This window comes from Methanolobus vulcani (assembly GCF_900100715.1).
GTDB lineage: Archaea > Halobacteriota > Methanosarcinia > Methanosarcinales > Methanosarcinaceae > Methanolobus > Methanolobus vulcani.
Genome location: NZ_FNCA01000002.1, coordinates 398,286 through 448,982 on the forward strand (window position 1 = coordinate 398,286; position 50,697 = coordinate 448,982).

Annotated in this window: 46 protein-coding genes and 1 pseudogene (1 of these 47 cut by a window edge); 41 read left to right on the forward strand and 6 right to left on the reverse strand. The window is 35.9% G+C overall.

What is annotated here, in order from left to right; all coding sequences use genetic code 11:
* From BLP52_RS04585 to BLP52_RS04600, 4 genes and pseudogenes are all read left to right on the forward strand, one after another.
* On the forward strand, window positions 1–796 hold the 3' portion of the coding sequence (locus BLP52_RS04585; protein ID WP_091709067.1) for an oligosaccharide flippase family protein. It extends 653 nt beyond the left edge of the window; the window shows 796 of its 1,449 coding nt (coding positions 654–1,449); its start codon lies beyond the left edge, outside the window; its stop codon occupies window positions 794–796.
* A 162-nt stretch (window positions 797–958) separates the two neighbouring features.
* A pseudogene (locus BLP52_RS04590) lies at window positions 959–2,213 on the forward strand (ISL3 family transposase).
* Window positions 2,214–2,433: 220 nt separating this feature from the next.
* Window positions 2,434–2,895: a hypothetical protein gene (locus BLP52_RS04595; protein WP_091709069.1), complete on the forward strand. Its 462-nt coding sequence runs from the start codon at window positions 2,434–2,436 to the stop codon at window positions 2,893–2,895.
* 15 nt (window positions 2,896–2,910) lie between these two features.
* Window positions 2,911–3,399: a glycosyltransferase family 4 protein gene (locus BLP52_RS04600; protein WP_091709071.1), complete on the forward strand. Its 489-nt coding sequence runs from the start codon at window positions 2,911–2,913 to the stop codon at window positions 3,397–3,399.
* A gap of 13 nt (window positions 3,400–3,412) precedes the next feature.
* On the opposite strand, the gene BLP52_RS04605 is transcribed toward BLP52_RS04600, so the two are convergent.
* A complete protein-coding gene (locus BLP52_RS04605; protein WP_091709073.1) occupies window positions 3,413–4,306 on the reverse strand; it encodes an SDR family oxidoreductase in 894 nt (297 codons plus the stop codon).
* Window positions 4,307–4,862: 556 nt separating this feature from the next.
* On the opposite strand from BLP52_RS04605, the gene BLP52_RS04610 reads away from it, so the two are divergent.
* The 26 genes from BLP52_RS04610 (at window position 4,863) to BLP52_RS04735 (ending at window position 31,428) form a co-directional block, all read left to right on the forward strand.
* Window positions 4,863–5,852 (forward strand): SDR family NAD(P)-dependent oxidoreductase, encoded by a 990-nt coding sequence (locus BLP52_RS04610; RefSeq protein ID WP_091709075.1) that lies wholly within the window; start codon window positions 4,863–4,865, stop codon window positions 5,850–5,852.
* Window positions 5,849–6,781, forward strand: a complete 933-nt coding sequence (locus BLP52_RS04615) for a dTDP-glucose 4,6-dehydratase (RefSeq protein ID WP_091709077.1) — start codon at window positions 5,849–5,851, stop codon at window positions 6,779–6,781. The genes BLP52_RS04610 and BLP52_RS04615 overlap by 4 nt, the downstream gene beginning before the upstream one ends.
* A 21-nt stretch (window positions 6,782–6,802) precedes the next feature.
* On the forward strand, window positions 6,803–7,936 hold the full coding sequence (gene pseC, locus BLP52_RS04620; protein WP_091709079.1) for a UDP-4-amino-4,6-dideoxy-N-acetyl-beta-L-altrosamine transaminase: 1,134 nt from the start codon (window positions 6,803–6,805) through the stop codon (window positions 7,934–7,936).
* A gap of 6 nt (window positions 7,937–7,942) precedes the next feature.
* A complete protein-coding gene (locus BLP52_RS04625; RefSeq protein WP_091709080.1) occupies window positions 7,943–8,539 on the forward strand; it encodes a GNAT family N-acetyltransferase in 597 nt (198 codons plus the stop codon).
* A 167-nt stretch (window positions 8,540–8,706) separates the two neighbouring features.
* Window positions 8,707–9,672 (forward strand): ATP-grasp domain-containing protein, encoded by a 966-nt coding sequence (locus BLP52_RS04630; RefSeq protein WP_091709082.1) that lies wholly within the window; start codon window positions 8,707–8,709, stop codon window positions 9,670–9,672.
* A 28-nt stretch (window positions 9,673–9,700) separates the two neighbouring features.
* Window positions 9,701–10,600 carry a class I SAM-dependent methyltransferase gene (locus tag BLP52_RS04635; RefSeq protein WP_091709084.1) on the forward strand — a complete coding sequence of 300 codons (900 nt, stop codon included), beginning with the start codon at window positions 9,701–9,703 and terminating at the stop codon, window positions 10,598–10,600.
* Complete coding sequence (locus BLP52_RS04640; RefSeq protein WP_091709086.1) at window positions 10,597–11,304, forward strand: HAD family hydrolase; 708 nt, start codon at window positions 10,597–10,599, stop codon at window positions 11,302–11,304. The genes BLP52_RS04635 and BLP52_RS04640 overlap by 4 nt, the downstream gene beginning before the upstream one ends.
* Entirely contained in the window at window positions 11,288–12,331 is a 1,044-nt protein-coding gene (pseI, locus tag BLP52_RS04645) for a pseudaminic acid synthase (protein ID WP_091709088.1), read from the forward strand. Before BLP52_RS04640 ends, pseI begins: the two co-directional genes overlap by 17 nt.
* A gap of 139 nt (window positions 12,332–12,470) precedes the next feature.
* Window positions 12,471–13,472 (forward strand): Gfo/Idh/MocA family protein, encoded by a 1,002-nt coding sequence (locus BLP52_RS04650; RefSeq protein ID WP_091709089.1) that lies wholly within the window; start codon window positions 12,471–12,473, stop codon window positions 13,470–13,472.
* The gene (locus BLP52_RS04655; RefSeq protein ID WP_091709091.1) at window positions 13,469–14,224 is read left to right on the forward strand and encodes a cytidylyltransferase domain-containing protein; all 756 of its coding nucleotides are present in this window, start codon (window positions 13,469–13,471) and stop codon (window positions 14,222–14,224) included. Before BLP52_RS04650 ends, BLP52_RS04655 begins: the two co-directional genes overlap by 4 nt.
* A gap of 31 nt (window positions 14,225–14,255) precedes the next feature.
* Entirely contained in the window at window positions 14,256–15,578 is a 1,323-nt protein-coding gene (locus tag BLP52_RS04660; protein ID WP_091709092.1) for an aminotransferase class III-fold pyridoxal phosphate-dependent enzyme, read from the forward strand.
* Window positions 15,579–15,746: 168 nt separating this feature from the next.
* Window positions 15,747–16,496 carry a sugar phosphate isomerase/epimerase family protein gene (locus BLP52_RS04665; protein WP_091709094.1) on the forward strand — a complete coding sequence of 250 codons (750 nt, stop codon included), beginning with the start codon at window positions 15,747–15,749 and terminating at the stop codon, window positions 16,494–16,496.
* A 37-nt stretch (window positions 16,497–16,533) separates the two neighbouring features.
* Window positions 16,534–18,417: a polysaccharide biosynthesis PFTS motif protein gene (locus BLP52_RS04670; protein ID WP_091709095.1), complete on the forward strand. Its 1,884-nt coding sequence runs from the start codon at window positions 16,534–16,536 to the stop codon at window positions 18,415–18,417.
* A gap of 10 nt (window positions 18,418–18,427) precedes the next feature.
* A complete protein-coding gene (locus tag BLP52_RS04675) occupies window positions 18,428–20,254 on the forward strand; it encodes a hypothetical protein (protein ID WP_162272936.1) in 1,827 nt (608 codons plus the stop codon).
* The gene (locus BLP52_RS04680) at window positions 20,241–21,206 is read left to right on the forward strand and encodes a class I SAM-dependent methyltransferase (protein WP_091709098.1); all 966 of its coding nucleotides are present in this window, start codon (window positions 20,241–20,243) and stop codon (window positions 21,204–21,206) included. The genes BLP52_RS04675 and BLP52_RS04680 overlap by 14 nt, the downstream gene beginning before the upstream one ends.
* 31 nt (window positions 21,207–21,237) lie before the next feature.
* Window positions 21,238–22,320: a glycosyltransferase gene (locus BLP52_RS04685; RefSeq protein WP_091709100.1), complete on the forward strand. Its 1,083-nt coding sequence runs from the start codon at window positions 21,238–21,240 to the stop codon at window positions 22,318–22,320.
* A gap of 40 nt (window positions 22,321–22,360) precedes the next feature.
* On the forward strand, window positions 22,361–23,092 hold the full coding sequence (gene kdsB / locus BLP52_RS04690) for a 3-deoxy-manno-octulosonate cytidylyltransferase (protein ID WP_091709103.1): 732 nt from the start codon (window positions 22,361–22,363) through the stop codon (window positions 23,090–23,092).
* Between the two features lie 59 nt (window positions 23,093–23,151).
* Complete coding sequence (gene kdsA, locus BLP52_RS04695) at window positions 23,152–23,991, forward strand: 3-deoxy-8-phosphooctulonate synthase (protein WP_091709224.1); 840 nt, start codon at window positions 23,152–23,154, stop codon at window positions 23,989–23,991.
* A gap of 9 nt (window positions 23,992–24,000) precedes the next feature.
* Window positions 24,001–24,963, forward strand: a complete 963-nt coding sequence (locus tag BLP52_RS04700; RefSeq protein WP_202905725.1) for a KpsF/GutQ family sugar-phosphate isomerase — start codon at window positions 24,001–24,003, stop codon at window positions 24,961–24,963.
* An 8-nt stretch (window positions 24,964–24,971) separates the two neighbouring features.
* Entirely contained in the window at window positions 24,972–25,559 is a 588-nt protein-coding gene (locus BLP52_RS04705; protein WP_162272937.1) for a KdsC family phosphatase, read from the forward strand.
* Window positions 25,556–26,491: a radical SAM/SPASM domain-containing protein gene (locus BLP52_RS04710; RefSeq protein WP_091709108.1), complete on the forward strand. Its 936-nt coding sequence runs from the start codon at window positions 25,556–25,558 to the stop codon at window positions 26,489–26,491. The genes BLP52_RS04705 and BLP52_RS04710 overlap by 4 nt, the downstream gene beginning before the upstream one ends.
* Before the next feature lie 4 nt (window positions 26,492–26,495).
* Window positions 26,496–27,428 carry a glycosyltransferase family 2 protein gene (locus BLP52_RS04715; RefSeq protein WP_091709109.1) on the forward strand — a complete coding sequence of 311 codons (933 nt, stop codon included), beginning with the start codon at window positions 26,496–26,498 and terminating at the stop codon, window positions 27,426–27,428.
* 98 nt (window positions 27,429–27,526) lie between these two features.
* Window positions 27,527–28,648: a glycosyltransferase gene (locus BLP52_RS04720; protein WP_091709111.1), complete on the forward strand. Its 1,122-nt coding sequence runs from the start codon at window positions 27,527–27,529 to the stop codon at window positions 28,646–28,648.
* A gap of 22 nt (window positions 28,649–28,670) precedes the next feature.
* Window positions 28,671–29,288 carry an acyltransferase gene (locus BLP52_RS04725; RefSeq protein WP_091709113.1) on the forward strand — a complete coding sequence of 206 codons (618 nt, stop codon included), beginning with the start codon at window positions 28,671–28,673 and terminating at the stop codon, window positions 29,286–29,288.
* A 65-nt stretch (window positions 29,289–29,353) separates the two neighbouring features.
* Complete coding sequence (locus tag BLP52_RS04730) at window positions 29,354–30,427, forward strand: DegT/DnrJ/EryC1/StrS family aminotransferase (protein ID WP_091709115.1); 1,074 nt, start codon at window positions 29,354–29,356, stop codon at window positions 30,425–30,427.
* Window positions 30,424–31,428 carry a Gfo/Idh/MocA family protein gene (locus BLP52_RS04735; protein WP_091709117.1) on the forward strand — a complete coding sequence of 335 codons (1,005 nt, stop codon included), beginning with the start codon at window positions 30,424–30,426 and terminating at the stop codon, window positions 31,426–31,428. Before BLP52_RS04730 ends, BLP52_RS04735 begins: the two co-directional genes overlap by 4 nt.
* Before the next feature lie 38 nt (window positions 31,429–31,466).
* Here the strand turns inward: BLP52_RS04735 and gmd are convergent, their stop codons facing one another.
* The 4 genes from gmd to BLP52_RS04755 form a co-directional block, all read right to left on the reverse strand.
* Complete coding sequence (gmd, locus tag BLP52_RS04740) at window positions 31,467–32,435, reverse strand: GDP-mannose 4,6-dehydratase (RefSeq protein ID WP_091709119.1); 969 nt, start codon at window positions 32,433–32,435, stop codon at window positions 31,467–31,469.
* 65 nt (window positions 32,436–32,500) lie between these two features.
* On the reverse strand, window positions 32,501–33,868 hold the full coding sequence (locus tag BLP52_RS04745) for a mannose-1-phosphate guanylyltransferase/mannose-6-phosphate isomerase (RefSeq protein ID WP_091709120.1): 1,368 nt from the start codon (window positions 33,866–33,868) through the stop codon (window positions 32,501–32,503).
* A gap of 80 nt (window positions 33,869–33,948) precedes the next feature.
* Window positions 33,949–35,229, reverse strand: a complete 1,281-nt coding sequence (locus BLP52_RS04750) for a hypothetical protein (protein ID WP_154717788.1) — start codon at window positions 35,227–35,229, stop codon at window positions 33,949–33,951.
* Between the two features lie 126 nt (window positions 35,230–35,355).
* Window positions 35,356–36,321: a lysylphosphatidylglycerol synthase transmembrane domain-containing protein gene (locus BLP52_RS04755; RefSeq protein ID WP_091709123.1), complete on the reverse strand. Its 966-nt coding sequence runs from the start codon at window positions 36,319–36,321 to the stop codon at window positions 35,356–35,358.
* A gap of 155 nt (window positions 36,322–36,476) precedes the next feature.
* Here BLP52_RS04755 and BLP52_RS04760 point away from each other — a divergent pair, with 155 nt between their 5' ends.
* Both BLP52_RS04760 and BLP52_RS04765 read left to right on the forward strand, forming a co-directional pair.
* Entirely contained in the window at window positions 36,477–38,051 is a 1,575-nt protein-coding gene (locus BLP52_RS04760) for a glycosyltransferase family 39 protein (protein ID WP_091709125.1), read from the forward strand.
* 5 nt (window positions 38,052–38,056) lie between these two features.
* A complete protein-coding gene (locus BLP52_RS04765) occupies window positions 38,057–38,764 on the forward strand; it encodes a polyprenol monophosphomannose synthase (RefSeq protein ID WP_091709127.1) in 708 nt (235 codons plus the stop codon).
* A 119-nt stretch (window positions 38,765–38,883) separates the two neighbouring features.
* Here BLP52_RS04765 and BLP52_RS04770 read toward each other — a convergent pair whose 3' ends face one another.
* On the reverse strand, window positions 38,884–39,603 hold the full coding sequence (locus tag BLP52_RS04770; RefSeq protein WP_202905726.1) for a polyprenol monophosphomannose synthase: 720 nt from the start codon (window positions 39,601–39,603) through the stop codon (window positions 38,884–38,886).
* Window positions 39,604–39,784: 181 nt separating this feature from the next.
* Here BLP52_RS04770 and BLP52_RS04775 point away from each other — a divergent pair, with 181 nt between their 5' ends.
* From BLP52_RS04775 to BLP52_RS04815, 9 genes are all read left to right on the forward strand, one after another.
* Window positions 39,785–40,633 carry a sulfide/dihydroorotate dehydrogenase-like FAD/NAD-binding protein gene (locus BLP52_RS04775; RefSeq protein WP_091709129.1) on the forward strand — a complete coding sequence of 283 codons (849 nt, stop codon included), beginning with the start codon at window positions 39,785–39,787 and terminating at the stop codon, window positions 40,631–40,633.
* Window positions 40,633–42,003 carry an NADPH-dependent glutamate synthase gene (gene gltA, locus BLP52_RS04780; protein ID WP_091709131.1) on the forward strand — a complete coding sequence of 457 codons (1,371 nt, stop codon included), beginning with the start codon at window positions 40,633–40,635 and terminating at the stop codon, window positions 42,001–42,003. Before BLP52_RS04775 ends, gltA begins: the two co-directional genes overlap by 1 nt.
* A gap of 135 nt (window positions 42,004–42,138) precedes the next feature.
* Entirely contained in the window at window positions 42,139–44,217 is a 2,079-nt protein-coding gene (locus BLP52_RS04785) for a phosphoadenosine phosphosulfate reductase domain-containing protein (RefSeq protein ID WP_238380720.1), read from the forward strand.
* A gap of 122 nt (window positions 44,218–44,339) precedes the next feature.
* Window positions 44,340–45,428: an AI-2E family transporter gene (locus BLP52_RS04790; protein ID WP_091709133.1), complete on the forward strand. Its 1,089-nt coding sequence runs from the start codon at window positions 44,340–44,342 to the stop codon at window positions 45,426–45,428.
* A 101-nt stretch (window positions 45,429–45,529) separates the two neighbouring features.
* Window positions 45,530–47,437, forward strand: a complete 1,908-nt coding sequence (locus BLP52_RS04795; protein WP_091709135.1) for a threonine--tRNA ligase — start codon at window positions 45,530–45,532, stop codon at window positions 47,435–47,437.
* 23 nt (window positions 47,438–47,460) lie between these two features.
* On the forward strand, window positions 47,461–47,763 hold the full coding sequence (locus BLP52_RS04800) for an acylphosphatase (RefSeq protein WP_091709137.1): 303 nt from the start codon (window positions 47,461–47,463) through the stop codon (window positions 47,761–47,763).
* A gap of 96 nt (window positions 47,764–47,859) precedes the next feature.
* The gene (locus tag BLP52_RS04805) at window positions 47,860–48,186 is read left to right on the forward strand and encodes an acylphosphatase (protein WP_091709139.1); all 327 of its coding nucleotides are present in this window, start codon (window positions 47,860–47,862) and stop codon (window positions 48,184–48,186) included.
* Between the two features lie 73 nt (window positions 48,187–48,259).
* Window positions 48,260–49,438 carry a tRNA uracil 4-sulfurtransferase ThiI gene (thiI, locus tag BLP52_RS04810; RefSeq protein WP_091709140.1) on the forward strand — a complete coding sequence of 393 codons (1,179 nt, stop codon included), beginning with the start codon at window positions 48,260–48,262 and terminating at the stop codon, window positions 49,436–49,438.
* 471 nt (window positions 49,439–49,909) lie between these two features.
* Window positions 49,910–50,697, forward strand: a 788-nt coding sequence (locus tag BLP52_RS04815; RefSeq protein ID WP_154717789.1) for a hypothetical protein, incomplete at its 3' end; no start/stop codon positions are given.

The window sequence follows — 50,697 nt, forward strand, 5'->3', positions numbered from 1 at the left end:
TTCTTTTTGGTCATTTCTAAGTTCTGCAAGCAAACAAGTTTTTACATATGCAGATACGATGATAATTGGTTATTATCTCCTCAATGCAGATGTTGGAATATACAATATTATACTACAATTTGTGGGAATTATTTCATTTGCATCATCATCGATCAGACTGGCATTATGGCCACGTATAAGCTACTGGGGTAAACACGGAAATATTTTTTCGATTGAAAACTCAATTTCAAAAGCATTTACTTTTTCTTTGATTCTTGCCATTCCAATCGTATCAGGTGCAATTATCTTGGGAGATCATCTCCTATATTTCATTTATGGTGAAGTTTATAATCATTATGTTGTACTCATAGTTCTATTATTTGCAGAACTAATAAATATATTTAATAATATGTTTATTATGTATCTTAATGCATTAGATTATGTACAAAAGTCTTTTAAAATAACAATTCTTGGCACTTCTGCAAATATCATAGTCAACTTATTATTAGTCCCTTTTATAGGCATTGAAGGCGCAGCTGTCTCAACATTAATTACCATGTCATTGAGTACTTTGTTAAGTTTAAAAGTCCTTTCATCTATTATTAATATAAATTTTGAAAAAGATAGCATTATAAATATATTGAAAGCATCTTCTTTTATGTCAGTTTTAGTTATTATTTATCGTCTGATAGTTCCAATTGTGAGTATATGGCATTTAGCTATTCCTGTCATTTTTGGTGGGTTTTTATATGTATTTTCTCTTTTTCTTTTAGACGAAAATATATCTCATGAATTTAAAAAAATCATTCAACGATAGTCATTTAGCAACAATTCCTTATTTGTTAATTTATAATAATTGTTTTAAAATAACCTTATCACTGATGTATTATTTAAAAGAAAATCTCTTTCTTTATGTTTTTTTGGATTTCCTCACGATTAAGTGGGTAATTTAATATTCCTATTCTCCAATTCACTTGTTGTGAAAGATAAAGAACTCATTCAGCTTGCCTTAGGACTTTCTAGTCCGTGGTATGTGAAAGACATTGATTTTAATGTTTCTAAGAAAAGAATGGATATCTATTTAGATTTTACCAAGGGAACGAAGTTCCATTGCCCTGTTTGCAACAAACTGTATGATCTCCATTATGCCAAAGAAAAAATATGTGAAGATACCTTGATTTTTTCCATTATGATACATAAATTCATACAAGAGTTCCCCGAACAAAGTGTGAAAGGGATGGTGTAAAACTTGTTGAAGTTCTCAGGACAAGACAAAAAATAGGATTCACGTTATTTTTTGAAGCATTGATTGTTGCTATGTCTAAAGAAATGAGTGTTTCTTCCATTGCTGAATTGGTCAATATGAATGAAAATTCTGTATGGATTATTCTAGCTCATTATGTTGAAGAAACAATAGCAAAGATGGATATATCTAGACTTGATACGATCGGGGTAGACGAAATATCTGTTAAAAAAGGTCACAGCTATATGACTTTGTTCTATGATCTAAATCAATCAAGAGTAATTCATATTGAAAATGGGAAGAAAAGAAGTGTTTTCAAGAACTTCAGAGAAGTTCTTTCCAGAAAAATATATTCTGAGAATATTCGATACATATCTATGGATATGTATCCTGCTTTTAAAGGTGGAGCGGATACATATCTATGGATATGTATCCTGCTTTTAAAGGTGGAGCGAAAGAATATTTTCCAAATGCTAAGATAGTTTACGATAAGTTCTATATTGTCAAAATGATGAATGATGCAATTGATAAGGTCCAAAGGAAGGAATACCAAACAAATAAAGAACTTGGTAAAACGAGATTTATGTGGTTGAAAAATCCTGAAAATCTCTTGGATGGGGAAATAACTAAGATACGATCGATCAAAGATCTGGATGTAAAAATAGTGAAAGCTTACAAATTTAAACTTGGGCTTCAACGTCTGCGGGAAATAAAAAATGTAGCAGTAGCAAGAGAATATCTTGATAAATGGCATTATTGGGGTACACATAGCAGCATCAAGGAAATTATCACATTAGCTAAGATGATAAAAAGAAATTCTCATGGGATATTGGAATCGATTAAGCAAGGAGTCAGTAATGGTGTTGTTGAAGGCTTGAACAACAAGATCAAGACTGCTTTTAAGAGACCATATGAATTAAAGACTGAGAAGTGTAGGGATACAATGACATTCTTGATGGCGGCTAAACTCAGTTTACCCACACGATGTTAAAGGGATCCTTAATTATTAAGTTTCAATGAATGAAAGTGGATGTATACTAAATTTTCTCAATTACTTTGTGTCCAAATAGATATTATTATATATCATTACATATTTAATCATGACTTGTTTAGTTTCTCCCTTATATAATTGCTAACAATTTATTAAAACGATATCCTCCATTTTATTACTTACCACTATCAAAATACTATGAAGTCACTAACTTACAATTATGAAATTACCAGATAAAGCATTAGTTATAGCATACAACAAGGCACCATTTGTGACTTGTGATTATGATATCCTGTCAGAAATATACAAATGTAGTTTGTTTCAAACAGGAAATGGGAGAAAATCTTATCTATATACTACATATAGGCTAGTTATACTATTTTTTAAGATAATATTGGAAAAATATTCTCTTGTTTATGTGTGGGGTTTGGATTTCAATAGTATTATTCCTGCAATTTTAAAAAACGTATTAAAATTTAAACTTATAATTGTTCCTTTGGGTTATGAATTGGATAGAATTGATGAGATTAGCTATGGTAATAACAGTAAGTTTAGAGAGTTTTTAACTTTATATTCGGCTTCAAAAGCTGATAAAATAATTTGTCAAAGTATGTATATGTCTATTCAAGCAAAAAAGTATGGATTTGACGTTGATACTGTATATCTTTGCATTCAAAACTAGTTGTGAGATGGGTAAATGGCAAATATTGTAACAATTGCGTATATGTGTGAAGTTGAAAAACTTTATTATATAAAAGGAATAGATTTTATTGAAAAAATAGCCACTGGATTAAAAGAACATACTTTTTATATATTTGGGAATACTAAAGAGGTTACGTCAATAAATAGTAATGTTCTATTCTGTGGTTTTTTAGATCATGCTGAGCTTCTTAATCGAATGACTGAATTTGATTTTTATTTTCAGCCATCAAGATCAGAATCCTTTGGGATGGCGGTTTTAGAGGCAATGCATCAAGGTCTAACTCCTATTGTCTCTAATAAAGGTGCGCTACCTGAGATTGTTGGTGATACTGGGATTGTCTTTGATTTATCTATTCAAGAGGCTTTGAAAGCTTTAAAAAATCCAGTGAAAACTGATATTCTCCTACTTAAGGAAAGAACTAATAAATTCTCATATGATAACCGGAGAAAAAAAATCCATGCTATAATCAATGAATTATTTTAAATATATGTATATATCATCTGTCTTTATTTCCTAAAAATCTAAGTATATTTTCATTTAAATCAGGTAAAGAATGACCAAATAAAGCCTTATATTTTTCAGAGCTCATTGAAAGGTCTTGCTGCCTTTTTGTTTTGAGTGTCATTATGCCATCATTCAAGCTACATGGATTTATTAAAGATTTATCCATCCCAGCCAAATCTGCTAACTTCATACCAAATTCATATTTAGAACAACGCTGACTACCAACAATGTTCAACACTCCAGTGATATCTTTTTCAATTGCCTTTTCAATTGCTTCCGCCAAGTATGTTACCTCGATAGGAGTGAAATAATAATCTGTGAATAGATTAATAGCTTTTTTCGATTTCAATGATTTGTATACCCACTCTCCAAAAGTGTCAGGATGATTTATGTGGCTCCATCCAAAAAAGTTAGTTCTAATCACAATGGTGTCCTCATTATATTTACATGAAACATTCTCAGCTTCAAATTTCATTTTACCATATTGATTAACAGGGTTAGTTTTCTCTTTTTCAGTGTACATTGATTTATTTCCATCAAAAAGGTGGTCAGTTGAAATATAGGCCAAGCGAGAATTATACTCGGAAGCGCATTGTGCAATATTTCTTCCAGTTTTTACGGTTAAATCGTACGCTAAACTTGGATTCTCTTCGCACAGGTCCAAATCGACAAGTGAAACCGTATTTATTACAACATCAGGTTTTATTTGTTCAAAAAGATTTTTTACAAAAGAAATCTCTCTTAAGTCACCATAAATTGTATTTGAGTTTCGAACTTTCAACGGATTTCTAGATGTGCAGTATATCTCATATCTATTCTTTTTCATAAAATAAGACACTAGATTAGAGCCAAGGAATCCATTTGAACCAGTGATGAGAATCTTCATACAAATATCTAATATCAAACTTCATTTAATAACTTTGCTGATAACAGGATTCTGATGAGAATATTATTACTAAGTAATTATTTAGTCAATCTACTAGTGTTATTATTCTTTAGAGTTGCCTTTAAGATAGAATATAATGGTTATAAGGAAATATTGTCACAATATGGCGGATTCTATGTAGAATTCTTATAATTACTTGTTTTAATAACGTATGTGTTTTAGAAAGCTGAAAGAAAATCGGGGAATTATTGTAATTATCTTTTTAATGATGCCTGTTGTAATCACTCAACATAGTTAATTTTCTTTATATTACTCGCACATTGAAACAAACTTATGTTAATCACTATATTTGGGGTTATACAAAGCCGATTTCGGAAAAATTTATTAGGAATACTTGTAATATAGGCTTGAGCAGTCTATGATGCTTTTGTAAAGATAAAATAATTTCATGGCTAAAGGATTCATTGATCTGGAGAATCTATTATTGATTTATAATAAAAAGTTTATTTATGTGGTGGGATAATTATATTGCCTTTGTTGTACATTGAGGAGTTTTATGGAACAATTTTATTCTGGTAAACGTATTTTAATAACAGGTGGTGCTGGTAGTATTGGACAGTCACTAGCTGAAAAAATGTTGGAATTTGACCCTGCTGTTATTAGAATTTATGATGCGAATGAAAATGCTCTTTTTCATATGCGTCAGAAATATTCTGATGATACAGGGAAAAAAATGAGGTTCCTTTTAGGTGATATCCGCAATTTCAACAGGTTGCAGTATGCTTTCAAAGACATAGATATAGTTTTCCATACTGCTGCTTACAAACATGTTCTCGAGTGTGAATATAATCCTATAGATGCCATTGATGTTAATATCAATGGAACAGCAAATGTAATCCAAGCTGCTATTTATCAAGGTGTAAATAAAGTTATTTTTACAAGTTCGGATAAAGCAGCAAACCCTTCTAATACAATGGGCACAACAAAGTTACTTGCAGAGAAATTGATTACTGCTGCTAATGACTATGGTGCAAATACTACTATCTTTGCATCCTGCAGATTTGGAAATGTGGTCGGTTCAAGTGGATCAGTAGTACCCTTATTTAAGAAGCAAATATTAGAAGAAAAAAGAGTTACTATTACAGATTCCCAAATGACACGTTTTATGATTACTCAGGATACTGCTATTGATTTGATGCTTAAAGCCGGTATGTTTTCAGAAGGCGGTGAAATATTTATCTTTAAAATGCCGTCAATAAATATCAATGATTTGGCTGATGCAATGATTTATAAATTCGGAGAAGCTACTAAAGAATTTATTGGGCGTAAACCTGGAGAGAAGATGTATGAGGAAATAATGACAGAAGAAGATGCTTCTCGTTCATATGAAGGCGAGGATATGTATGTGATTTTACCTCAGATTCGAGAAATTGACTATGATCATAATGAACACTTTACAAAAGTACAATCTATAAAAAGTTCAAGGGATATGGATTTGCTTAGTATGGATGAAATTTTTACTTTGCTTGAAGGAGCAGGAATATGAATATACTTGTAACTGGTGGTGCTGGTTTTATTGGAAGGTGGGTTGTAAAGAGATTACTGGATGATGGGAATGACGTACTGGTTCTTGATGATCTTTCTAATGGACGGGAACAAAATATAAGTGAATTTCAGGTAAATCCCTCGTTTAGTTTTGTAGAAGGTGACATTAAAGATTCTGCTCTTATTTCCAAGCTTTTCTCAAACAAATTAGACATATGTATCCATCTTGCAGCAAGTATTATTGTGCAAGATAGTATAGATGACCCTCGGAAAACTTTTGAAAATGATGTAATCGGTACCTTCAATGTTCTTGAAGAAGCTAGAAAACATGGAACCAAAATAGTTTTTATGAGTACGTGTATGGTATATGATCTTGCAAAATCAGATGGTGCAATTGGAGAGAATCATCCTACTAAGCCTGCTTCTCCATATGCAGGTGCTAAACTTGCAGGAGAAAATATGGTACAGTCTTACTATCATGCATATGGTTTGCCCACTGTTATTCTCAGACCTTTCAACACATATGGTCCTTTCCAGAAGAGTACTGGTGAAGGTGGGGTCGTTGCAGTTTTCCTTAAACAGGATATCGAAGGTGAATATCTCAATATCTACGGGGATGGTACACAGACCCGCGACCTCATGTACGTAGAGGATTGTGCTGACTTTCTCGTGAGAGCAGCATATTCTGATATTGTGAATGGAGAACTGTTGAATGCTGGACTCGGAAAAGATATAACTATCAACGATTTAGCTTCTATAATTTGCGGTGATTCAAAAAGAATTAAACATGTGGAGCATATTCATCCTCAGAGTGAGATTGCTAAACTTGTTTGCGATAATAGTAAGGCTTACAAGGTTTTGGAATGGAAGCCAGAAACTCCTCTTGAAGAAGGTATAGAGAAGACACGTAAATGGCTTAAACAAAATTGAAGTATGAATGTGGCAATTTAAATGAAGTATATTCCCTACGGTTTTCAGTGGATTGATGAAAACGATATTCGCGAAGTTATCAGTGTTCTGAAAAGTGACTGGATAACCACCGGTCCCAAAATTCAAGAATTTGAGGATGCTCTTTGTAGATATACAGGCGCATCACATAGTGTAGCTGTAAATAGTGGTACAAGTGCATTGGATATTTCAGTTCAATCACTGGAGTTACCACCAAGCTCTGAAGTAATAACAACTCCATTTACATTTGTTGCTACTTCCAATTCTATAATCTATAATGGACTAAAACCTGTTTTTGCAGATATCTGCGAAGATACTAGGAATATAGATCCAGATTCCATAAGGAATAAAATAAGTGAAAGGACAAAGGCTATTATATATGTGGATTATGCGGGACAGCCTTGTGATATCAAAGAGATTAAAGAAATTGCCGAAGATTTTGATTTGTATTTGATTGAGGATGCTTCTCATGCAATTGGTTCGGAGTATGAAAACAAAAAAACAGGCACTTTTGCAGACATGACGATTTTCAGTTTTCATCCGGTGAAACATATAACAACGGGTGAAGGCGGAGCTGTGTTGACAGACAATGAAGAGCTCCATGAAAAGTTATCAATGCTGCGTAGTCACGGCATAGATAAAACCACATCTGAAAGATATGGTCCGGATGCCTCATGGGCTTATGACATGAAGTACCTTGGAAGAAATTATAGAATCACAGATTTTCAGGCTGCTCTTGGAATATCTCAACTGGGCAAACTTGATTCCTATCTGGACAAAAGACGTGAAATAGCTGGTATATACAGTGAGCTTTTTGCAGATGTTCCTGAAATAACCATCCCATCGGTTAGGAAGAACCTGAAACATAGCTGGCATCTTTATACTGTACTTATAGATTCAAGGGTTCACAGGGACGTTTTTTTTGGGAAAATGAGGGCAAATAATATAGGTGTCAACCTTCATTACATTCCTATTTATAAGTTCTCTTATTATCAGGGAAAATACGGCTCAATTGGTGAACTCCCTGTTACTGAGGATGTTTTCAAGAGAATAATTACGCTACCTTTATTCCCTCGCATGCAGTACGATGATGTCTTGAAGGTAGTTGAAACCACAAAAAAATTACTAAGTAAGTAAGGTGAGATGATGTATCGTCCATTTATTGTTGGGATGAATATATATCTGAGAGGTCTGGAGAGATCAGATATTGAAGATCCGTATTTCCAATGGCTCAATGACAGGGAAGTTACCCAATTTATGGAATCTGGTAATTTTCCTAATACTTTAGAGGATATGGAGTCTTTTTTCCAGAGTAATTCCTTGAACAAAGATACTGTGATTTTTGCTATAATAGATTCTCAGACCGATAAACATATAGGAAATGTGAAACTTGGACCGATAAACTGGATATCAAGGAATTCTCATATGGGAATTATGATAGGAGATAAGGCTTCTTGGGGAAAGGGTTACGGTTACGAGTGTGTGAAGCTGATTGTGGATTATGCATTTAATGTATTGAATTTGCACAAAGTAATGCTGGGAGTTGTCGAACAGAACAAGGCGGCTTTAAAACTTTATCAAAAGGTGGGTTTTACAATTGAAGGTATATGTAAAGAGCAGTTTAATCTGGATGGCAAGTACTGTGATGTTCTTTATATGGGACTGTTGAAAAGGGATTATTTAACTACTAATGGAAGCATTTGCTTTGATCCAGATGGAATAGATTTCTATGTGGATTAGATTGATTCATTCCAAATGTAAACTTTTGAAAATGTTATCTATAATAATGATGAATAATTTAACTAGGTATATAGATATTCTCATAGATTATTCTGTACCTTGTAAAATAGCAACTAATGTACCTATAGATTTTTCAGTAAATAGGAATATTTTTAAGATGGATTAGAATGGCGGTATATCAAGAAAGCAACATTTTGGTAACAAGTGTATCAAAAAAAATTCCACTCATCAGGTCTCTTCGAAAAGCAAGCCTAATGTTTGGAAATAAAGTAAAAATATTCGGTGCAGACAGCAACAATAATTGTATTGGAAAGTACTTTGTGGATGAGTTTTGGAACATGCCTTTACTTGATCAAATGAATATCGAATATCTAATAGACTATTGCAAAAATCATGGCATTTCATACATTGTCCCCAGTCGTGACGGTGAATTGCTTTATTTTTCTAAATTCAAAAGCAAGCTAAAACACCATAACATTCATGTTATGGTGTCAGATTATGATACAATCAAAACCTGTTTGGACAAATTGACATTTTCTGAAAGACTTTATGCCAATGGTTTCCCTGTAGTAATGACTGTAGAAGACATAGGATGTTTAGAGAGCGATTATTATGTTGTGAAAGAAAGGTTTGGAGCAGGATCGCGGAGCATAGGCTTAAAGTTAAGTAGAAAAGAATCTATTGAGCACGCAGAGCAACTTAAAAATCCTATTTATCAACCATTTATTTTCGGGAAAGAATATAGTGTTGACTTGTATGTAGATAAAACTAGTAAAACAAAAGGCATTGTTGTCCGCGAAAGAGAACTTGTCGTAAATGGTGAGTCTCAAATTACGGTGACTCTTAGGAATGACAAGTTAGAGAAGTTATGCGGTAAACTTGCTGAAAGTATTGGTATTTGTGGACATGCAGTTTTACAGGTTTTAATTGATGATTATGGAATGTTTCATATAGTAGAGTGTAACAGCCGTTTTGGTGGAGCTTCATCGCTAAGTTTTGAAGTGGGCTTACATAGTTTTTATTGGTTTTTGTTGGAGTCTGTTGGTAAAAATATAAATGATTATCCTTTTATTCGGTCAAAGAGGGAAAAAAGACAGGTGCGTTATGCGGAAGACATGTTCATCAGTGAATAAATAAGAAACTCAAAAAGGAGATATATATATGGCAGAAGATTCTTACAAAGTTATAAAAGATTCTATATTTCAACATAAACATTTAGATCCTGTTCCTAGGAATGAGGAACTTACCGATTTCTATCAAAGTAAATATTTTGACTTAATCCGCAAGGGGGGACGTGCTCCTGAAATTCGCCGTTTAATGGCTGGAGGTGAAACGGCGGAACAAGAAAGGAACTGGTTAAGAAATACGCTTTATTCTGATATTAGTTATGTGCTTGGTCAGAATTCCTTAGGCAACCGAGTTCTGGATATTGGATGTGGAACCGGGGATCTTGTGGCATTTTTGAAAGAAAATGGATATGATGCACATGGTATTGAACCTTCTTCAGATGCAGTTGAGATTGCATTATCCAATGACCTTTGTGTTTACAACTCTACGCTGGAAGATTACGTAGCAAAGTTCTCTCAATCAAGTGAAAGGTATGATGCGGTAACTCTTATGAACGTTCTTGAGCATGTTCCTGATCCATCAAACATTATGGAATGTGTGAAAAAAATATTAAAACCAGATGGAATTATTTGTGTTAGAGTTCCCAACGATTATAATGGATTGCAATTAGCTGCCCAAAAAAAATTAAATAAGGAACCTTGGTGGATAGCAGTTCCTGATCATATTAATTACTTTGATTTTAAATCACTGCGTAATTTTTTTGAACATATGGGATTCGAGGTTTTTTATGAACAGAGTGATTTCCCTATGGAATTGTTTTTGTTAATGGGTGATGATTACGTAAACGATCCTGAGCTAGGTTCAGTTTGTCACAAAAAAAGAGTATCTTTTGAAACAGCAGTTCCCCGCGAACTGAGGCGTCAGATGTATCGTTCGATGGCAGATTTAGGATTGGGCCGCTGCTGTTTAACCTTTGGTAGGAAATCAGTATGAAAGCAGTGCTGTTTGACTTAGATAATACATTGTATCCCGAAATAGATTTTGTAATAAGTGGTTTCAAGGTAATTTCAGAATATATTGCAGACCAATACGATTTAGACCAAAGCAGTTTGCTACAAAGGATGTTGACAATACTAGATAGAGATGGGAGAGGTAAAATCTTTGATACTTTACTTCAGGAGTTGAATTTGCAAAATGAAATAAATGTAGAGTTGCTAGTCTATCTGTATCGCTCTCATATTCCTGCGATTCATCTGGATGAAGATGTTTTATTAACATTCGAATATTTTAAAAACAAAGGAATCGCGTTAGGAGTTATTACTGATGGTGAGGTTTTAGTTCAAAGAAACAAAATATTTGCCTTGGGGTTAGAGAGTATGTTTGATGTGATTATATATACAGATTTATTAGGAAGAAACTATTGGAAGCCATCCACAGTTCCTTTTGACATAGCTCTTGATATTCTACAAGTTTCTTATAATGATGCAACATACGTTGGTGATGATATTAGTAAAGACTTCAGGGGTCCTAATTACTTGGGTATGACTACTATCCAAATCACAAGAAATGAGAAAATAGGTTTTCCAGAAATTTTAACAAATAGCTCTTATTCAACAGCTCATACAAAACCCAAATTCATAGTTGACAAGCTTGGCGAAATTATATCAATTGGAGGAAAATATGATGATTATAAATAATAGACCAATCGGTCTAGGTTACCCTACGTATATGATTGCCGAAATATCTGCAAATCATCATCATAATTTTGAAGAAACCGTTAAAACTATCAAACAGGCCAAGCTCGCCGGGGCAGATGCGATCAAATTACAAACTTATACTGCTGACACTATAACAATCAAAAAAGACACCGCTCCATTTAGGCACAGTTCGGGATCTCTTTGGGAAGGCCGCACACTTTATGACCTTTACACTGAAGCTTATATGCCTTGGGAATGGCAACCTAAACTTAAAGAAATTGTTGAAAAACTTGGAATGGACTTCTTCTCAAGTGCTTTTGATCCGACAGCTGTGGATTTCCTTGAAGAGCTAGGGGTTCCAGTACACAAAATAGCATCTTTCGAGATAGTGGATATCCCTTTGATAGAAAAAATGGCCCGTACAGGAAAACCGTTGATTATTTCAACGGGGATGGCAACTATTGGAGAAATAGAAGAGGCTGTAACTGCTGCAAAAAAAGCAGGAGCAACTCAGATTGCTCTTCTCAAGTGTACGAGTGCCTATCCAGCTTCTGCAGAGGATATGAACTTACGTACAATTCCACATCTGATAGATACTTTTGGGTTACCGGTCGGGTTATCAGATCATACATTGGGTGTTGTGTCATCTATAACATCAGTGGCTCTTGGTGCTTGTATTGTTGAGAAACATTTCACTCGTTCACGATCGGTTCCAGGGCCCGATAGTGCTTTTTCAATAGAGCCTCATGAATTTAAGGAGATGGTTGAGGCTATTCGTATCACAGAAAAAGCCTTAGGAAAAATTCATTATGGTCCAACAGGAGATGAAAATAAAAGCAAAATATTTAGACGTTCACTTTTTGTTGTCAAAGATATCAAGGCTGGTGAGAAATTTACAAATGATAACATCCGTTCAATTCGTCCGGGAAATGGTCTTCACCCTAAATATCTAGGAGGAGTGTTGGGTCGTATTGCAACACAAGATATCGCTTCTGGAACGCCTTTAGAATGGACACATGTCGGATGAAATGCCTGTTAGGTGGAACTTTTGTAGACTAGTTACTAGTCGAATCTATTGCATAATACCGTTGATTGAGAATTATGTTTTCAATTAAAATGCAATTGTAAATAATCTGTAAATATAGTTATCAGGGGATATTGAAAACATGTTAGGTTTGGTTATAGGCTGTGGTTCAATAGGAAAACGACACATTTCTAATCTGATAAAATTAAAAAACTGTCAGGTTATTGCTTATGATATTAGTGAAAACCAGCGATTGCAAGTAGAGGATAAATTTAAGATCACAGTTTTTGATAATTTATGTGATGCTTTTGAACAAAAACCTATGTTTGCGGTTATCTGTAGTCCTACATACCTGCACATAGAACATGCCATTCTTGCAGCACAGAATGGATGTCATCTTTTTATTGAAAAACCTCTCTCAAATTTAATGACTGGTATGAATACGTTGTTTGAAGATGTTTCTAGCCAAAAATTGATAACATTTATTGGTTGTAACATGAGATTTCATCCGGGTCCTTCTAAAGTTAAGGAAATAATTTCTTCAGGTAAGATTGGCAAGATTCTCTATGCACGGATTGAAACCTCTTCTTACCTTCCTGGCTGGCGACCAGAGCAGGATTATAAAAAATCTTACTCTGCTAATGAACAGCAGGGAGGTGGTTGTGTCTTGGATAGCATACATGAACTAGATCTTGCTTGCTGGTACTTGGGTGATGTAAAATCAGTTTTCAGTGTAACCCGAAATCTTGGGTTTCTGGGGATTGATGCTGAGGAAATATCAGAAATAATCTCTGATTTTTATTCTGGTACGATTGCCAGCATACATCTTGATTATGTTTCTCAAAATTATGTAAGGAGGAATCATATTATTGGTGAATATGGTTCTATTTTTTGGGATTTTAATTGCGTTACCGTTGATGTATATCTAGCTTCAACCAATGAATGGGAAGTCCATAAACTACCTGAAAATTATGATCTTAATGAGATGTACATTGATGAAATGCGTTACTTCATATCATGTATTACTGATAAAACCGACTCATTTAACGATATTGGATTTGCTTTGAAAACTTTAAGGTACGCTCTTGCTGTAAAGGAATCGTCTGAATTAAAGTGTATGGTAACTTTGGAGGAAATTGAATGATAATAGGCATTGTCCAAGCACGTATGGGGTCTACAAGATTTCCGGGTAAAGTGTTGAGGTATATTGATGACAAGACTCTTTTACAACATATGATTGAGCGAATTCAAAGATCAAAATTAATTGATAAGTTCGTGATAGCTACTTCAGTTGAAGCGGAAAATTCATTGATAGAGGACTTCTGCAATAAAGTAGGAGTTTCATGCTTTAGGGGAAGTGAAAATGATGTCTTAGATAGATATTATAAGTGTGTAAAATCTTTAGATCCTCTTCCTGATATCATTGTAAGAATGACAGCGGATTGTCCCTTGAGTGACCCCAATGTTATTGATTTTGTTGTGAGGGAACTAATTGATAAAAAAGTGGATTATGTGACTAACTCGTTTGAGCCTCTATTTGAAGATGGTTTCGATGTAGAAGCTTTTACTTTTGAGGCACTTGAAGTAGCATGGAAGAATTCAACACTAAGATCAGAAAGGGAACATGTTACTCCGTATATGAAGAAATCATCTGCAATTAATAAAATTTACAAAAAGTATTCTCATGATTACATCTATAAATTGTCTGTTGACACACCGAATGATTTCAAACTAATACAGAATATATTTTCTCAATTGTACTCTCCTGAAAAAATATTTACTATGATGGATGTTGTAAATCTCTTAAAGTCTTACCCAGAAATGCTAGATATAAACAGTGAAAGTGTAATCAATGAAGGCTACAAGAAATCACTGTCAATGGATAAAACAGATTAATAAATATATGTGATTGTTAAGGTGTTTTAATATGGTTAGTACCAGAAAAGGTGTTGAAACTTGGAACAGGGCAAAAAAAATTATCCCTGGTGGAAGTCAGTTATTATCAAAACGTTCAGAAATGTTCCTCCCTGATATCTGGCCTTCCTATTATAAAAAAGCAGAAGGTGTAGAGGTTTGGGACCTTGATGATAACAGGTTTATAGACATGTCTCTTATGGGTGTAGGTTCTTGTGTCCTGGGTTATTCCGATGAAGATGTCAATAAGGCTGTAAAATCTGCTGTAGATAATGGTAGTATGTGTACTCTTAATGCACCTGAGGAAGTAGAACTTGCAGAGCTTTTAATAAAACTCCATCCGTGGGCAGATATGGTAAGATATGCCCGGACTGGCGGTGAAGCCATGTCTATAGCTGTGAGAATTGCAAGGGCAAAAAGTGGGAAGGAGATTGTACTTTTTTGTGGATATCATGGCTGGCATGATTGGTATCTGTCGTCCAATCTGGCAGATGAGAAATCTCTTGACGGACATCTTCTGCCAGGATTGAATCCTAGAGGTGTGCCAAGAAATCTTAAAGGCTTAACTCTCCCATTCAATTACAACGATACAGAAGGTTTTATGAAACTAATCGCTGAAAATAAAAACCATGTAGGGGTAGTTGTACTCGAATCAATAAGAAATAACTACCCGAATAAAGAATTCATTGAGACTATCAGGCGAGTGACAAGGGAAATGAATATCATTCTAGTAGTAGATGAAATAACTGCAGGTTTTAGGCTAAATAATGGAGGTGCACATCTCATACTTGATTTTGAGCCTGATATAGCAGTCTTTGCAAAAGGAATTAGCAATGGTTTCCCTATGGCTGCAATAATAGGAAAAATGGATGTTATGGAAGCTTCTCAGGATACCTTCATTAGCAGTACTTATTGGACTGATAGAGTAGGACCAACGGCCGCTTTGGCTACAATCAACAAGTTTATTGATGAGAATGTTGCTATGCATCTTGCCAGTACAGGAAAAAAGGTAATGGATGGTTGGAAGCAACTTGCTGATGACCATAATATTGATATTGAAATTTCGGGTATAGATCCATTAGGGCATTTCGAGTTTAAAAACGAAAAACCGCTGGTTTTCAAAACCCTTGTTACACAGTTGATGCTTGAAAAGGGATTTCTTGCTACAAACGCCTTTTATGCATCTTATGCCCACAAAGATGTCCACATAGGAGATTATTTGAGTGCTCTTGATTTATCCTTCGAATTAATTTCGAAAATAATTCATGACAAGTCAAAGCCGGAAAAATATCTGAATGGTTCTGTATGTCAATCAGGATTCAAAAGATTAACTTGAAACGTTTTATACCTCAAAACAAGAAATATCTATAGAATAAAAGATTCAATAAATACTTCATTTGTTCTCAAGATGTAGAATTAAGGTTTCTTAAGAAAGTTGTTTTACTAGCAAGAGTATAATTCCATTTTAAGCAGTTGATTGGGTAAATTCAGGAGATGTGCAAGCATGAAATTTGGTTTAAAATTGTGGTCCATCAATACAAATTTAGTTGATCAAGCTGTCAGTTTAATAGATAGTAAGATATTTGATTACATTGAATTATTTGTGGTGCCTGGTAGTACTATCGAGTTTTTTTCAATAGATATTCCATATGTAATTCATATTCCGCATGATACATTTGGTGTTAATATTGGGGATTCATCGTTAGATCGACATTCATTAAAACTAATCAATGAATCTATCAATTGGGCGGACAGTTTAGATGCAAAATATATCATACTCCATCCAGGTTATGGTTCACTTGAACATGCATCCTGCTTCTTAAGCAAAATTTCAGACCCTCGCTTACTTATTGAGAATATGCCAAAAATAGGTCTAGGTGGTGAACTGATGATTGGCTATTCGTCGGCTCAGATAGAATATCTAATTGGGGATAATGAAATGGGTCTATGTTTAGATTTGGCACATGCTGTGAAAGGGGCGGTTAGTTTAGGGATAGACTATAAATCTTATATTAAGGAATTTATGAATTTGGATCCTCGAATGTTCCATATCAGTGATGGTACGCTAAATGTGGAAACAGACCAGCATTTGAATATAGGTGAAGGAGAATATGATTTCTCTTTTATGCAACAGTGTATAGATAGTAGCTCCACCGGTTTTGTGACTATGGAAACCCCAAGAATAAACTTAGGATCGTTGGCTGAAGATATTTTAAATTTAGAAAGACTTAGATGTATACTCAATTATAAATAGATTATTTCAGACTTCTTTATGTACCTTGGGGATTCATATGAAAAATGATGAGAAAAAAGTCGTATTTTTTGAAAACATAAATATATCTTTCTACAAAACCTGTGTGTCATATCTAAACAATGGGTATATAGTATACTTTTTTAAAATAGATAATTCTTTTCTCACTAAATCGCCTATTAGAAATAACTTGGATAACAGGAAATTAATAAATATTTCAGAATTATCTTTTGATTATTCTCTATTTACTAAAGCAGCATTTTTTTCTCACAAGAATCTGGACTCAGTTTTTGAAAGATATTTGACATCGCCGTTAATAAGGTACGTTTCTAACCTTTATGATTCTTCTAAAGTTGTGGATGTTTATAGAAAAGAACTGATGGGAGTTTTGAACACAGTTTATACAATGGAACTAAAAATCAATGCAATAATTGAAAATTCAGTGGAAGTTGTGATCTTCTGTCCTGTTAACAACTATTGTTTACATTCAAGTGAGTTTTCTTTACTATCTGGAAAGGTTCATGTAAAAGCATTCAATAATCGGAGTGTCTTATTAACAAGATTGCAAAGCAAAATGAAAAATATAGTCCTTTTGTTTTATCCATTTTACATATTGTTTAATAAAGTAAAACCTCTCCCTTCAAAGAAAAAAGATGTAAAAGAAATTAGGATTGGGCTTAATGCAAATCTTCCTGGCTTTTTTGGGTTCAATCATCATTATATTGGTTATATAATTGATGAGATTTATGGATTACCAAAAAGTGAAGTACTGTTTATTGATGAGACTTTTGAAGCACAAAATTCCGTTGATTTTAGAAAATATGGCTACATGCACACAGATTTCAGGAATAAAAGAGAACGTATAAGCAAAACCTTTGCATCTAAAATAATTTCTGAATTCATTCCTGTTTGGTTATTTTGTTTAAGGAGGGCATATAAAGAAGAAGATTTTATTATTAAATCAACTAGAATTATTTTAGTAGATTATATTAAGTGGAACATGTTTCTGGATTCCTATTCTATTGAAAAACATATTACGGTACTTCTTCCAGATAATATTTCCAAAACTCTCCTTTTGGAAAAAAAAGGTGTTAAGACATTTTACATATATCCAGATAACTATGCAGGTGATTATCATATAGCTCAGGATGACTCTCTCCCAAATTCTGTTTTTTATATATTCATGCATGTAAATCATGCAATAATTTTCGGAAATAAGGTTGAGAGATTTTTTAATGTTAATCGTAATTCTATTAACCATTACCACAAAGTAGGCGTGCTTGCATCTCAGAAAGTAAGGGAATTGAAAGAAGGATTAATTGACTCGGATTTATTTCCAATAAATAAAAAGAAAGAGTTGCCAGAGAAAATAGTTGCTGTATTTGATACTTCTTTTGTAGACTATGGCCCGTTAAAAGTGAAGGATGGAATCAAATTTGGTGAAGATATTTTGTATCTGTTGCAAGATTTTCCTGAAATTGGTGTAATTTTCAAAGAAAAAAAATTCCTTTCTGAAACTCCTGAACTTGCCCCTATTTATGAACAACTTGAAAAACACGAACGTTGTTACGTTGTCAGAAAGAGCAAAGAAGAAATCCATTTTAGCTATGAAGTCATTGCCTCTGCGGACCTTGTAATCTCGGCTGCTTACACTTCTACGACCGCTGAAGCCCTTGCCTCAAGGACCAAGGCTGTATATTATGATGTAGCAGGTACTGATATTGACGAGAAATATTATTTCAACTCTTTTCCTAATCTAGTAGCTCATAATTATAGTGATCTTAAAAGACTGGTGAACTATTGGCTGTATGAAGTTGATATCAAACAGTTCAATAACTTTTTAGAAACATATGTGAAGGGGGAAATTGATCCTTACCTTGACTGTAAAGCTATTGACAGATTGCATCAAATACTTAAAAATTAAAGGAATGAACATGGGTCTAACTGTTTTAACAGATAAAAGTGTTCTGAAACAATTGAAGTTTAAAAGAACCAGTAATAAATTTATTTATGTAGGGAAGCAGGATAAAGAAATCTTAAAATTACTTGAAGAGGCAGGGTATATTCAGTTTTTTGTTGATTATTTTGAAAATGAAGAATCCAAGGAAAGATTTGTTCAATCCTATCTTGATTTAATAGGGTCACTAGGTTCAAAATATTATTCTCTTTGCTGGTGGTCTACTTTTACTTCGTCAAAAAACAAATTTGCTTCAACTCTTTTTCAAGAACTTCTTCTTTTGCACTCGGTATCAAGATGTCTTGATAATGCTGATGATGATTTATTGTTGATTAATCCCCCAACTTCTGTTCTGCAGTCACTAATAAAATATTGTCAGCTGAATTATATTAGTTTTAAAATCATAGATGCTGATGCTTTTTCAATGCCATACAAAATAAAAAACTTCTTTGTTGATTTTATTATGAAAATATTCCTGATTTTTAAAACATGGTATCGAATAATTCTGGCAAAATGGTATTTTAGAAACTCAGGAATATATGATCGTAATTCCATAAAGGAATATTATGTTCTTAGATCATGGTTTTATGAAAGGTCAATAAATAACAATCATACCTACAAAGATTCTTTTTTTGGAGTTCTTCCTTCTTATCTTTCACAGAAAAAAGAACTTTTAATAATTGCAGGGATTATAGGAGATTATCGTGCAACACTCTATAAAATTAAAAAGAATAAAGAATTTTTAATTTTACCACAGGAATATTTTGCAGATTTTCTCGATCCTGTTCGATCTATTGTTAATGTGATAATTAATAAAGTATACATAAAAAGTGTCGATTTTATGGGTATTGAAGTATCAGATTTGATAAATTTCCATCTTAGAGAGGATTATATCTATACTGCGGCAGAGGAATGTTTGCAGAAATACTATATTGAAGGTTTAGTCAATAAATTTAAAATAAATACTTTTACGACAACCTTTGAAAATAATCCATGGGAAAAAGTTTGTTTCATGACTCTTAAGCAGAAAAGTCCAAAAACTAAACTAATTGGATATCAACATGCGGTATTATCTCCTTCATCTTTAAATATGTTTGTAAGCAGTCATGAAAAAAAATTCATTCCATTACCTGATAGAATTATAACTACTGGTAGGGTTACCAAAGATATGCTTGAAAAATATGGTCAATATGATCCTGATATTTTGAAAGAAGGTTGTGCTCTGAGGTTTGAATATCTTTATAGTATTGCTAAAAAAGAGCGTAAGGTTAATCACACTATACTTGTCACACCGGAAGGTGTTTTGGCTGAATGTGTCAATCTTTTTAATTTCATATATGAATCTTTAAAAGACTGCAACAAAATTGATGTCATTTTCAGATCTCATCCTGCTCTTCCATTTGAATCTTTCCAAAAGTATCTTCTATTTGATGTCAACGATTTTCCTCATTTCCATCTTTCAATAAATGATTCTTTAAAAGATGATCTCTTTTTAGCTGATATTCTCGTTTACAGAGGAAGTTCAACATCAATTGAAGCTTTGAAGACTGGACTCCCTATAATTTATGTATCAACAAATGAATTATTAAGTGTTGATCCTCTTTTTGAGTGTGAGTTTTTAAAATGGAAAGTAATAACAAATAATGAATTTGTTTGCGCTTTGAAGGAAATTTACAATTTGGATGAAGACACTTATAATTTACAATGGAAACTAGCTAACCTTTATCTTAATAAATATATATCTCCTATTACAAATGATAAAATGAATACTTTCTTCTTTGAGGAAAAGGATGAAAATGAATAATAATGGTAATAATGTCTTCTCATATGTTAACCGCCCTATGATTGATGAGGATATAACTTATTTAGAAAAAAGCGAATTAGCAAAACAGATTTTTTCTTTAGTAGATAGTTATGCAAAAGAAAATTATTTGTTGTTCAACGGTAATTTCCTCGCGAATAATCTCAATGATGGTAAAAATCATATTACAACTGCTTCTTTTTATCGTTTGTGGGAATACATCTCTCTTATTGAATTGGCTTCTCTTAACTCATTGAAGGAAGAAGAACGAAAAAATTTTAAAATACTTGATTGTGGAGGTTGTTCAACAGCTATAGATTTCTTCTTGGGAGAAATGGGTTTTTCTGTTTATTCCGTTGATTTAAATGGATTCCTAGTCCTAAATGGTAATTATGTTGCAGAGCAAAAAGGACTTTCTGTAATAAACAAAAAGGCGGATTTTACTTCATTGCCATTTGATGATGAGTTTTTTGACCTTGTTTTCTCTATTTCAGTTTTTGAGCATATTGATAAAAAATTGCGCTATCTTGCGATACAGGAAATGGAGCGCGTTGTTAAACGAGGAGGTTACATCTACAATACATTTGATTATGGTTCTTATAGTGGAAAAAATGAGTTGAATTATGGTATTTCTGCAGAATACTGCAAACATGATGTGTTGAGTTTAAACGAAATTTCTGAACTAATTACCAAATTAAAAAACTCCAAAATCGTAGGTAACCTTATTGATTCTAATATCCATGATTTTCCATTTAATGCGCCTTCCCATGAAGAATTTTTGATGTATGTCAATTTCAAAAGACAGTTCAATGCTTTTTCCGGCTTATTTGATGTTTCACAGTGGTTTTTAAAGTTTCTTCTTCTACAAGTTTCACCGCAAATAGTTAAAAGGATGTATAAAAACACAGATTTTTATAATTTCTTCAGATTACTACTTCAAAAAAAGCAAGCTTAGAGGTGGTATTATCAAAAAAATAAAAATTATCTTGCCTAGTAATAGTTGGAAAGGAGGACTACAGCAGATTGCAGCAACTATAGCTTCATCATTTTTGAATATGGGATGGGAGGTTACACTGAGTTATCCTGTTTTTCCTTATTTTTATTCCTATTACAAAAGAAAGCAGTTAATTCCTCTTATGTTCTTCTGGAAAAAATCTATTCAATTCTATCTTAAAAATCCAGATTTTACTTATTCGGAGATGTTTAAAAATAATGAAAATCTAAAAATAGAAACACATCTTTTTTATGATTGCCCACAGAGTTTCAAGCTTTATGATTTTGTGTTGATTTATACAGAATATCAGATAAAAGAGATGGGGAACAAGATTGATCAAAGTAATGTTCTATTTTATTTCTTACATCCTCTTGAGATAATGCAAGGAAATTCTGATTTTTTTAGGAGCTTAATACGTAATTTCAAAGGTAGGATCATTTCATTATCAAAATTCTCCAACGAATATCTTTTGGATGTAATCAATAAAGAAGCACCAGTTTTACCTCCTGCATTGAATCCAATCTTTCTTAAGATTAATGATAATATTTCCGATGAAAAAGAATTTGATTTTCTTTTCAATTATATCCCATCCGCCAACAAAGGGTTTGATATTTGTGAAGAGTTTCTTGAACTGGTAAAAACGTGGTACCCTGAAGCAAAAATAGGATTTTTTATGTCTATAGTAGATTCAGCATCTAAATTAAAAGAACAGTTTCCGAATGCAAATTATTATTTTAATATTTCGAACAGCCAACTAAAGGAGATGTATTCCAAATATAAATTTTTCATATATCCTAGCAGAATAGAAGGTTTTGGTATACCACCATTAGAAGCTATTACGTGTGGTACTATACCTATTGTCATGAATGTTGGTGGCATAGGGACTTATGCTGAAGATAATGTTAATGCAATATTTTTTGAGGAAGATTGTTTAGAGTTAGCTGTTAAAAAATGTGTTTATTTATTAAAAAATCCACTTGAATTAAAAAAGTATCAAGATGCATGTTTAGAGGCTAATTTAGAACTTTTTGACCCAGACACTTATGCTCAAAGACTTTTGGATCTTGTAGCATGAATTATATTAATTTTAATAATAAAATAATGAGTGATATTGTATGAAGGTTGTATGCGTAATTCCTGCAAGATATGATTCGTCTAGATTTCCTGGTAAACCACTTGTAGAGCTATGCGGAAAAGTGATGATACAAAGAGTTTACGAACAGATCAAAAAAGCAAAGATGATTGATAAATCCTATATTGCTACAGACGACATGCGTATTGCAAAATGTGCTCGGAGTTTCGGAGCAGACGTCATAATGACATCTTCTTGCCATGAATGTGGCACAGATAGAATTATGGAGGCTGTTCAGAATATTGATTGTGATATAGTACTTAACGTGCAGGGTGATGAACCTCTGGTTGATCCGCAGGCTCTTGATATTTTGATTGATACGATAGTTACTGACTCTAAAGTTTATATGGCTACAATGGTAAGTCCAATTGAAGACGAAAAAGACTATAATGATCCAAATGTAGTAAAAGTTGTAAAGGATTTAAACAACTATGCTCTTTACTTTTCACGGGCAGGTATTCCCTTTTCAAGGGGAGGTGTAATTTCTCATGTTTTCAAGCAAGCAGGCATTTATATTTATAGAAAAGACTTTCTAATAAGATTCGCGTCTTTAGGAACCACTTTATATGAGAATATTGAAAAACTTGAACAGCTAAGAGCCCTTGAGAATGGTTACAAAATTAAAGTCGTTGAAACATCTTATAGTTCAGTTTCAGTTGATACTCCTGAAGATGCGGATCGTGTAAGAAATATTATCTGCCGAATGTCTAAATAATCCTTATACTTAATCTTATATCATATAACAAAATATATAGAATGCATTTGCTACAAGTGATGGGAATGATTGATACACAACAAAAGAGCGTCAGAATAGGGAATATTGTATTCAATAATAATAATCCTTTTATATTGATTGGTGGTCCATGTGTTATAGAAAGTGAGGAACATACTTTTTATATGGCAAGGGAAATTTCAAAAATAACTAACGAGTTAAACATACCATTTATTTTTAAATGTTCTTTTGACAAGGCCAATAGGTCCTCAGTAGATTCATTCAGGGGTCCTGGGATAGATGAAGGGCTACGTATTCTTAAAAAAGTCAAAACAGAGTTAAATATTCCTGTAATATCAGATGTTCATACTGAAGAACAAATTCCAAAGGCTGTTGAGGTACTAGATATTGTTCAGGTTCCAGCTTTTTTGTGTCGTCAGACCGATCTTCTTGTGAATATTGCAAAATATAATGTGGTTGTCAACGTAAAAAAAGGCCAATTTCTAGCTCCTTGGGACATGCAAAGCGTCATAGGAAAAATAGAATCACAGGGCAATCATAATATTCTGCTTACAGAACGGGGTGTAACTTTTGGATATAATAATTTAGTTTCTGATATGCGTTCACTAGTAGTTATGAAAGAGACAGGTTATCCTGTTGTATATGATGGGACGCATAGTGTACAGTTGCCAGGTGGGCTTGGTTGTGCATCTGGTGGACAAAGTGAGTTTATACCTCATCTTTGTAGAGCTGCTGTAGCAGTAGGAGTTTCTTCCGTTTTTTTGGAAATACATAACAATCCAACTGAAGCAAAATGTGATGGTCCTAACGTCTTAAATCTTAAAAATCTCAAAGAACTATTAAAACAATTAAAGATGATTGATTCTGTTGTAAAAAATTAGGAGATGTCTATGGATTATATAGAAGAAGGTGCAAAAGTCCTTAACCAAGAAGCTAAAGGGCTGTTTGAAGTTGCAGATAAACTAAACGGCAATTTTGAAGAAGCAATAAATACGTTATCAGCTTGTGAAGGTCGAGTTATAATTACAGGTATTGGAAAATCTGGAATAATCGGCAGAAAGATTGCTTCTACTCTCGCAAGTACTGGGACTCCTGCCTTTTTTCTGCATCCATCTGAAGCTTCCCATGGTGACATGGGAATGGTAACTAACAAGGACATTGTAATACTTATCTCTAACAGTGGTGAAACTGGTGAGATTCTACACCTTTTACCAAGCATGAAATCACTCGGAGTAACAACGATTTCAATGTGTGGTAAAAAGGAATCGACTTTATTTCGTGAATGTGATATCTCCTTGAACATAGGTGTTTCAAGTGAGGCAGATCCTAATAACCTTGCTCCGACAACAAGCACAACCGCAGCCTTGGCAATGGGGGATGCTCTTGCAATAGTTCTCCTGAAACTCAAAAAATTTCAGCCAACGGATTTTGCTAAACTTCATCCTGGTGGTTCTCTTGGGAGGAAACTGACTGTACGTGTAAGTCATTTAATGCACAAAGGCGATAGTATACCTACAGTAAGAAAAGATGCTACAATCAAGGAAGTTATCTTAGTTTTTACAAAAAGTGGTCTTGGGGTCGCGGCTGTGGTTGATGAAAAGGATGCTTTGATTGGAGTGTTTACGGATGGTGACTTGCGAAGACTCATTGATGTAGAAACTGATTTTATAAACATCAAAATTGGTGATGTCATGAAGAGCAATCCTAAAGTGATTTCTCCTGATGAGCTCGCATTTGACGCACTAAGAATGATGAATGACTATCAAATTACGGCATTAATGGTCACTGAACAGGATAGTACCTTGGTAGGCATCCTTAATATTCACGATATACTTAAAGCAGGCATCTCATAGGTATGATCATGTCAGAAATTCAAAACTTGGAACGTGAAGGTATAAGTGCTATTCTTATGGATGTCGACGGTGTACTTACAAATGGTACAGTTATTCTTGGCAACAACAATGCTGAATTCAAGGAATTTAATGTAAGGGATGGAATGGCAATATCAATTGCAAGAAGATGTGGCATAAAGATTGGTTTTATAACTAGTCGTCAGAGCGAAGCTGTTGAGTTAAGGGGCAAAGAATTGAATATTGATTATCTGTTTCAGGATGCAAAATCCAAACTTGCTGTCGTTGAGCAAATTAGCTCTTCTGAGAGTATTCCTCTCAACAAAATGTGTTATATTGGAGATGATGTAGTCGACGTACCCGTATTGAAAAAAGTCGGTTTTCCTGCTACTGTTAAGGATGCACCAGAGGAAATAAAGTCCTATGTATCATACGTGTCTGCTTTCAATGGTGGGGAAGGTGCTGTCAGAGATATAATCAAATATATTCTCTCAGAAGGTAACAGATGGCAGTCTACTATAGAATTAGTGATAAAAGAATTGGAAGCTGATGCGCAATCTGCTTCTGAATTAAAGTTGATCGGTGAACTGAAACAATGATTCCCATTAATAATGAAATCAGGTTTGAAACAACCACGAAATGCAATTATAATTGTGTAATTTGCCCGAGAGGGACTTTCACAAGAAACAAAGAAACTATGTCTTTCGAACTTTTTAAATTATTATTTGATAAAGTTCGCTTCGAGACAAAACAATATGACACTATAACATTTTCTGGTTTTGGTGAGCCACTGCTCGATGAGGGTCTATTTGAAAAAATAAAATATGCAAAGAGTAAGGGTTTCAAAGTACTTATACTGACCAATGGTTCAAAATTGACCGTCGATACGTTTAAGAAATTGCAGTATATGAATGTGGATTCCATTCGCATTAGTTTTTATGGGATATCATCATCTTCTTATTGTCGTGTGCATGGAATCTCAAACATCATTATGTTTGAAAAAGTAAAGCAGAACTTGATTGATATTTCTGAGATTAAATCCCACACACAAATTATTCTTACCTATAATATCGTTGATGCTATAAACAGTTCTGAAACCCAACAATGGATTGATTTCTGGAAAGAACGTGTTGATTTGGTGGAAGTATGGAAACCACATAACTGGGTAAATGGGAAAAGTTATCGTCAAGTTCAGAAAGACAAATTGAAGACATGTGGACGTCCTTGGAATACTCCATTGCAGATACAGGTAGATGGTACAGTTAACATGTGTTGTTTTGATTATAATGGTAAGTTATTACTGGGTGACTTGAAAACAGATTCATTGAATGATATTTTCAATTCTGATGCTTTCCAATTAATCCTTAAGTGCCATGAAAATGGGAATTTTGAGGACAGTGGGCTTATTTGTGAAAACTGTGATCAAAGAAATTCTGCAAAATCAGATGTGATGGTCTACAATTCTATATTCGACGTTAGAGATCGAGTAGGTAAATTCTCTACAACATATACTGATTTACAAACAAAGTGATACTATGGCGCATTTTAAGCATAAGATCTCTTTAATCGTTCCCACAAGAAATCGTCAGGAACTCTTAAATAAAATGTTAAATAGTGTAGAAAAACAGACTGTTATGCCAGATCAGGTAATAATAGTGGATGGGAGCGACGAACCAATTGAAAATGATATCCAACATTTCTTATCGAAAGGTATTGATTACATACGTGTCTATCCGCCTTCCTTGACGAAACAGAGAAATGCAGGTTTCAAGGTTGTGAATGAGGGAATAACTCTTGTAGGTTATCTCGATGATGATATAGAGCTGGAAATGAATGCAGTTGAAAAACTGTTATCATTTTGGGAAACATGTGCTGACGATATAGGGGGTACTTCTTTTAACATCACAAATAATCCAGTTCGAAAATCATTGACCAAACCTCTACTACGGTTTTTCATGATAGAAAGCAATGTCCCTGGAAAAGTTCTCCGTTCAGGTTTTAATACCGGGGTTTATCCTCTTGAACAAAATACCTATTCTGAGTGGTTATGTGGGGGTGCAACAGTCTGGAAAAAAGACATTCTAGACAAATATGAATTCGATGAATGGTACAAAGGATGGGCCTACTATGAAGATGTAGAGTTTAGTCATAGAGTTGCAAGGAATTACAAGTTAGTCGTCCTTTCTGACGCACGTCTCGAGCACAACCCTCCTCCATACAATATTAAAAGGAACTATATTCTTGGTAAAATGGCAGTTATAAATCGCTATCATTTTGTAAAAAAGAATACTGATCTCTCGGTTTCTCTATATTACTGGTCGCTTATCGGTGAAATTACTATAAATATTATGCAAAGTATATGGGAGAGAAATTTAGGTGGATTTAGGTTAGCTTTTGGTAATATATCTGGTTTAATTGATATAGTGACAGGAAAACTTGTTCAAGTAGATGTTAATTTTAGAAAATAATTCCAATGAGCTAGATTAGGCTATAGATAAGAATTTGTATTGTAAAGTATATTACTCCAAAGAACCTATCTACATTCTATAAATCACAATGATCATCTATGAGCATATTGTTCTTTCTATTGATTTTCACAACAGCAATTCCTGTTGTAGTTTACCTGATATATCTGATAATGGCTCTCAGTTCTAAGTATGTAGCTCCTCCAAAGCTTGATGAGTTGCCTGTGATAAGCATAGTTATCCCTGCTTTTAACGAAGAAGCTGTAATAGAAGACCGTGTAAATAATCTTGCATCAGTTTATCCTGTAGACAAAATGGAAATCATTGTCTCAAACGATGGTTCTTCTGACAACACTGAATCCATTGCTTCAAAGGTTTTAGCTGACCATTCCATTCAGGGAAGAGTCATAACTCATGAAAGGAGTGGTGTCAATAAAGCTATTAACAGAGGTATTGAGCACACAACTCATGATATTGTCGTAATCACAGGTTCAGATGGACTTTTTGATGAGAGAACGATTCCTGATCTGCTTTCAATTCTTCTGAGTAGCCCGGATGTAGGGGCTGTGTCAGGTGATCTTGTTCCTATTGCAAAAGGGGAATCCGTATTCTCTAACTCAGAAGCAGCTTACCGTTCTATTTACGGAAAAATATGTACATGGGAAAGCAAAGTTCATTCCACCTATTGTTTTAATGGTCCGGTTGTTGCATTTAAAAAAGAAGCATCTTCAACTTTAAATACGCGTAGGGGTGCTGATGATGCCAGTATGGCACTGGCTGTGATTAAAAAAGGTTACAAGTGTCAGTATGTACCGACAGCCAAATTCTATGAGTACGTTCCTGACCGCTTCTATGAACAGAGGAGACAGAAAATTAGAAGGGCTACAAGGCTCCTTGAAGCAACGTTTTTTAATAGAGACGTGCTTTCAACAAATTGCGGCAGATTCAAAACCATTGTATTTCCTTTAAGAGTGCTGATGTTTTTCGTAGTTCCAACAATGTTCTTCTTATCAGTAATACTGTGGGTTGTTTATCTATCTCTAATAAATCCTTTGTATGGTATTTCATTGATTATTCTTTTTGTTTTGGCAGTTATGTCAGGCAGTTTAAAGCCAAATGTCCTTTCTTCGTTCATAATTTATCAGGGTTACCTGTTCCTGGGCCTGTTCAATATGTTAAGGGATGTCCATATTTGGGAACCCACTGAAAGAGTAAAAATATGATTTAATAAAGAGCAATGGTCATATGTCAAAACATAATGCTATAATTGGAAAAGAATCAACTGTTCAGGATTTTGTGGAAATAGGTCTTTATCCTGATAATGCTGAAAAGACCTCAATTGGAGATAAATCAGTGATAAGATCACATTCTGTAATATACGGAGGAAACAAGATTGGAAATCGGTTCCAGACAGGACATGGCGCCCTTGTACGGGAGAACAATGTAATTGGTAACAATGTCAGTATTGGTTCTCATTCAGTGGTCGAACGTGAGAATAATATCGGTAATAATGTGAGGATACATTCGAATTGTTTTGTTCCTGAGTTCGTAATAATTGAAGACAATGTATGGATAGGTCCTTCAACCACAATACTCAATGTTCTTCATCCCCCATGTCCTCGTTTTGAGGATTGCGCAAAAAGCGTACGTCTATGTAAGGGTTCAAAGATAGGGGGGAATGTTACCATAGGCCCCAGAGTAACAATTGGTGAGAATAGTCTTATTGGAATGGGTTCTGTTGTTACAAAAGATATACCTGCCAATGTACTGGCATATGGGAATCCTGCAAAAGTTATATGTCGTCTGGATGAGATGACATGTAAAGTAGGTTATTTTGAAGTTCCTTACGAATGGATTGAATAATTTATATATACTGAAGATTATTTATTATCACTACTACTTATTCTTTTTAAAATGAGTTGAGATAAATGCACATCAATCTAAGTGAAATGTACGTTGATGATGAGATTAAAAATACAGTGAACAATGTCCTTGATAGTGGACGATACATAAAAGGTGAGCAACTCCGGTCATTTGAAGAGGAATTCTCTGCCTTTTGCGGAGCAGACTACGGGATTGGTGTGAGTTCTGGTACATCTGCTGTTCTTCTGACGATGATGGCACTGGGAATAAAGGAAGGCGATGAGGTAATTGTTCCTTCTCATACATTCATTGCCACAGCCAGCCCTGCTAAATTCATGGGAGCTACACCTGTTTATGTTGATATTGATCCAATGACCTACACACTGGATCCTGAAAAGCTGGAATCTGTAATTACTGATAATACAAAGGCTATCATTGTAGTCCATCTGTATGGTCATCCGGCTGACATGGACAAGATAATGTCCATTGCCAGTAAGTATGATATATCAGTTATAGAAGACGCATGCCAGTCCCATGCGGCAGAATATAAAGGAAAGCGTACTGGTTCATTGGGTAATATGGCAGCATTCAGTTTCTTTCCTTCAAAGAACATGACAGTAGCCGGGGATGGGGGTATGGTTCTTACATCAGATGAAGAATTGGCAACAAAAATGTCAATGTTAAGGGACCATGGCAGAACAGATAAATATCTCCATGAGATGCTTGGACTAAACCTTAGAATGAGCGAACTGCCTGCATCAATTGGCAGGGTTCAACTAAAACATCTTCCCGAATGGACTAAAGCAAGGAGAAATGTTGCAGAGAAATATACTTCTCTTTTAAAAGGTTTAGTAGAAACGCCTTCTGAGAAAGATTGGGCAAAACATGCTTATTATGTTTACACAATTCAGACTGATGATCGTGATGGATTACAATCACATCTCAACAAGAACGGCATAAGCACTGGTATATATTATCCGGTACCTGTTCACAGGCAGCCATGCATGGAAGCCGGAGTTTGTTCCTTGTCGGAGACAGATGCATGTGTTGACAGGATATTGTCCCTGCCAATGCACCCACAATTATCTGATGAGGAGATTGAGTACATTGCTGAGAAGGTACAGGAGTGGGTAAAATGACCGGTATTGGTGTTATAGGTACTGGTTACTGGGGCAAGAACCATGTTCGTACCTATAGCGAATTAGTTTCTGAAGGTGTTCTTGATCATGTATTGATATGTGATATAAATGAAAAACGTGCAAAGGAACTTGGCAGTGCATTCAATATTGATTATCTGACTAATCACAAAGAACTTATTGACAATCCTGATATTGATGCTGTAAGCATTGTAACTCCTTCTCCGACTCATTTTGAGCTGGCTAAAGAGTTCATGGAAGCCGGGAAGGATGTACTTGTGGAAAAGCCAATGACCATGGATATCGCTGAGGCGAAGGAATTGGTAAGGATATCAGAAGAGACTGGACAGATACTGATGGTTGGACATATATTCAGGCATCACCCTGCTGTAAAGGAATTAAAACACAGGATAAATATAGGTGAACTCGGTACCATCAGGCTTATTTCAAGCAATCGTCTTTCTTTTGGTGCACCGAGGAGTGATATGGGTGTTATATATGCTCTGGGAATACATGAAGTAGATATGTTCTGTTATCTGATGAATGTGGATTATCCGAAAAGTATCCTTGCAGATACCAGATGCACTTTGCAGCCAGAGATAGAAGAAACTGCAATGATATCAATGGAGTTCCATAATGCAACAGCCTATGCGTTCGAAAGCTGGCTGATGCCTGCTTCAGGAAAGCAGAGGGACCTTATTGTAGTGGGTTCGGAAAAGGTGGCAAAGATAGACTATCTGAAACCACAGGAACTTCAGATGTTCGACATACGTATTGCTGAACAGGATTTTGACGGTAAGACAAGTTTTAACGTTGAGAATGAAGGTTCATATACGATTCCAATTCCATACGCTGAACCCTTAAAAGAGGAATTGAAGAATTTTGTAGACTGCATAAGATCACGGTCCAGCCCTCTCTCAGACGGTATCATAGGGATGAGGGCAGTAGAAATGGCAGAAGCAGCCCTTAAGTCTGCTTCGATAAAAAGATCTGTTGAATTTTAATTGGATGTATAAAATGCATCCTTTATTGTTATAGACTTTTATTTTGATTTTTTTAATTTTTCAAGATCTGCATCGACCATCATTTCTACTAGTTCTTTGAATTTGACCTTTGGTTCCCATCCGAGTACGTTCTTTGCTTTTGTAGCATCACCGAGTAGTAGCTGCACTTCTGCAGGTCGGACAAATTTAGGATCAACAACTACATATTTTTCCCAATCCAGCCCTGCTCTTGAAAATGCAAATTCTACTAATTCCTGTACAGAATGTGTTTCTCCTGTGGCAATCACATAGTCATCTGGTTTTTCTTGCTGGACCATACGCCACATAGCATCGACATAATCACCTGCAAATCCCCAATCTCTTCGTGCGTCAAGATTTCCAAGACGAAGTTCATTTGAAAGTCCGTATTTAATGCGTGCGACCCCGTCTGTTATTTTTCTGGTTACAAACTCTATCCCTCTTCGAGGAGACTCATGGTTGAACAAAATTCCATTGCTTATGTGCATGTCATAACTTTCACGATAATTTACACATGCCCAATAACCGAAAACCTTTGAAAAACCATATGGACTTCTTGGATAAAATTTAGTATTCTCTGTTTGAGGTGTTTCTTGAACTTTTCCAAACATTTCACTAGAAGATGCTTGATACATGTGTGCTGAAGGTGCAAGATGCTTCACTGCTTCAAGTACACGTACAACACCTATTCCGGTGACATCAGCTGTATGTACCGGTTGATTCCATGAAGTACCTACAAAGGACTGGGCAGCAAGATTGTAAACCTCATCTGGATCAGACACGCGCATTGCTTCATTAAGGGACGATTGGTCTGTAATATCTCCCTGAATAAGTTCTATACTGTTTATTATGTGATCTATTCTGGATGTGTTAGGGGAACTTAGTCTTCTGAGAATACCATATACATTATATCCTTTATCCAATAGTAGCTCCGCGAGATAAGATCCATCCTGACCGGAAATGCCTGTAATCAATGCATTTTTTGACATGTTTAATCCTCTTCTATAAAATATGCATAATTTTTAGTTACTATCTTTATTTATTGGGTTCAACGTCATGTTCTGCCGTATTCATCATGGAATCTCACAATGTCGTTTTCATCCACGCACTCGCCTAATTGTACTTCTATTATCTCGAGTGGTATCTTCCCATCGTTAGATAGTCTATGTTTTTGCCCTGCTCTGATGAAAGTACTTTCTCCTTGTCTCAGGAAATATTCTTTTCCTTCTACCTCTACTGTAGCCATACCTTTGACGACCACCCAGTGCTCACTTCTGTGATAATGCATCTGCAGGCTCAATTTTTTCTTAGGTAGTACCGTTATGTTCTTTATCTTATGCCGGTCGGAGCTTTCCATTACCGTGTAAGATCCCCATGGCCTATATACAGTCAGAGGTAGAGTGGCACGCACATCTTCTTTCTCTTTCAGATTACTTACGACTTCTTTTACCTTCTGACTGCTCTCTTTCGGACATACAAGTAATGCATCGGGCGTATCTATAACAATCATGTTATTGGTGTCTATAAGTGACACTATCTTATCGAGCTTTGAGTAAATTAGGTTGCCTGATGAATTGATAAGCTCATAATCACAGTTGTATATGACATTACTATTCTCATCCTTGTCAAATTCTTCATAGATTGCATTGAAGTTACCAAGGTCACTCCATCTGTCTTCTATTTTGACCACCGCCACATGGTCTGATTTTTCCATGATTCCATAATCAATGGAAATAGAAGGCATTCTCTCATAGATTTTGCCCACATCCTCTAAAGTCTGGAATATATCATAAATATCAGGGGCATGTTTTTTAAGTTCTTTAAAATATAGATCAGTGTCAAAAAGGAACATCCCACTGTTCCAGAGGCATCCTTCTTGAATATATTTTCTTGCATCGGACATATCTGGTTTTTCCTTAAACTCCGACACTTTGAATCCAATCCCAAGTGGAATGCTTGGTTTGATATACCCATAACCAGTGTGTGGAGATGTAGGCACTATTCCGAAAGTCAATAAGTACTCAGAGGCAAGTAATTCAGCATTCCTGATTGTCACCATTGCATTTTTGTCGAGTATATGGTCAGATGAAAATATTCCGACTACTGATTTTCCAAAGCGTTTTTTGATTTCATATATTCCATAAGAGATTGCAGGAAGTGTATTTCTGCCGATTGGTTCAAGCAGTAGATTGTCTTTCGGAATTTCATATCCTAATTCTTCTATCTGCCCGAGAACAAAGAATTTCTGTGACTCATTCGTTACTATAAATATCTCGGAGATGTCTGATACTTCCAGACATCTGAGAATAGTATCCTGGAAAAATGATCTCTCTTTTAATTTTAAGAATTGTTTTGGATTTTTTTCACGGCTTAACGGCCAAAGACGGGTGCCTGAGCCACCAGCTAGTACAATGGATTTCATGATTTGGGTCCGTATTAGTTATTTATAGTTTTCAAATATCATTGCAATTCTGTAACTTTTAAGTGTATTCTATTTAATTGTCACTGATTCTTATTTTTGTTTGCTGGTCTGTCATCGATTTGCTTTAAAATTGTTATTGCAATCGAAAATAGAATTGCAAACTTTATTGTGAAAAATAAAAAGGGAATAGATAGAAATACATTACCTAATTGATAGTAATGACCATTAGTGTATATTGAATTGTAAAGAAGCGGAAACTCTAGGTAAAACCAAGTTTGACAGAGGTAATGCAATATTACTCCTTTAGATGTATTCAATAAGAATAAGGAAAAAAACGGTGTAATCCATAGGATATATTGTGGGCTGAATACTTGGTTGAGAATGACAAACAGGAATATGCTGGAGAAGATAAAAATGCTTACTGATTTATATGACTTTGAATTCAATTTATAGTATTTGTATAATAAGATGATCTGGCCTATTAGCATGAGCAATGTGGCTGCATTTGCAGGTAATGAAAAATGGCTTATATTGGATAATATATAATTTATGTAATAAATGAAGCTGTGTGCTAAAGGTTCTCTTCCAATTTGTAATTTGTAGGTCTCAATAAACATAGACGGATTATATGCAAAAAAAGGTAGCATGACTGCTATGACTACTGCGGAGGAAATTGCTGCTTTTTTTGCTATGTATGAAAGCGGTTTATTGTTTTGATAATCAAAAATTAAATAATAGGGTATAGCAAAGACCGGGAACCATTTTGCCAGAAATGCCAGTGCTCCCCATATATATCCGGCTGTTTCTCTTTTGTATATGAAGAAGAATAGTGACAACATAAGTAAAAAGCTCGGGAAAGCATCGAATTTCGTTATTACAAAATATGCGGAAGAGAATGATGTAGCATAAAGTATGCCGGATAAAAAAGCACGTTTTTGACTATAATATCTTAGTGCAATGAAGTAAACTAATAATGTTGTCAACATGTCAAGTATAGTCATGAACATCTGGTAAACATTAAGATAAGTATTCAGGTTTTGAGTTATGATAGCAAATATCAGCGGAGTGAGAATCGGAACAAGCGCAAGCTGGGGATATTCGATAGAAAAATCTACATACGGAATCTGACCTTGATACGTATTCAAAGCATAGCCTAAGTATACTGAAATATCAAACAGATCTACAAATGAATTAAATACATTAGTTGTTATAAATATAATGACTATTTTTGTCAATATGGATACAAAAGCGAGTGTAAGGATATCCCGTTTTAATTTTCTTTTCTCTATATTTTCAAGAAGAATACCAAATAGACTATATTTCATGTTTGCATTTCTCTTTCGCGAAACGTTCTTAACCATACTTTTTAGATGTTTATGTCTGATAGATATAGTTTTCCCAAAATCCAATAATTTATTGGATTTACTTTTATAATGTTAAAATATTAACTTCACGATGCAAAAATATCATATAAAAACACATTTGTCTTATTTTTGATTGCTATATATGTATACTATTGATCCAGTCAAGAGTACACTCCAGTAACTTATCAGGCGATCTAGGAGTGCAACAGCAGCTGCAATATTTGTGTCAACTCCCATTATTCCAAGTATAAATACTATAGAAACTTCAACTGCACCTAAACCAGCAGGTGTTAGGGGAATAGCAGTCAGCAAAGATGAAGCCAGGACTACAAATATGATTGCCGGAATGGCTAATTCAAGACCCATTGATTTTGTAACAAGTAAAAATCTGCTGGATTCGAAAAACCATGTTAATGCAGTTGTAACTATTACATAAAGCATTGTCTTTCTGTCTGAAAAGGAATCAAAGATACTGTCATGAAAGTTTATAAAATGAAAATGGAATTTCTCAGGTATTATTCTTAGCATTTTTTCTTTCATAGTTATAAAAAATACGAGCCCAACCATAATTATAACCAATAATATGTAGCCTATTTCTATTGAATGAAATATCTCATCAGGCATTTTATTTTTAAATAGCAGGAATCCGCTAATACTAAGAAGGACAAGTAATAAAAGGATGTCAAATATCCTTTCTATCATTATAGTTCCAATTGTATTTGATATAGGGGTATTAGTTTCTTTTTTAAGTAAGTGACTCCTATAAACATCACCCATTTTTGCAGGTACAATACTATTTGCAAACCATGACAAAAACACCATTTCTGTTACAGACAAAGTTCCAACATTAACATTTATGTTTTTCAGCAGTTTTTTCCATCTAAGTCCACGGATAAGAAATGAAATATAATGAACTACAATTGCCATTATAAATAGAGTCACATTAAGGTTTTTTGATGCTTTAAGAACTTCATTAATATCAATGCTCTTTATTAGAAATGCGATGATAGCAAAAGATACTAAAAAGGAGATTATAGTTTTTTTGTCAATTACATTCCTGTAACTAAAAACTGTTTTATCGTTGTTCATTTATGACCTTCTCTTTATTATTCTGAATAAATAAATAATTATTCTCATGATCTCAGTGGAACTCGATACTGTTAAATACTATGTTTACAACTAATTTTTAAATTATTTTATTGCACATATATAGTTGTTATATTAATAAGTCTCTGTCCCGATGAATGGTTGATATTATGTCCAAAAAAAGCAAACGAAAGTCAAATAATGCTGCTTTATCTAATATAAATGGGGCAGAAAACTCAGCTCTGTCCCTAAAAAATAATGATTTATTTTCTAAGATAAATTTTAATCCTTCCCTATTGATACTATTATTTGTAACTCTTTTGGGTGCTTATCTAAGACTTCATGCTCTAGGATCTGAGTCTATTTGGCTTGATGAAGCAAGCACTTTCAGGATGTCAAATGTTGATTCTATTTCATCTGTCTGGGCAAATGCTATACAAGATCGGCATCCTCCTCTTCATTTTCTTATTATTCATTTCATAACGTTATTCAGTACCTCTGAATTCTGGATACGGTTTCCATCAGCAGTCTTTGGAATACTCAGCATTCCTGCAATATACCTAACTGCAGAGTCTTTATTCCGAAAAAGAGAAGGTATTATCAGTGCCTTTATTCTCTCTATCTCCGTATTCCACATATTTTATTCTCAGGAAGCCAGAATGTACTCACAAATGATGTTTTTTTCATTGCTTACTATTTATTTCCTTTACAGGTCTTCTATTGAGAACAAAAAATGGTTATGGATGAGTTTTTCAGTGTCATCAGCACTTGCTTTCTATTCCTTCTATTACACTATCTTTGTGCTTATTCCTATAGGTATCTTTTATTTAACAATGCAATTGAAAAATTCTTTTAAGGAAAAGAAGATTGTAATTTCCGATATTGGGAATGTAAAGCAATTTGCGCTAAGTATCATTGTATTTCTGGTTCTCATATCTCCGCTTATTGTTCCGTTTATCAGTCAAAGCATTTCAAGAACATCTGATACTCCTACCTGGGGCATGAGTCAGTCTTTCAGCTTTTTCTCTTCCATTCTGCAGCAATTTAGCATAGCAGGCACAGGTTACTATCTATTTTTGCTATTTTTCCTGATTGGCTCTATATTTATGATAAAGAATATAGATCAAAGAGATCAATCTTTGCTTCTGGGATTGTTGTTTATTCTACCTTTTGTTGCAAGTTTCATACTTGCTGGAAAAATGCCATTCTCTTCAAGGTATTTACTTTTCATTTTACCAGTTTATTTTATAGTGATTTCCAGAGGTATTACTGGTGTCGCTGACTTTTTATTTAAACTGGACACTGGTTCGTCTAAAAGGAATGAAACTAATGTAATGAATCTATCATTTGTTGTTTTTGTTCTTTTTATCTTGTTAGTCCTTTCCTTTTCATCAATGTCTATGTATTATTCCAATCCTCAGAAAAATGATTGGCGTAGCACAGTTGATTATTTAAATGAAGTTTCAAGTCCCGGTGATGTTATCGTTTTTCTTCCAGGATACATGACACAACCATTTAAATATTACTATGATTCAGATGATCGAATCATAGAGTCTGCTTCAAATAGTGAAGCTCTAATTAATATAAATTCTAAATATGATTCTAAAATTTGGTACGTCATTACATGGGACATATCTGCAGCTAATCCTGAAGGGGATGCATTAGCTTGGCTTAATGAAAATGCAGTAATGGTTAATCAGATAACTGGAATATATATCATGACCAACAGGTAGGTATTATGACAGGTATAAGTGTTATTATTCCCACATATAATGAGTCAGAGAATGTAGTCAACATGATTGATATCCTTGAAGATGTTCTCACTAAGTCTTCAATTAAATTTGAGATTGTTGTGGTAGATGATGATTCCCCAGATGGGACAGCAGATATTGCAAGAAAAAAACAAGAATTGTATAACAACCTGAAAGTTATTGTAAGAACAACTGATAAAGGTCTTTCACAGGCAGTTGTGGAAGGCTTTAATCATTGTTCACATGAGATTATTTCAGTAATTGATTGTGATTTCAGTCATCCTCCTGAGTTACTTCCAGTTTTCTTTAATAAAATAGAAGATGGTTGTGATGTTGTATTTGGTACAAGGTATGCGGGTTCAGGAGAGATTCAAGGATGGGGACTAAAAAGAAAACTAATCTCAAGGGGTGCTACACTTCTGGCTAATATATTAGTTGGGGGATCTACAGATCCTGTAAGTGGATTTTTCATGATGAAAAAATCAGTAGTTTCAGGTTCTGACCTCAAACCCAGGGGTTATAAAATAGGATTGGAGATACTTGGTAAAGGCAATTGGAACAAATATTGTGAGATTCCATACGTTTTTAGAAACAGGGAAGTTGGAGAAAGTAAACTTGGAATTAAGGAGATAGTTGATTACATTTTCCAATTATTCGATATTGCGGCATACAAAATAAAGAATATGAATTCATAAATATTGGGATGTGCATAATTTGTATTTCATGAATTTATTCTAAATATCATCTGTCAAACTGATTTCAAAATCGGATTGTAGTTAAAAAAGATAAGATCAATTCTTATTTGAAAGAATGATCAATGCTGAAATCTCAATCTTAAGATGGTCATAAAAAACTTGGCCATCTCATTTTTTGAAAGTTTAGAACTGCCAAGTGTCCTATCTACAAAAATAATGGGTGTTTCTCCAATTTTAAATCTTTTTCTTTTACAGTAATAAAGTATCTCTTCCAAAAAAGAATATCCATTTGATTTAATAACATCAAGGTCCAATTTCTGAAGTACATTTCTGGAATAACATCTGTAACCTGTGGTCATATCGTTTATTTTTATTCCAAGAATCGTGCTAGCGAGCATATTTGCTCCTTTGCTCACAATTTTCCGATGAAGTCCCCAATTTTTGACCCCACCACCTTTTACATATCTTGAGCCAACGATTATGTCATATCCTCGATTATGCAGTTTAACAAAATCGGGTAAATATTCAGGATTATGTGACAAATCAGAATCCATTGAAAATATAAGGTCCGCATTGAGCTTATCAAGTGAGTATTTAAATCCTGCTATGTGTGCAGTTCCTATTCCTAGTTTTCCACTTCTGTGTATTACATGAACCAATGGCTTGTAATAAACAGCAAGTTCATCGGCAATTTTGCCAGTTCCATCGGGAGAGTTATCATCAACTATCACAATATTTCCTTGTATATTGTTTGAATTGAATATTTCAATCAACTTGTCTACAAGAATTTGAATATTTTCTTTTTCATTATATGTTGGTATAACAACAGAGATTAACAAATTATTCCCTCTCAATCACGGTAATGTTAGAATGATGTTATATGTATATATTAGTCACTATTATATCTGGATTTATTCTATTATTAAACATCTTAGCATCTCAATTCTTAAGTACTATAAACCTAATCATACCCTCACATTTACCCATAATTTCCCATCCAAATTTCTAAAATGTGATCACATGTCATACCAGATTGTAGAGAAAAAAGAGATTGCACCATCAGTGCACATGATGAAGATCAAAGCACCTGATGTTGCCAGAGCCGCAAAGGCAGGTCAGTTTATTATATTACGTATTGACGAGACCAGCGAAAGAGTCCCACTGACCATTGCTGATTTTGATGCAAATGAAGGTACAGTTACTATAATTTTCCAGGAAATGGGCAAGACAACAAAGCAGCTCGCAAATATGTCAGCTTCAGACGAGCTTCAGGACTTTGTCGGACCTCTGGGAACCCCTGCAGATGTCAGGGAACTTGGAACCGTTATTCTAGTAGGCGGAGGAGTAGGAATTGCTCCTGTATATCCACAGGTTAAAGCATACCGTGAAGCTGGCAACAAGGTCATATCCGTAATCGGTGCAAGGAACGAGAGTCTTCTTATCCTTGAAGATGAGATGAGAGAAGCAAGTGACGAACTTCATGTCGCAACAGACGATGGTTCAAAAGGCCACCACGGTTTTGTTACAGATGTCGTCAAGAATATCCTTGATAGCGGTGAAGAAGTTGCAAGAATTGTAGTTATTGGTCCTCCGATTCTCATGAAGGTAGCAGCAGGTATGACTGAACCTTATGGCGTTGAGACAATTGTAAGTCTTAATCCTATTATGATAGACGGAACCGGTATGTGTGGCGGATGCAGAGTGTCTGTTGGCGGAGAGACAAAATTCGCATGTGTTGACGGTCCGGAATTTGACGCACACAAAGTTGACTTCAATCTGCTTATGAGCCGTCTGGCGTTATACAGAAGTGAAGAATCAAAGTGTCAGGAAAACTACGATCACAAATGTACCTGCAGAGGTGAGAACTAATGGTAGACAGACAGGCAATGCCATTGCAGGATCCTGAGGAAAGAGCACAGAACTTCGATGAAGTTGCACTCGGTTACACTGATGAAATGGCCCTTGCAGAAGCTTCCAGGTGTCTTGAATGTAAGAATCCCAAATGTGTAGACGGATGTCCTGTAAACATCGACATTCCTGGATTCATAGCCCGCATAAAGGCAGAGGACTTTGACGGTGCCATTGAGACTATCAAACTTACCAATGCGCTTCCTGCTGTTTGTGGACGCGTATGTCCACAGGAAGTCCAGTGCGAGGAATTGTGTGTACTGGCAAAGAAGGGAGCGCCAGTTGCAATTGGCAGACTCGAGCGTTTCTGTGCTGATTACGAAAGGAAAAAAGGTGTAAATCCACCAGTTCGTCCAGAATCCTCCGGCAAGAGGGTTGCTGTAATTGGTGCAGGTCCGGCAGGACTTACAGCAGCAGCAGATCTGGCAAAAGAAGGCCATGAAGTTACGATATTTGAATCACTCCATAACACCGGCGGTGTGCTTACATACGGAATTCCTGAATTCAGACTTCCAAAGGCAATCGTAAAGGAAGAGGTTGAGTATATCAAGCAGCTTGGCGTTGATGTCAAGGTTGACTATGTTATCGGAAAGATAAAGACCCTTGATGAGCTCAGGAAAGAGTATGATGCTGTTTTTCTTGGAACTGGTGCAGGGCTTCCAAAGTTCATGGGCATTGAGGGAGAGAACCTTAATGGTGTTTACTCAGCAAACGAGTTCCTTACAAGGGTTAACCTGATGAAGGCTTACCAGTTCCCTGACTATGATACTCCTATCAAGAGAGGAAAGAATGTCATTGTAGTTGGCGGTGGAAATGTTGCAATGGATGCTGCAAGAAGTGCACTTCGCCTTGGTGCAGATGAAGTAAGCATTGTCTATCGTCGCGGTGAAGATGAACTTCCTGCAAGGAAAGAAGAAATTGAGAATGCAAAGGAAGAGGGCATTGTCTTCAGGCTTCTGACTAACCCTACAAGGATTATTGAGGGTGAGAACATGACCGTCAATGGCGTGGAATGCATAAAGATGAAACTTGGAGAGCCTGATGAGTCCGGTCGTAGAAGTCCGGTTGCCGTAGAAGGTTCTGAGCATGTGATACCTGCTGACATCGTCATCATTGCCATTGGAACTTCTCCAAACCCGATGATATTCTCTGGTTCAGAGGGACTTGATACTAATTCCAGAGGTACCATTATAGTTGATGAATCCGGCAAGACTTCACTGGATAATGTCTATGCAGGTGGCGATGCTGTCACAGGTGCTGCAACAGTCATCAGTGCGATGGGCGCGGGCAAGGTTGCTGCAAAGGCGATCAATGAGTATCTCAGCAATTGAGGCTATTATTTATAACTCAATTATCCGGTTTTAACCGGGTTTTCTTCATTTTTCGTTATTTAAATCATTATTTCTGTAATTTTCTTCATTTTTCGTTTTCTTTCCCGGACAGTTTTTTAAGCTGGTGAGCGCTACATGGTATCAATGAAAAAAGGCAAATCCTCTTCCAGCAGTTCTGGAAAATCCAGCAGACAAAGTAGTTCTTCCGGTAAGTCTCATGTGATAAGTGCAGGTTCACTTTCATCCGGATACAGGAAGTCTCCCGGTCATTCACATAAACTGGATAGGGGAACAAGCCGCAGTAAAGCAGTTCAGAAGTATGCCAACAATGAAAAAGATTACATATTCTGGTGTCAGGAATGTAATGTACCAATTATCGAAAAGGAATGTGGGGTTTGTGGCAGTGAAGGGAAAAAGATTGACCTGTCACAGCCTGCAGATGTGAGGTTCTGTTCCCCACACGAAAGGGAAGTTCTCCATGATGTTCTGATTGGTGAATTTGGGGCTGATCCTCTGGGTGGCAGGATAATCCTGTTAAACAAGATACCGGGGGATGACAAGACTGATGAGGTCATAGTTGATGCTTTTGTGTTCGGTATTCTTCGTTTTGACATGCAAAAGATGGATTATGTATTTGAACCCTCTGTGTTAGGTGCCCACATACTTCTTGGGAATACGGAACAGAAAACAGTTGTTCTGAAAAAGAATTCCAGGCATCTTAATGGAAAGAAGGTCCGTTACGACATGGTTGATTCCATGTCAGATGACATCAGGGAAAACGATACTGTCCTGATAAGGTCGGGTAATCTCACAGGATTTGGTATATCTTTACGTGATTCAAAAGAAGCACCTTCGTTTGATGGTCCTGTGCTAAGGGTCAGAAAAGTGGACTCTCAACACGTTTTATTGAACCAGAAAGTTCCAGTCATGGATGATGTGGTGACTGCAAATGTACCTCACATTCGAAAGCTTGGCAGGAATGCAATGAATACCATAAAGGGAATTGCAAACCAGAAAGAGTACAAAGCTCTCCCGGTTAATGTCTCATTCAGTGGCGGAAAGGACAGTCTTGTGGTGCTTGATCTTACTGTGAGTGCATTGAGGAATCAGAACAATAGGGAAATCAGTGCTTTCTTCCTCAACACTGGTATAGAATTTCCTGAAACCGTGGAATTTGCCCACAATTATTGCAGGGACAAAGGAATAAAGCTTATTGAAAAAAGGGCAGCTTCGGATTTCTGGGACAATGTGGATGCATTTGGTCCTCCTGCAAAGGACTTTCGCTGGTGCTGTAAGATATGCAAACTTGCACCTGCAAACGAAGCAATAGAAGAATGCCTGGCAAAAGCTCCTACATGTATAACAGTTGACGGAAAACGCAGGTATGAATCCTTCTCAAGGGCACGCATCTCTACTAGTGAGAACAATCCATTTGTACCCGGGCAGCTCAATATTTTCCCAATTAAGGATTGGAAAGCAATCGAGGTGTGGCTTTATCTCTACTGGAGAAAGCTAGACTATAATCCTCTTTACGACTTAGGTTTTGAAAGAGTTGGCTGTTATCTTTGTCCGGCATCCCTTTCAGCAGAATACCAGCGTTTAAAGGACTTACATCCCGAATTACATGGAAAGTGGGAAGCATTCCTCATGCAATGGGCAAAGAAGAACGGTCTGTCAGATCCATTTATCGAACACGGGCTCTGGAGGTGGAAGGAACTTCCTCCCAAGATGATCAAACTCTGTGAGGAAATGGGTATATCTGCCTGCGCAACTTTAGTAGAGTCACAGTTCAGTATAAACATCACATCAGGTATATCTCCATGCAAGGCAGGAGGTTATACGATCGAAGCTTCAATACACGGTTTTTCCATGAAGAAAACCAGGGATGTAATGAACATACTGGGGAAAACCGTATTTTCAGAGGAGCTTGGTCTTCTTATGGTCCGGGAAAAAACTTCAACGATAAAGATATTCTCATCAGGTAATGTTGTTGTGAACTCAGATGACAAATCCCTGGCAGACTCTGTTTTTGCAGAAACCTCGCGTCAGTTGTTGAAAGCTCACAGGTGTACAGGGTGTGGGATATGTATCAAAGCCTGTCCTGTTAATGCAGTTTCAATTGATAACGGGCATGTAATCATAAATGAGAATTGCATCCATTGTGGCAAATGTACTGATTCCTGTGTTGTTCTAAGATATGAAAACAAGCTATGATGAATCTTGCACAATTTTCTATAGCTCAGTAAATTCATGTATTGTAATTATGGGGAGTATAGGGATGAATTATTAATAGCTTAAATATTATATAAACAAACAAGAATCTTTGTAGGTTAAAAATGGTTAATAACGCAGATGGAATTTCCCGTATTATTGCTGCAAAATGGAAAATAGCTTCCTTCGTGGTAGTTTTGCTTCTTTTCCTCCTGTTTTGCTATATACTATTCCCTCTCGCTGATGGTATTGTGCTTGGACTTGTATTTGCCTATATAGCACGTCCCATCTTCATGAAATTCAGACGTTTCAGACGGGTAGGTGCCCTCATAGCAACACTATGTATCGTAGTTCCTGTCGTATTTATTATTGGTTCCGGTATAGTGGAGATATTTCGTCAGATAGTATGGGTATTCGAGAACCAGTCTTATGTAATGAACACAAGTCTTGACATTTTAAGATCCATCGATATCCCCGCCAGATATAGCAATGATGTGCAGCAAATTGTATGGAATATCTCAACCTCTATCCTGCCATTACTTGGAAGAATAGGGCTTATTTCATATGCCCGTAACCTGGTGATGTTCAGTATTAATCTTTTCCTTGCTATATTTCTGTGTTATTTTCTGCTGGCAGATGGCGATGGTCTCTACAGGGCAGTATTTAAAGTAGTTCCTTCCGGACATAAACAGGAATTTGAACGTTTTGTGCTACATCTTGATGTGATACTGCAGGGGATTTTTGTAGGAAACGCTTCAGCAGCATTAATTGTTAGTGTCCTGTCTTTGATTGTGTTCTATGCGTTTGGTTTTACTCATATACTGGCACTTTCAGCTCTTATATTCGTGGCATCGGTAATTCCGATGTTTGCGGGTTACATGGTTCTATTGGTGCTCTCCGCTTATCGATATATGCAACAGGGACTTGAAAGTGCCGTCGTGTTCTTTATTGTTGCATCCATTGTAATTTATGCACCACCGGAACTTGTCCTGCGCCCATATCTTGCAAGTATTAAGTCCCAGATCCATCCATTCCTTATTCTTCTGGCTTTCCTTGGTGGTGGTTTTGTAGGTGGTGTTGCCGGTTTCTTCCTGGCTCCTATAGTACTTGGTGCAATTATTGCGGCATACAGGGTGTACGTAAATGATAACACTGCTATCTGCTCACAGATGAACATGTCAATCTGCAAGGATAATGCTGAATCAAAGGACTAAGCGAATAGGATTTTAATCCATCCTTGTATCTGATTTTTGTGAATTGAAAAAGGTTAATAAGGATTGGTCTAATAAGGTAGCAGAATCTTAAAGGTGATTTTATGCAGTTATTACTTATCCATTCTGATTATATTGAATATGAAGTGAAAAAAAGCACTCCGGTAGCTGAAAAGATTGAAGATTCCTTTAAACAGGGAAGACTCGAGGAGGCTCTTACAGCTTTCATAGCAGTCGAAAAGGTCGACGAGGCAAATGTCGAAGGTGCTATTTCCAAGGCAGTAGAAGAGATAAAGAGTGTGGCCACACAGGTAAAGGCTGAGAACATCATGGTATACCCGTATGCTCATCTGAGTTCAGATCTTTCTTCTCCAAAAGCAGGTGTTGCAGTCCTTAAAGGCATTGAAGATGCACTTTCAGGTGATTTCACTGTTAAAAGAGCACCATTTGGCTGGTACAAGGCATTCAAGATAAGCTGTAAAGGACACCCGCTTTCTGAACTGTCACGCTCTATTGTTCCGGACGAATCAACTGGAACAGAGTCTTCAGCTTGTGGTGAAGTTGTTAAAGAGGAAGTTGTATCTGAAGCTCTTAAGGCAGAGAGCACTGCTAAATCCTACTGGCATGTCCTGACTCCAGATGGTGAACTTCATGATGCCACTACTTTTGATTTCACAGGTCATGACAACCTTGGAAAGTTTGTGGATTACGAGATTTCCAAGAAGAGGGCTGTTGAAAAAGCACCACCACATGTGGAACTAATGCGCAGACTGGAGCTGGCAGACTATGAGCCCGGGTCAGATTCCGGTAACATGCGTTACTATCCGAAAGGACGCCTCATGAAATCACTCCTTGAGAACTATGTACTCGAGGAAACTTCGAAGGTTGGTGCAATGGAGGTAGAAACACCTCTGATGTACGATATGAACCACCCAACCCTGAAGAAATATCTTGACAGATTCCCAGCACGTCAGTATTCAATTGAGTCTGACAAGAGACAGATGTTTTTGAGATTTGCCGCATGTTTCGGTCAGTTCCTTATGAACCACGACATGACCATTTCCTACAAGAATCTGCCACTTAAGATGGTTGAGATGACCAGGTACAGTTTCAGGAAGGAACAGCGTGGTGAACTCGTAGGTCTTAGAAGGCTCAGGGCTTTCACTATGCCTGATATGCACAGTCTCTGTGCTGATATGGAAGGTGCAATAGACCAGTTCGGCAAGCAGTACAACATGTGTATTGCTGTCCTTGACAAAATTGGTATTAAGGTAGATGACTTCGAGGTTGCTATCAGGTTTACCAGAGATTTCTATAATGAGAACAAGGATTTCATCACACACCTTGCAAAGACCGTGGATAAACCGGTACTTGTGGAGATGTGGGACACCCGTTTCTTCTATTTCGTGCTTAAATTCGAGTTCAACTTTGTTGATGCTCTTGCAAAGGCAAGCGCACTCTCAACTGTACAGATAGATGTTGAAAATGCTGAAAGGTATGACATCAATTATATCGACTCAGATGGAAGTGCCAACAGGCCGGTAATTCTTCACTGCTCACCAAGCGGTGCAATAGAGCGCTGTATCTATGGTCTTCTTGAGAAAGAGGCAATGAAGGCTGAAGAAGGTGGAGTCCCAATGCTTCCACTCTGGTTATCTCCAACTCAGGTAAGAGTTCTTCCAATAGCAGAGAAACACATGGATTATGCCATGCAGGTTGCTGACAAACTTAACTGCCGTGTTGATATCGATGACAGGGAAGACACGGTTGGTAAGAAGATACGTGAGGCAGGTCGTGAATGGATTCCATATGTTGTTGTTGTAGGTGACAGCGAAGTAGAGAACGGCACTGTCAATGTGACAATTCGTGCAGAATCTGAGCCAAAGAAACCTGTGAAGGTTGAAATGACTCCTGAAGAACTTAATGCAAGGATCGCCGCTGAAACCGAAGGCATGCCGTACAAGGGACTTTGCCTTGCAAAGATGCTTTCACAGAGGCCAAAATTCTTATAAGCTCGTTCTGCAAATTTAAGTGTATGCAGGATAACTTATTCAAAGCAGGGGATATTTCCTCTGCAACAATAGTTGTTACCGGGAGAGTTCAGGGAGTTTATTTCCGCAGGTTCACCGTGGATAATGCACAAAAACTCGGACTTGTCGGTTTTGCCAGAAATCTGCCTGACGGCAGGGTTGAGGTATTTGCAGAAGGCAAAGCAACCTCTATTCAGAACCTCATTGACTTCCTGCACATAGGTCCTGCTCTTGCAAATGTTGAGGATGTTAGCGTTGAGTGGTCAGAATCTACAGGCGAGTATACTGATTTTTCAATAAAGCGCTAGATTTCTCTATTTTTCTTCATTTTATCTTTTTTGTTCTATTTTCCTTAGATTTTTCGGTTCAAAAATATTATATCCCCGCTACACATATTTATCTCTATGTCAGATGAAAATCAAAAATCTGGTAACTTCTCCGCTGCAACGATTCTGGTAAAGCTCAGAAGCTCAAAAGGAGATTTCCATGAATATGCAGCTAAAAATGCCAGGCAACGTTCTTTAAATGGTTATTCTCAGGAACTTTCTGATGGCTTGTATAAGATCTTCGTTGAGGGAGATAAGTCCTCTATACAGGCACTTATTGGTTATATGGAAATGAACAAAACATTTGATAAAATAGATACAGTAGCAGTGGATGATGTTATTGTATCCTGGTCTTCCTATTCTTCAACTTATTCTGATTTTAGTATAAAGGAATTACAAAGCTGATCTTTTTCATGTTTATCTTTTCAAAATTACTTTTTCCGATTACCTTTAATAGTCTAAAGTTGATTGCTAATCAATGGAAAACGTTATCATTGTAAGATATGGTGAACTTGCCTTAAAAAGTACAGGCGTTCGCAACTGGTATGAGAAAACCCTGGTAAAGAACATATCAGCGATGCTGGATCATCGTGGTATTCCTTATTCTGCTATATCTCGTGAATGGGGAAGGATATTCATTAAAAGTGATGATTTAAGGGCTGCAAAAGCAGCAGCTGATGTATTTGGAGTTGTTTCCACGTCATTTGCACAGGTCACTGATGCTACGATTAAAGCAGCAGGAGCTTTGTGCGCAGAACTTGCAGATGGATATGTCTCTGAAGGTCAGTCTTTTGCAATCAGGGCAAGACGTACAGGCAATCACTCATTTTCTTCACGTGATATCGGAATGAAATGTGGAGATGCTGTCTGGCAGATGCTTGAATCAAAAGGCTTCACACCTTCAGTTGATCTTACAAATCCTGACAGGGAAATATTTGTGGAAATGCGCCAGAGTAAGTCTTATGTATTCACAGAAACTGAAGAAGGTGTTGGAGGTCTGCCACTGGGAACTCAGGGTAAGATGATCTCACTTGTATCCGGTGGTATCGATTCGCCTGTTGCTACATGGCTTATGATGAAACGGGGAATAGAGGTAATTCCGGTTTACTGTAATAACACTCCTTTTAATGATGATCGTGCCCACAATCGAACAATGGATTGCCTAAAAGCGCTTCAGGAATGGTGTCCGGGTCATTCTTTTAAATATTATGAAGTTCCGCACGGTGAAAATCTCCAGTCTTTTATCGATAATTGTTCAAAGAACAAGACCTGTCTGTTATGTAAACGCACAATGTACAGGATTGCATTGAAGATCATGGAAAAGGAAGGTGCAGCAGGAATTATTACCGGCTCTTCCATTGGACAGGTTGCTTCTCAGACAACATATAATATGTATGCTGAACTTTACGGTCTTTGTATACCGCTGTATCATCCACTGATAGCTTTCGATAAAAATGAGATAATTGACATTGCAAGAAAAATAGGGACATATGAAATATCTATTCGTGAAACTGGTGGATGCGGGGCTGTACCAGTACATCCTGAAGTGAAAGCAGCAATGGATTCAATGATTGTTGAGGAAGCTAAGATAGGTATTGAGGAACTTGTGGATGCTTCTGTAGAAAATGCCCATATATCCAGAATTGATAAGGAGTAATTAAACCGTGTGTATGTGTGGATTGCACTTTCTTATCTTTCTGTGAGTATTTTGCACAATTATATGCCCACAAATTTTATTTTTAATTACTATATTTTTATTATTATTGATTAACAGCTTACTGATTTCATCATATTATCATAATTATGTTGATTTTTGGAAGTAATACAAAATACTTATATACTATCATTAACAATGCACATTTAGGCGCACAAACTCACAGCAAAGTGAATTTTTAGCACAAATTTCATCCTTTATCTCTCGTCCATTCCCTCAATTATTCCCGTGCGCCTAAACTCTTTTTAGATATGATCTCTAATAGATCTCTTTTAATATTTTAATCCTCATCTGTTATGTTTTATATTTGTCTGATCTTTCCTTTTTCAGTTGAGAGCAACTCTTATATAAATATCTAGCATATAATAATCTTGTAATTATAATTATATCAATACTTCTGATCAGTTGGTTTTTATGAGTGAACTTCCATGGGAGAATAAAAAGATAGCAGAGATCATGTCTTCTGTTGAAGATGAGCAATCTTCTGCAAATGCATCCGGCGAAAAAAAGAGTTCTACACCACCGATTCCCGACATACTGGCAAATGCTTTTGCCGACATACCAATGGAAGAGGCAAAAATAGAGATATCTGAGGAAAATCCGTCCTCAACAGAGGCAGAGGTGCCACAGGCAGCTTTTCCATCATTTGGTGATCTTCCAGACCTTTCAGCATTAGGTAACACTCCTCCAAATGTTCCTCTTTCAGAGGAAAAAGAAGCTCCTCTGGAGATGCCGCCATTTATGAATTCACCACCAAATGCAGATGAGTTAGGTATGATCCCACCTTTGAATCAATCTCCAGAGTCATCTCCGACTATGGAAAAGCCTGCAAAGAAAAGGTCTCCACCTCCATTATTTGAACCTTTTATCAACTCAGATGAACCATACGAATCATCTTCTCCTGAAGTTGGCGAATCTGCTCTACCTTTTTCCCCTGAACCGATTCAGTCACAGCCAATCGACGCACAGGTGGAAGTTCCTCCGTTTCCAACGTCAGATACCCCAGTTTCTACTGGTGCCCCTGTAGAATCCAATCCCTTTGAGTCTACACCTGATGCAATTCCTCCTGTCAATCCATTTGCTTCAGCCGGCGGTCCTGTAGAATCTAATCCCTTTGAATCTACTCCTGATGCAATTCCCCTTGGCAATCCTTTTACTTCAGCCGGCGGTTCTGTAGAATCTAATCCCTTTGAGCCTACACC

What these genes read in the sequence shown, in the direction of transcription:
- BLP52_RS04595 (WP_091709069.1), top strand. Translation starts at nt 2,434, where the DNA reads ATGAAATTACCAGATAAAGCATTAGTTATAGCATACAACAAGGCACCA.
- BLP52_RS04600 (WP_091709071.1), top strand. Translation starts at nt 2,911, where the DNA reads ATGGCAAATATTGTAACAATTGCGTATATGTGTGAAGTTGAAAAACTT.
- BLP52_RS04605 (WP_091709073.1), bottom strand. Translation starts at nt 4,306, where the DNA reads ATGAAGATTCTCATCACTGGTTCAAATGGATTCCTTGGCTCTAATCTA.
- BLP52_RS04610 (WP_091709075.1), top strand. Translation starts at nt 4,863, where the DNA reads ATGGAACAATTTTATTCTGGTAAACGTATTTTAATAACAGGTGGTGCT.
- BLP52_RS04615 (WP_091709077.1), top strand. Translation starts at nt 5,849, where the DNA reads ATGAATATACTTGTAACTGGTGGTGCTGGTTTTATTGGAAGGTGGGTT.
- pseC (WP_091709079.1), top strand. Translation starts at nt 6,803, where the DNA reads ATGAAGTATATTCCCTACGGTTTTCAGTGGATTGATGAAAACGATATT.
- BLP52_RS04625 (WP_091709080.1), top strand. Translation starts at nt 7,943, where the DNA reads ATGATGTATCGTCCATTTATTGTTGGGATGAATATATATCTGAGAGGT.
- BLP52_RS04630 (WP_091709082.1), top strand. Translation starts at nt 8,707, where the DNA reads ATGGCGGTATATCAAGAAAGCAACATTTTGGTAACAAGTGTATCAAAA.
- BLP52_RS04635 (WP_091709084.1), top strand. Translation starts at nt 9,701, where the DNA reads ATGGCAGAAGATTCTTACAAAGTTATAAAAGATTCTATATTTCAACAT.
- BLP52_RS04640 (WP_091709086.1), top strand. Translation starts at nt 10,597, where the DNA reads ATGAAAGCAGTGCTGTTTGACTTAGATAATACATTGTATCCCGAAATA.
- pseI (WP_091709088.1), top strand. Translation starts at nt 11,288, where the DNA reads ATGATGATTATAAATAATAGACCAATCGGTCTAGGTTACCCTACGTAT.
- BLP52_RS04650 (WP_091709089.1), top strand. Translation starts at nt 12,471, where the DNA reads ATGTTAGGTTTGGTTATAGGCTGTGGTTCAATAGGAAAACGACACATT.
- BLP52_RS04655 (WP_091709091.1), top strand. Translation starts at nt 13,469, where the DNA reads ATGATAATAGGCATTGTCCAAGCACGTATGGGGTCTACAAGATTTCCG.
- BLP52_RS04660 (WP_091709092.1), top strand. Translation starts at nt 14,256, where the DNA reads ATGGTTAGTACCAGAAAAGGTGTTGAAACTTGGAACAGGGCAAAAAAA.
- BLP52_RS04665 (WP_091709094.1), top strand. Translation starts at nt 15,747, where the DNA reads ATGAAATTTGGTTTAAAATTGTGGTCCATCAATACAAATTTAGTTGAT.
- BLP52_RS04670 (WP_091709095.1), top strand. Translation starts at nt 16,534, where the DNA reads ATGAAAAATGATGAGAAAAAAGTCGTATTTTTTGAAAACATAAATATA.
- BLP52_RS04675 (WP_162272936.1), top strand. Translation starts at nt 18,428, where the DNA reads ATGGGTCTAACTGTTTTAACAGATAAAAGTGTTCTGAAACAATTGAAG.
- BLP52_RS04680 (WP_091709098.1), top strand. Translation starts at nt 20,241, where the DNA reads ATGAAAATGAATAATAATGGTAATAATGTCTTCTCATATGTTAACCGC.
- kdsB (WP_091709103.1), top strand. Translation starts at nt 22,361, where the DNA reads ATGAAGGTTGTATGCGTAATTCCTGCAAGATATGATTCGTCTAGATTT.
- kdsA (WP_091709224.1), top strand. Translation starts at nt 23,152, where the DNA reads ATGGGAATGATTGATACACAACAAAAGAGCGTCAGAATAGGGAATATT.
- BLP52_RS04700 (WP_202905725.1), top strand. Translation starts at nt 24,001, where the DNA reads ATGGATTATATAGAAGAAGGTGCAAAAGTCCTTAACCAAGAAGCTAAA.
- BLP52_RS04705 (WP_162272937.1), top strand. Translation starts at nt 24,972, where the DNA reads ATGTCAGAAATTCAAAACTTGGAACGTGAAGGTATAAGTGCTATTCTT.
- BLP52_RS04710 (WP_091709108.1), top strand. Translation starts at nt 25,556, where the DNA reads ATGATTCCCATTAATAATGAAATCAGGTTTGAAACAACCACGAAATGC.
- BLP52_RS04715 (WP_091709109.1), top strand. Translation starts at nt 26,496, where the DNA reads ATGGCGCATTTTAAGCATAAGATCTCTTTAATCGTTCCCACAAGAAAT.
- BLP52_RS04720 (WP_091709111.1), top strand. Translation starts at nt 27,527, where the DNA reads ATGAGCATATTGTTCTTTCTATTGATTTTCACAACAGCAATTCCTGTT.
- BLP52_RS04725 (WP_091709113.1), top strand. Translation starts at nt 28,671, where the DNA reads ATGTCAAAACATAATGCTATAATTGGAAAAGAATCAACTGTTCAGGAT.
- BLP52_RS04730 (WP_091709115.1), top strand. Translation starts at nt 29,354, where the DNA reads ATGCACATCAATCTAAGTGAAATGTACGTTGATGATGAGATTAAAAAT.
- BLP52_RS04735 (WP_091709117.1), top strand. Translation starts at nt 30,424, where the DNA reads ATGACCGGTATTGGTGTTATAGGTACTGGTTACTGGGGCAAGAACCAT.
- gmd (WP_091709119.1), bottom strand. Translation starts at nt 32,435, where the DNA reads ATGTCAAAAAATGCATTGATTACAGGCATTTCCGGTCAGGATGGATCT.
- BLP52_RS04745 (WP_091709120.1), bottom strand. Translation starts at nt 33,868, where the DNA reads ATGAAATCCATTGTACTAGCTGGTGGCTCAGGCACCCGTCTTTGGCCG.
- BLP52_RS04750 (WP_154717788.1), bottom strand. Translation starts at nt 35,229, where the DNA reads ATGGTTAAGAACGTTTCGCGAAAGAGAAATGCAAACATGAAATATAGT.
- BLP52_RS04755 (WP_091709123.1), bottom strand. Translation starts at nt 36,321, where the DNA reads ATGAACAACGATAAAACAGTTTTTAGTTACAGGAATGTAATTGACAAA.
- BLP52_RS04760 (WP_091709125.1), top strand. Translation starts at nt 36,477, where the DNA reads ATGGTTGATATTATGTCCAAAAAAAGCAAACGAAAGTCAAATAATGCT.
- BLP52_RS04765 (WP_091709127.1), top strand. Translation starts at nt 38,057, where the DNA reads ATGACAGGTATAAGTGTTATTATTCCCACATATAATGAGTCAGAGAAT.
- BLP52_RS04775 (WP_091709129.1), top strand. Translation starts at nt 39,785, where the DNA reads ATGTCATACCAGATTGTAGAGAAAAAAGAGATTGCACCATCAGTGCAC.
- gltA (WP_091709131.1), top strand. Translation starts at nt 40,633, where the DNA reads ATGGTAGACAGACAGGCAATGCCATTGCAGGATCCTGAGGAAAGAGCA.
- BLP52_RS04785 (WP_238380720.1), top strand. Translation starts at nt 42,139, where the DNA reads ATGGTATCAATGAAAAAAGGCAAATCCTCTTCCAGCAGTTCTGGAAAA.
- BLP52_RS04790 (WP_091709133.1), top strand. Translation starts at nt 44,340, where the DNA reads ATGGTTAATAACGCAGATGGAATTTCCCGTATTATTGCTGCAAAATGG.
- BLP52_RS04795 (WP_091709135.1), top strand. Translation starts at nt 45,530, where the DNA reads ATGCAGTTATTACTTATCCATTCTGATTATATTGAATATGAAGTGAAA.
- BLP52_RS04800 (WP_091709137.1), top strand. Translation starts at nt 47,461, where the DNA reads ATGCAGGATAACTTATTCAAAGCAGGGGATATTTCCTCTGCAACAATA.
- BLP52_RS04805 (WP_091709139.1), top strand. Translation starts at nt 47,860, where the DNA reads ATGTCAGATGAAAATCAAAAATCTGGTAACTTCTCCGCTGCAACGATT.
- thiI (WP_091709140.1), top strand. Translation starts at nt 48,260, where the DNA reads ATGGAAAACGTTATCATTGTAAGATATGGTGAACTTGCCTTAAAAAGT.